Below are 57671 nucleotides of genomic sequence, written 5' to 3'. Positions count from 1 at the left end.
GCGGTACTATTCGTAGTACCAACAAAAGCGATTCGTTCAGTTGCACAAGAGTTTTCTCGTGTGGCAGAAAATCAACCAGTGATCATCCATGCTAGTAAAGGATTAGAGCAAGGTTCTCACAAACGTATTTCTGAGGTTTTAACCGAAGAAATTGCTGAAGAACATCGCAAAGGTGTAGTCGTTCTTTCTGGACCAAGCCATGCAGAAGAAGTTGCAGTTCATGATATTACAACGATCACTGCTGCTTGTGGAGATAAAAAATTAGCAGAGTATGTTCAAAAATTATTCATGAATGATTATTTTCGAATTTATACCAATCCTGATGTGATCGGGGTAGAAACTGGTGCGGCATTAAAAAATATTATTGCTTTAGGTGCAGGTGCATTACATGGTCTTTCTTACGGCGATGATGCTAAAGCAGCTATTATGACTCGTGGTTTGGCAGAAATCAGCCGTTTAGGTGTTGCAATGGGTGCCAACCCATTAACGTTTATCGGCTTAAGTGGTGTAGGTGATTTGATCGTAACTTGTACATCTGTTCATTCACGAAACTGGCGCGCTGGTAATTTATTAGGCAAAGGCCATAAATTAGATGAAGTATTAGAAAATATGGGTATGATCGTAGAAGGTGTTTCAACAACAAAAGCGGCAAAAGAATTGGCAGATCGCCTAGATGTAAGTATGCCGATCACTGAAACGATCTACGATGTACTTTACAATGATAAAGACGTTCGAGAAGCGTGTCGTGAACTGATGACGCGTGAAGGAACATTTGAAAATGAATTTTAATAGAAAGAGTGGGATAGTAGATATGCGAGTGAAAAAAGCAGTCATTCCAGCAGCTGGACTGGGTACAAGATTTTTACCAGCAACAAAAGCGATGGCAAAAGAAATGTTGCCGATCGTTGATAAACCAACGATTCAATTTATTGTTGAAGAAGCATTGAATTCTGGAATCGAAGATATCTTGATCGTGACTGGAAAAGCAAAACGCCCAATCGAAGATCACTTTGATTCAAATGTCGAACTAGAAATGAATTTGAAAGAAAAAGGTAAAACAGACCTTTTAAAATTGGTTGAAGAGACAACCAATGTCAATCTGCATTTCATTCGTCAATCACATCCTAAAGGGTTAGGCGATGCGGTACTTCAAGCTCGCGCGTTTGTAGGAAACGAACCTTTTGTCGTCATGCTGGGTGATGATTTGATGGAAGACCGCGTACCATTGACGAAACAATTGATGAATGACTTTGAAAAAACACATGCATCAACCATTGCTGTGATGCGTGTTCCAGAAGAAGATACATCCAAATATGGCATCATCGATCCAGGTGAGGAAGTATCGAAAGGATTGTTCAACGTTAAGAACTTTGTTGAAAAACCAAAACCAGAAGAAGCGCCAAGTAATTTAGCAATCATTGGTCGTTACTTATTGACACCTGAGATTTTCGAAGTCTTAGCAAAACAAAAACCAGGTGCAGGTGGAGAAATCCAACTAACTGATGCCATCGATACATTAAATCGTACACAACGTGTTTTTGCCCATGAATTCAACGGCAAACGTTATGATGTCGGCGATAAATTTGGATTTATGACAACCAGTATCGAATATGGCTTAACGCATCCGGAAATAAAAATAAAATTAAAAGATTATATCATTGCATTGGGTAAAGAATTAAGTAACGAAGCTAAACCCAAAAAATAAACCGAAAGCACAGAATTTAATTCTGTGCTTTTTTATATTGTTGGTTATTTAAAAAGACAGGTAAATGCAAAAATTGTCTGATTGTTATACTGATAAAAACTAGAAATTATTGTTTTATTTGTTATATAATATTTTAAAGAAGGATAATAGAATAGGAGGAACGATGAAAACATATCGATTGAATAAAGAAATAGTGATTAAATGTGCAATGGACTTAGTAGCCGAATCCGGTATTGAAGGGCTACGATTAAATAAGATTGCTGATCGTTTACAAGTGAAATCACCATCTTTGTATACACATACGGGAAGTGTGACAGAACTTCGAAGTACAGTCGTCTGCCAGGCAATGAATCAATTTCGGGAACAATTAGTAGATTCTTTGATGGGTCGCTCGCAACTTCATGCGTTTATTGAGCTAGGAAAAACATGGGCTAACTATGCTAAAAGTCATCGAGTTTTTTATACAGTATTTTATCAATCAGACTATCAATTGTTATATCAAGAAACAATTTCCGAATTTTTAACATCGGCATTCAAACGGATATTTTTTGATTTTGAACTTGATGAAAAAGGGATCAAACAAGTTGAGCGAGTAGTGACAAATTATTTCCGTGGATATACTGAAAATTTTGATGATTATTGTTTAGCTGAAATAGACTTAATCAGTGATTTAGAGATTATCTACAAAGGTTTGACTAAAAGTTTGAAGGGAGTATCTCAGGTGGTATAACTGAGATACTTTTTTCTCTTTTGGTTTTAGCTCTTTCTCTTTCATTAAATTACGTGTGAATGGTATAATTTAAGATAACAGAAGAAGAGAGAAGGCGATTGAATGAGTTTAGGGGGCATTGCAGCAATTATTGCAGCACTCGCTTTTGTAGTTTTAGTTATTTTTTTAGTCCGTGTGTTGCTCCAAGTATCAAAAACAGTGGAAAAAGCTGAAATAACAGTGACCGAAGCAAATACGACAATCGATGTTCTAACAAAAGACGTTGATTTGCTGATGCAGCAAGTAGAAGGCTTATTAGTCAAAGGCAATCATTTATTAAATGATATAAATGGAAAGGTCGAAACGATCGATCCATTATTTACAGCAGTTGCTGACTTGAGCGAAAGTGTTTCTGCATTGAATAATTCAAGTCGAAACTTAGCAGTGAAAGTTGGCGGTGTTGGAAAAAATGCAGCCAAGGTCAGTGCAGCAGGTAAAGTCGGAACAACAACCATGAAGTTTTTCAAACATCGTAAAGCTACAACGAAAACGGAGGGATAAGTATGGCGAAACGTGGAGGATTTTTAGCAGGTGCACTTATTGGAGGCGCAGCTGCAGCAGCAATAGCAATTTTACTAACACCTAAATCTGGTAAACAGATGCGTGAAGATTTAGCTAAAAAAACAGACGACTTTTTAGATATGGCTTCGGATTATACCGATGATTTTGTGAATAAGACAAGTGAAATGAGTTCGATCGTAAAAGACCGCGCATCAGATCTAAGTGATCAAGCGAGCGGGTTAGCTGCTAACGTTAAAGGAACGGTCGACGATTCAATGGATGAAATGGATGATATCACTTCAGACACGCTAGCAGATTTGAAACGTCAAAGTTCAGATTTGTCTGATCGTTTCCGTAAAGCATCAAAAGACGTGCAAGACGTAGTTGAAGATACTTCAGATGATATTGTGATCGATGTAAAAAATACACAAGAAGAAGCAAAAGATACAGTTTCGAAAGCGTCAGAAGAAGTTGATGAGAAAGCAAAAGATTTAAAAAAAGAAACGCCTGATTTATCTGAAATCAAAGAAGAATTAAAGGATGAAGTTGAAAAAAACAATCTTGAATAATCAAAAGTAAAAAGCCGCTATTCTTTAAGAATAGCGGCTTTTTTTTATAAAATTTGTAATTCTTTCGTTGTTTTAGTAAATGGAATACATCCATCTTTCGTTACATAGATACAATCTTCAATTCGAACACCGACATCGTTAGGAAGATAGATTCCTGGTTCAATCGAGAAGCACATACCTTCTTTCACTACAAGATCATTTCCGCCAACAATTTGCGGGAATTCATGGATCGTTGTACCAATCCCATGTCCTAGACGGTGATTAAAGTATTCGCCATAGCCATGACCAGCAATGACATCACGAGCAATTTTGTCTAATTCGCCGCAAGTGATCCCAGGTTTTACTGCTGCTTGAGCTTTTAGTTGAGCTTCTAAAACAATGTTATAGATGTCTTTTTGATGATCTGTTGGTTTGCCGCAAGCAATCGTACGAGTAGCATCGCTGCAATAGCCATCAACGATCGTTCCCAGATCGAATAAAACCAATTCGTTTTCTTTACACGTATTTTTACCAGGTGTTCCATGAGGACTGGCGGCATTTGGGCCAGCCAATACTTCAGTTGGAAACGACATTTCTTTAATGCCTTTCTTTTTTAATTCGTATTCGATCTCTGCCACGATTTCTTCTTCTGTAACGCCGGGACGAACATGTCTAAACCCAATTTCAAAAGCTAAGTCGGCTGTTGATCCGGCGGTTATCAAACGTTGGCATTCTGCTTCAGTTTTATATAATTGCAGTTCTTGGATCAATGGAGTTAGATCAGCTGAAAAATCAGTATTAGTAAAGGCATCACTTAAGCGAGCATAGCGGTCTAAAACCAGTTGATTTTTTTCTAGTGCCATTTTTTTTGGCGCACCATAACGTTGTTTGATTTCATCGATGATCAATGAAAAGGGATCTTGACTATCTAGGTAACCAACGACATCGTATTCGAAGCTACTCGATTTGGCATCTTCAACTTCTAATCCAGGGGCAAATAAGAAAGGATCTTTTTCTAATGGAATAAATAAAGCTAGCACACGTTCCATTGGATTGCTTTCAAAGCCAGAGAAGTAACCGATATGACTAGCATCCGAGATATACGCTAAATCAACTCCGTTCGTTTGCATCCAACTTCGTAATTCGTTAAGTTTTTCTTGGTTCATCATACTTCCTTCTTCCTTTTAGTATCATAATCATTGTAACACTAATAAAAAATATTGGAAAATGCTGTATGTAAAACGTTTACATTGTTTTGGAGAAAAATGTGTAAAACGGTTGCAATCAGTGAAACAACGTGCTATTATCTTTTAGAAATGTAAATGACATTTTCTGAAAACATTATTAAAAGGAGTATATCCATGGAAAAGCAAACAATTACGATATATGATGTTGCTCGTGAAGCAAATGTTTCAATGGCAACCGTTTCTCGTGTGGTTAACGGCAACCCAAATGTAAAACCAACAACTCGCAAAAAGGTCTTAGAAGTCATCGAACGTTTAGACTACCGTCCCAATGCTGTTGCACGTGGTTTAGCAAGTAAGAAAACAACGACTGTCGGCGTCATCATTCCTGATGTCAGCAATATGTTTTTTGCATCATTAGCTCGCGGAATCGATGATATCGCAACAATGTACAAATACAATATTATTTTGGCTAACTCTGACGGGGAAGCACAAAAAGAAGTAAACGTTTTGAACAATTTATTAGCAAAACAAGTTGATGGTGTGATCTTCATGGGACATCGTATTACAGACGAAATCCGTGCAGAATTTTCACGTTCAAAAACACCGATTGTTTTAGCTGGTTCAATTGATCCTGACGAACAAGTAGGCAGTGTAAACATTAATTATGCAGCAGCTACCAAAGAATCAATTGATTTATTAGCAAAACATGGCAATGAAAAAATTGCGTTTATTAGCGGAGCATTGATCGATCCAATCAATGGACAAGCACGTTTAGGTGGATACAAACAAGCATTAGCTGAAAATAATTTAGAGTACAATGAAGGCTTGATTTTTGAAGCGCTTTATAATTTTAAAGAAGGTTTAGCTTTGACGGACCGTGTCTTAAACAGCGGAGCTACTGCTGCTTACGTAACAGATGATGAATTAGCTATTGGTTTATTAGATGGTTTGCTTGATAAAGGAATCAAAGTTCCGGAAGATTTCGAAATCATCACAAGTAATGATTCATTGTTAACTGAAGTGGCTCGTCCTCGCGTAAGTACGGTAACACAACCTTTATATGATATCGGCGCGGTTTCAATGCGTTTGTTAACAAAAATGATGAACAAAGAAGATGTAGAACAAAAAACGATTGAATTACCACATGGTATCATCGAAAAAGGATCTACTAAAAATTAATCAGTAAAAGACGCGAAAGTTTTCTTTCACGTCTTTTTTTTGTAATTTGTGCATTTTACATCATAGAAGGATGGCGGCGAGCAAAATCGAAAAAGCGAAATTTATCAACTTGATGACGGCTTTCCGTATATTGGAATTGGCGGGCGTCATTGGTAAAGACACGACTTTTTACCGATACAATATTAATGTCATGTTGATTTAAATCAAGAAGCTCACGATCTTCAGCTGTTAAAGCATCGATGATGATCTCTTTTTCAGCAAAAGCGATCGTCAATCCCAATTGGTTCTCAAAGTAACGATAAATAGAATCTTTCGCAATTTCGGTATCTAACTCTGGGACGACTGAAGTCAATAACAGATCTTTATCCAATATGACTTTTTTTTGATCGATGGCTCGTGTACGAATCAAGCGCCAACAACTTACACCTGCTTCAAAACCAGTGATGTTGGAGAGTTGGTCATCGATAATGATTTTTTTTAAGCTGACCACATCTGTACTGCTCTCATAACCATAGGAATTTTGTAATTCTTTATAGCTGGTTAGACCTGAAACAGGAAAGCGCAATTGTTCCCGTCTTAATACTAATGATCCCTTGCCTTGGATTTTTTGAATATAACCATTAGCCATTAAAAGCGATAGTGCTTTACGAATAGTATCTCTTGAAACATTGTAAGTTTGCCGTAATTTATTTTCACTAGGTAAAAAAGTATCTGGCTCATAGATCCCTTTTAAGATCCCGCGTTCAATCGTTTGATAAATCACTTCATAATTCTTCATTGATTCAATCCTCCAAACTTGTCCGTATAAGTAGTTCAATTATACAAAGAAAAAATCAGCAAGTAAAATATAGAATTGATTTATCTGAAAAAATAAATGAGAAAACTTTTATTTTAAACACAACTTGTTGGGTAATGTACCAACCTGTTCGTTATAACAAGACTACCTTTTAGTTTATAAAGTTCGTTATTCTTCATCAAGATTAAAAAAAAATGATAAAAATAGAAAACGTTTAAATGTAAGCGATTTACAAAGGTTCGAAAAAACTTTATAGTAAACATATTAATTGAACTTATCCATACAAGTTAATTTATTCGGAGGGAAAAAAGATGGGAAAATATGAAAAGGATTCAAAAGATCTGCTAGCAGCCATCGGTGGCAAAGAAAATATTTCAGCCGTTACACATTGTGCTACACGGATGCGGTTTGTTTTGAATGATCCAAAAAAAGCAGACGAAAAACAAATTGAAGATATCCCAAGTGTAAAAGGTATGTTTACCAATGCAGGTCAGTTCCAAGTAATCATTGGGAACGATGTTGCTACTTTTTATAATGAATTTGCAGATGTTTCTGGTGTAAAAGGCGTCTCTAAAGAAGCGGCCAAATCGGCTGCGAAACAAAATCAAAATCCAGTTCAACGAGCAATTACGCTATTAGCTGAGATTTTTACACCATTGTTACCAGCAATCATTGTCGGTGGTTTGATTTTAGGGTTTCGTAATATTTTAGAAGCTGTGCCAATGGGTTGGTTAGATGGTCAAACGATCGTTCAAGCATCACAATTTTGGGACGGAGTGAATAGTTTCTTATGGTTGCCAGGTGAAGCGATTTTCCACTTCTTACCAGTAGGGATCACTTGGAGCATCGCTCGTAAAATGGGAGCAACTGAGATTCTCGGAATTGTTCTCGGAATTACTTTAGTTTCTCCACAATTATTGAATGCGTATGCAGTAAACGGAACGACAGCAGCAGAAATCGCAAAAGACTGGACATGGAATTTTGGCTTTTTTACTGTCGATAAAATTGGTTATCAAGCTCAAGTTATTCCTGCGATGTTGGCTGGATTCTTATTAGTATATCTAGAACGGTTCTTCCGCAAACGTATTCCTGAAGCTGTATCAATGATTTTTGTTCCATTTTTCTCATTGATTCCAACAATTATTGCCGCACATCTTATTTTAGGACCAATTGGTTGGAAAATCGGAACAGCTATTTCGGCAGTTGTAAATGCTGGCTTGACTTCAAGCTTTAGCTGGTTGTTCGGCGGTATCTTTGGAGCTCTGTACTCACCATTAGTAATTACAGGCCTACACCATACAACTTTAGCAATTGATACACAATTAGTAGCTGATTTTGGTTCAACTAATTTATGGCCAATGATTTGTTTATCAAATATTGCTCAAGGTGCCGCAGTTCTTGCAATCGTCTTTGCTCACCGTGGAAATAAAAAAGAAGAACAAGTTTCGATCCCATCTGTTATTTCAGCATGGTTAGGTGTAACTGAGCCGGCGATGTTCGGGATCAATTTAAAATATACCTATCCATTTATTGCTGCAATGATCGGTAGTGGGATTGCAGGTCTATTCGTTACTTTATTCAAAGTTCGTGCGTTATCAATCGGTGTTGGAGGCCTACCTGGAATCTTAGCGATTCGTCCACAAGACTATTTGATTTTTGGAATCGGTATGTTGATTGCGATCGTTGTTCCATTCTTCTTAACATTGACATTCCGAAGAATTGGATTATTTAATAAAATCGATCGTATTGAAGAAGACAATGTTCCGTCATTAGATAATGAAACAACTAAAAAAACAGGAGCTATTGTAGAATTATTTGCACCGATCACAGGATTACTTCAGCCGTTAAGCAAAGCGAAAGATCCAGTTTTTGCAGAAGGCATGATGGGTCAAGGGGCAGTCATCGAGCCTAGTGAAGGAAAACTAGTTGCACCGTTTGATGGTCATATTAGTTTGCTTTTCCCAACCAAACATGCGATTGGATTGGTTAGTAATGAAGGAACAGAAGTATTAATTCATATTGGAATCGATACTGTAAAATTAGACGGGCAATATTTCACGAGCCATATTAAGCAAGGCGATACAGTGAAAAAGGGTCAGTTGTTAATGGAATTTGATATCGACGCGATTAAAGCTGCCGGATATGATGTTCAAACACCGATCATCGTGACAAATTCTACAGATTATCAAGTGGATTCATTGATTGAAGAAGCACCGGTCACAAATGCAGAAAAAATCTTAGTAGCTACTGAGTTATAGAGAGAAGTTGGAGGACATAATGAGTTTTAAAGAGCGAGTAATCTATCAGATCTATCCAAAATCATTCATGGACACTAATCGAGATGGGATGGGGGATCTTCAAGGGATCACACAAAAAATTCCATATTTAGAAAAATTAGGAATCGATATGATTTGGTTAAGTCCAATCTATAAAAGTCCGCAAAAAGACAACGGGTATGATGTTGCAGACTACACAGCAATCAATCCAATGTTTGGTACGATGGAGGATTTCGATACGTTGATTAAAACCGCTAAAGCTCATGGAATCGAGATCATGTTAGACATGGTTTTCAATCATGTCTCAATCGAACACGAATGGTTCCAAAAAGCTTTAGCGGGCGATAAGAAATATCAAGATTACTTTATCTTAAGAGATGAAGTTACGGATTGGGTCTCAAAATTTGGCGGGAATGCCTGGGCACCGTTTGGAGACACAGGGAAATATTATTTGCATCTTTATGATGTGACTCAAGCCGATTTGGATTGGCGAAATCCAGAAGTACGTGAAGAGCTGTTTGATGTATTACACTTTTGGATGGACAAGGGAATCAAAGGTTTCCGATTTGATGTGATCAATGTAATCGGAAAAGATGAAGTCTTGGAAGATTGTCCACAAGACGATGGAAAACCGGCCTATACAGATCGTCCGATCAATCATGAATACATCCAGATGATGAATCGTTCGACTTTTGGCAAAGACCCCGAGATCGTTACGGTGGGGGAGATGAGTTCTACTACGATTGAAAATTGTGTGTTTTACACAAATGAAGAGCGTGAAGAATTAACGATGACATTCAATTTCCATCATTTAAAAGTGGATTATGAAGATGGAAAAAAATGGACGCAAGCGCCATTTGATTTTGAAAAATTAAAAGAGCTTTTCCATACATGGGGAACACAAATGAGTGAGGAGCAAGGGTGGAATGCTTTGTTCTGGAACAATCATGATCAACCACGTGCGATTAATCGTTTTATTGAGGGTAAAGAACATCGAGTTGTAGGGGCTAAAATGCTAGCCAGCATGATCCATCTTAATCGAGGAACTCCCTATATTTACATGGGGGAAGAAATCGGTATGATCGATCCAGATTTTGATTCGATGGATCAATACATCGATATCGAAAGCTTAAACGCGTATCAAGAACTTTTGAATGCAGGGAAAAAACCACAAGAAGCGTTTGAAATTGTTAAAAGCAAATCGCGTGATAACTCTAGGATTCCGGTTCAATGGACAGCTGAGCAATATGGTGGTTTTTCTGAAGTAGAGCCGTGGATCAGTGTAGGGAAATCAGTTCCTGAAATCAATGTCGAAAAAGAACTCAATGAAGGATCGATCTTTAGCTACTATCAAAAGTTGATTCAACTAAGAAAAGAATATCCTGTGGTTGCTAAAGGAAGTTATGAAGCATTTGCTTCAACAGATCAACAAGTTTATGGCTATATCCGACGTTTTGAAGATCATCGTTTACTGGTCCTAAATAATTTCTTCCCAACAGAAACCACGATTGAAATACCAAAAGAATTTTTGGCTGGAAAAATTTTGATCAGTAATTATGATGAACAAAAGATAGCAGAGCAGGTCATATTAAAACCGTATCAATCACTAGCAATTTATTGCTAGAAAAAGCTGAGACTAAAGTAGAAATACTTTTGTCCCAGCTTTTTTTGATTGCTGAAGCGAAATGAGCAATGGTTTTATTTCAAAAGCCAACCGCCATCGATCGGTAAAACAATTCCTTGCATGTACCGGGTTTCATCACTTGCTAAAAATAAAGTGGCTTGAGCGACTTCATTTGGTGTAGCCCAGCGTTTGACAGGAGTCTCATTTGCGACCCATTTTGCCATTGCTCCATCACCAGCAAAATTAGCTTGGTTCATTGGTGTATTGATGGCTCCGGGAGCCAGGGCATTAACATGCAATCCTTGCTCAGCATAATCCAGCGCTAGTTGTTTTGTAAAACCAATAATAGCATGCTTACTAGTTGTATAAGCAATCCCACCGCCGCCTGCAACGAGACCGGCAATCGAAGCCATATTGATCACGGTTCCTTTATTGGCTAACAGTTCGGGTAATAATAACTTTGTGAGTAAAAACATCCCTTTAAGATTGGTGTTCAAAACTCGTTCCCATAAGGCTTCATCTGTTTCAGCCAAGGTGAGATAATCGTCTAAAATACCTGCTGTATTCAATAGGATATCAATCGTGCCGAAGGTTTGATGGCAGTGATCAATGGCTACTTTTAAGTGGGTTTCATTTTTGATATCACCTGTAAAACAGGCAAAGTGTCCTGGAAATTCCGTTGAAAAAGCTGAAGAATCGATCGACTGGATATCAAAGGCAAAAACAAAGGCATTAGCTGTTAGAAATTTTTTTGCTTGAGCTGCGCCAATACCTGAAGCAGCTCCAGTGATGAAAACTATTTTATTGGTAAAGTCTGCCGTGATCATTCAACAATTTTCCAGTCATTTGCTAAAATATCACACACAGTTGGGGCGAAACTTGAAAAACCTTCATCTGCTGTTTTGATCAAAAAATAAGGAGTCACTGGTGAACCATCAAAAACTTCGTCCTCAACCAATGTTACATACAATTCAAAACCGCTCCAACCTGCACGAATAATTTTGGCACCTTGCTTTAGTTTAGGTAATATTTCTTCAAATGACATTTAATTTTCCTCCTCATAGTTTAACGATCTAATTATCTTTCGCAAGGATAGCAAAAAAAAGAATGGATCACAAGAAGATAAAAAAAGACCTCTCAATATTGAGAGATCTTTTGTAATGATTAATCATCGTCGTCTTGATCTTCATTGTCAGTTGTTTTGACTTTAGAACTACTTTTATTTCTAGTATTCCAATAAGTTTTGTAATCAGCATCTGTACCACCAATCCCAAATTCGTAGGTATTATCTGCTGGACCGTCTTTTGCCCATAGAGAAGTTGTCTCACCACTTGGTACTTGATACGTTGTACCATTATGAGTAACTTTTCCAGCTTTCAATCCAGTAAAGTCAGCTACTTTGACTTGTTTCACATCATTGGATAATTCGAATTTCTCGCTTGTTCCAAAAATACTTGGATTGACTTGATAAATTCTTCCGGCAAGGTAAGCCATGTAATTTGCTGTACGTGTTCCAGCGCCATCAGCCATTGGTTGGTTATCATCGCGACCAGTCCAAGAACCTAAGGTAATCGTTGGTGTAGAAACGATCAACCAGTTATCGGCATAGTTATCCGTCGTCCCAGTTTTACCGACCCAATCAGCGGTGCTCAATTGATAATTAACACCACTTAAAATAGATTTGAACGGCGTTGTTTTTTGTTCTGTGATTACGCTGCGCATCATATCATTCATGATTGATGCAGTAGCTTTTGAATAAACTTGGACAGGATTATCTTTATGTTTATAGATTTCTTTACCCGTGCTGTCAGTGATTGAATCGATCAAATAACCTTGTTCATAAGTTCCACCATTTGCTAGAGTTTGGAAGCCGTTGACTTCGGTCATTGTTGAAACATTTGTCGTTCCTAATGGTGCAGATTCAACGCCCCAAGTATCAGATGAAGGGTAGTTCATTTTCTTCAAATAATTTTCATAAGCATATTGATCAGAACCTTTTTTAGAAAGCATATCTTGATAAACATGGTACGCCGTGATATTTGTTGATTCGGTTAACGCTTCACGTGCTGTTTGGAAAGTTTTAGAACCTTTATTTTCAGCATTTTCTAAAGCTTTACCAGCATGTTCACCGTGCTGATACTTCATCGGAAAATCGGCGATGCGGGATTCGCTACCTAATAACCCTTGATCAATCGCAGGTCCATAAACTAAAACAGGTTTGATTGAAGAACCAGCTTGACGAGACGTATCAAAGGCGTGGTTATTTTGGTTGGTCGTATAATCACGACTACCAACGAAACCATAAATTCGTCCGGTGCTGTTATCCATTAAGACGGAACCTGTCTCGACTGTTTCGCCAGAACCATCATCTAGATATTGACCATACTCAGCAACTCCAAGTTGCATAGCATCGTAAATATTTTTGTCGATCGTTGATTTCACAGTCAACCCTTGATTTTGCATTTTTACTTTTGCTTGTTCGACGTAGCGTGTACTTACACCATCTTTTTTATACTCAGCATCGCTGATACCATCATCTTTAGCTTGTTGTTTCGCGATGATATTGATTGCTTCATTATAAACGGTATAGTAAAGGAAGCCGTGTTTTTGAACTTCAACATCTTGACGTCCTTGGAAATCTTTTGCTAAATCATATTTCTTAGCGTCTTCATATTCTTTTTTTGTGATTACTTGTTCGCGATACATATTGAAAAGCACATCATCTTTACGAGCCATCCCATATGAGTAATCTTGTTTCAAATCTCCAGTATTTGTATAAGGACTGTAGACGATCGGACTTTGTGGCAATCCTGCGATGAAAGCTGATTGTGCTAAATTCAAATCTTTAGCATGAACACCAAAGATTCCGACAGCGGCTTCTTCAACACCGGCAATATTTTGACCTTTATTGTTTCGGCCAAAAGGAGAGATGTTCAAATACGCAGTTAAGATTTCATCTTTGCTGAGATATTTTTCTAAATCTAAGGCGAGGACGATTTCATTGGCTTTTCGTTTAAACGATGTTTCATTGGTCAATACTTGTTGTTTGATCAGCTGTTGCGTCAGTGTTGAACCACCAGAACCTGCGCCAAAACCAACGATTTCAGCTAACAAGGCACGCACAACTGCTTTTGGTACGACACCGTGATGTTTATAAAAATTTTCATCCTCTGTTGCAACTAATGCTTTTTTGACCCAAGGTGAAATCTCATTCGAATCTACTTTTTCTCTGATTGGGTCAGATTGGATCGTTGCTAATTCCTGACTGTCAGCATAAAGCAATTTAGAGGATTCTGTTACATCACCAACTTTTTGCTGAATCTCGGTCTTAGTTAAAACACTTGTTCCTTCTACTAAATGAGCAAAGTAACCTGCACCAATACCTAAGGCCAACATACCGCCCAAGAAAAGCACGACGATAAAACCGATCAACATTGTCTGAATCACTCGTAAGGAAACGTTTAAAGCGAAAGGACCACCGAGACCTGCTCTTGATTTGTTCTTGTTACGCTTTTTTCCTTGTTTCTTTATTTTCTTTTTGTGAGCCAAAAAGTCCACCTCATTAAATTCTATTCATTTTAATTATCTGTTGAATTATAGCAAATATTTACTTCTATTAACAAGGTCGTGACGTCTTTGTAATCAAAACTTCAAATAAATGTTAACTAAAATAAAAAGAAGTGCGTAAAAGAGCGTAAATATTTTTAGAACAATCATAAATTCTTCTAGGAGAACTTATAATATTTCCAGCGAATAGCTTTTATTTCATCGTTTTTTCGGTTAATATGAGAAAGTATGAATCATCGCAGAAAACTTATGCGTAATGAGCATAGACTAGTTTTAAAAGCTAGACTTACAATTATTTAGGAGGATAAAAAATGAGTTCAGACTTTTTCCAAGAACTAAAAGACCGTGGTTTGATTTTTCAAGTAACAGACGAAGCAGCCCTAGAAAAACAATTAAATGAAGAGTCTGTAAAACTATATATTGGCTTTGACCCAACAGCGGACAGCTTGCATATTGGTCATTTATTACCAATTTTGACTTTACGTCGTTTCCAACAAAACGGACATGTGCCGATTGCTTTAGTTGGTGGCGGTACTGGAATGATCGGTGATCCATCATTCAAAGATGCCGAGCGTCAATTAAATACATTGGACACGGTTCAAAGCTGGTCACAAAGCATCAAGAACCAACTTTCAGGTATTATTGATTTTGAGAACAAGAAAATCCAGCTATCGTTGCAAACAACTATGAATGGCTGGGCGAATTGAAAATGATCGATTTCTTACGTGATGTCGGTAAAAACTTTACGATCAACTATATGATGAGTAAAGAAAGTGTCAAACGTCGAATCGAATCAGGTATTTCTTACACGGAATTTGCTTACCAATTATTACAAGCATATGATTTTTATGAATTGAATCGTCGCTATGGCTGTCTTTTACAATTAGGCGGAAGCGATCAATGGGGAAATATTACTTCAGGAATCGAATTGATCCGTCGCGAAGAAGGCAAACAAGCCTTTGGATTGACGATGCCGTTGATCACAAAAGCGGATGGTACTAAATTTGGTAAGACCGAAGGAAATGCTGTCTGGTTAGATCCTGAAAAAACATCTCCTTATGAATTTTATCAATTCTGGATCAATACTGATGACCGTGATGCTATCAAATTCTTGAAATACTTTACTTTCTTGAGTTTAGAAGAAATCCAAGCTATTGAAGCAGAATTTGCAGCAGCTCCTGAACAACGCGCAGCTCAAAAAGCGTTGGCTAAAGAAGTTACAACGCTTGTACATGGTGCTGAAGCTTATGATCAAGCGGTAAATATTTCTGCGGCATTATTCAGTGGAGAAGTAAAAAAATTGAATGCTGAAGAAATCAAACAAGGCTTCAAAAATGTGCCGAACTATCAAGTTGGTGCTGAAGATGATTTGAATCTTGTTGAAATCTTACTAACAGCTGGAATTGAAAAATCAAAACGTCAAGCACGAGAAGATATCACGAATGGAGCGATCTATATCAATGGTGATCGAATCCAAGATGTTGCGTATACATTAAGTGATCAAGATAAACTAGCTGATGAATATATCGTTGTTCGTCGCGGTAAGAAAAAATATTTTGTTTTACAATTCTAGTAAGAAAGGCTAAATCGAATGATTTAGCCTTTTCTATGTTATGAGAAGAAAGCGATTTAAAGATGGGAGGAGAAGTATGGGAGCAGTTTTATTAAATTCGTTAGGGTTATTTGTTATTATACTGATAGGTTATCTCACGAAACGGATGAACGTTTTGTCTAAAGCAGACGGCTCAATGATCTCCAAAATCGTAGTGAATGTGACTTTACCAGCTGCGATCATCGTAAATTTACAAGCCTTGATTGTTAAGAATCAACTGCTTTTATTGATTGTCGCGGGAATAGGATTGAATTTATTTATGATCCTCTTAGGTTCTTTTTTATCCAAAAAGCAAGATCAAGTGGAACGAGAATTTGTGATGTATAGCGTGTCAGGCTATAATATCGGAAATTTTGGGATACCTTTTGTTCAAAGTTTCATGCCGCTAGCCATTCCCATCTTATCGTTTTTAGATATTGGAAATAGTATTATGTTGGCGGGTGGATCGAATGTCGTCGCTGAAGGAATCAGTGGCAACCAAGCGGGCAAGCCTAGCCCTAAAAAAGTGTTTGATCGCTTGATCCGATCAGTGCCGTTTCTTTGCTATTTGATCATGTTGAGTTTGCGAATGTTTGATGTTGAATTGCCTGCGGCTGTTTTTTTACTTACGCAGCCGATTGCTAATGCCAATACCTTTTTATCCATGTTTATGATTGGTTTATTTTTAGAACTGCGTTTACCAAGAAAAGACTTGTCATTAGTGCTAAGAATTTTAGGCATCAAATATGGTGCTGGGATTATCATGGCTATTTTATTTATGGTGTTGCCACTTCCAGCAATGATCAAAGTTGTTTTATGTTTGGTTTCAGTTGGCCCGATTCCAACTTTTGGAGTGATCAATAGCGTTGCTGCTGGCATGCGGGAGGAAGTTGTAGGTTTTACTTCTTCGTTGAGCTTTTTGATCAGTTTGCCGTTGATGACAGTCTTATTATTATTTTTATAAAATTTATTAGGAGGTCTATATGTTAATTGGTTCTCATGTAAGTATGAAAGGAAAAGAAATGTTGTTAGGAGCTGCGCAAGAAGCAGCGAGTTATCATGCATCAACATTTATGATTTATAGCGGTGCCCCACAAAATACGCGACGTAAAAAGGTCGAAGAAATGAATATCCCGGCGGGTGAACAATTCATGGCTGAACAGGGACTTTCAAATATTGTGATGCATGCACCTTATATCATTAATCTAGGAAATACAAAGAAACCAGAAATGTTTCCTTTCGCAGTTCAATTTTTACGAGATGAGATCATGCGTGCTGAAGCATTAGGTGCGATGCAGATCACGTTGCATCCAGGTGCGCATGTCGGAGCTGGAGAAAAAGCTGGGTTGGATCAAATCATCAAAGGTTTGAATGAAGTTTTGACTACAGATCAACGGGCGCAGATTGCTTTAGAAACAATGGCCGGTAAAGGAACTGAGCTAGGGAAAACCTTTGATGAATTAGCCTACATCATTGATGGCGTAACTTTGAATGACAAACTTTCAGTAACTTTTGACACTTGCCATACTAACGATGCCGGCTATAATGTAAAAGATGATTTTGATGGTGTCTTAGCTGAGTTTGATCGAGTGATTGGTTTAGAACGTTTAAAAGTCGTTCATTTGAATGATTCAAAAAATCCAATGGGTTCACACAAAGATCGGCATGCCAATATCGGTTTTGGCACAATCGGCTTTGAAGCATTGAGCGCGATTGCTCATCACGAAAAATTAATCGAACTGCCTAAAATTCTAGAAACGCCTTATGTTGGTGAAGATAAGAAAAATCAAAAACCTCCATATGGTTTTGAAATTGCGATGCTGAAAGAAAAAAGATTTGATCCAGAATTGCTATCAAAAATTGAAGCACAATAAAAAAACAGCACAACTTCCGAAAGGATGTGTGCTGTTTTTTATTATTCACGGATTTGACCAGCTCCATAAATAATGTATTTACTGGAAGTCAGCTGTTCCAAGCCCATTGGTCCGCGCGCATGTAATTTTTGAGTCGAAATCCCGATTTCTGCCCCAAAACCAAATTTAAAGCCATCGGTAAAACGGGTAGAGGCATTGATGTAAACTGCTGCTGCATCAACTTCATTCAAAAATTTTTGTCCATTGGAATAGCTATCTGTAATGATCGATTCAGAATGTTTAGAGTTATACTGATTGATATGTTGGATCGCTTCATCGATCGAATTGACGACTTTGACCGCTAAGATATAATCTAAAAATTCAGTCGACCAGTCTGCTTCAACCGCTGAGCTGCCATTAGTCAGAATAGCCAATGCTTTTGGATCACCGCGGAGTTCTACTTTAGAAACGAGTGCCTGTTCTAAATGGGGCAAAAAAGTTGGGGCGACCGCTTCATGAACTAAGACTGTTTCGATGGCATTACAAACGGAGGGACGTTGTGTTTTAGCGTTGACGACAATATTGATGGCCATAGTTATATCAGCTTCAGCATCAACATAGATATGATTATTGCCAGTGCCAGTCTCGATGACAGGAACTGTCGCGGTATTTTTTACGCGTTGAATCAGACCCGCACCGCCGCGAGGAATCAAAACATCTAAATAATCGGATGCCCGCATCATTTCGTTAGCAACTTCATGAGTAGTGTCGTTAACGAATTGAATCATCGCTGGATCGAGCTTGAATTTACTCAAAGTTTCTTGCATCACATGCACCAATGCTTGATTTGAATGAAACGCTTCTTTACCACCGCGTAAAATGACCGCATTCCCAGCTTTAAAACAGAGACTAGCAGCATCGGTTGTGACATTTGGCCGTGATTCAAAAATAATTCCGATCACTCCCAATGGTACCCTTTGTTGACCAATCATTAATTGGTCGTCCGTTCGCCACATTTTTTCAACCACACCGATTGGATCAGGCAGGGCTGCTACTTGTCGAACGCCTTCAGCCATTTCAGCGATTCGCTCAGCAGATAAGCGCAGTCGATCAATCATCGTATCGGCAATCCCATAATTTTTTGCTTCTTTGATATCAATTTGGTTTGCAGATAAAATCGAAGCAGTTTGCTGCTCTAATTCTACTGCTAAAGCTAATAGATACTGATTTTTTCGCTTTGTTTCTAATTGGGAAAGTTGTTGAGCCGCACGCTTCGCTTTTTTACCTAATATTTGCATTAAATTATCCATGATGATCCTCCTTAAACAAGGTTCCAACTTCAGCGCCAGCTAAAATATCAAATATGATTTTTGGAGGTTTGCTACTAGCTAGCACCATCACACTTTTTGCATCTAAAATTCTTTGGGCGGCTTTTAGTTTACTAGCCATTCCACCTGTCCCAAAGCGACTGCCCTTGCCGCCAGCTTGCGTCATCAGTGTTTGATCGATCGCAGTAATTGTAGAGTAAAGCACCGCATTTTTATTTTTTTGGGGATTTTCAGAATAAAAGCCGTCGATATCAGTTAACATGATCAAAAGATCGGCCTCTAAAAGCTGTGTTACGATGGCGGATAACTCATCATTATCACCAAATTTGGTCGTGTGATCCATCTCATCCACAGCGACAGTATCGTTTTCATTAACAATAGGGAGCACCCCCATTGTTAAGAGTTGTTCCAATGTGTTGATTACATTTTTGCGACTCTCTGGAAATTCTACGATGTCACGAGTCAATAAAATTTGAGCAGTTTGTTGATTATATATTGAAAAACGCTGATTATAGATATTCATTAATTCAGATTGTCCAACGGCAGCCACAGCTTGCTGTGCTGGGATTTGGTTAGGACGCTCAGTGATTCTTAGTTTGTCCATTCCAACACCGATTGCGCCAGAAGAGACTAAAATAATTTCTTTGCCTTGATTGGATAAGTCTGTCAATACAAAGGCGAGTTGATCGATACCAGAAAAATTTATTTTGCCATTTGGGTGAATCAAGGAACTAGTCCCGATTTTCACCACGATCCGATTAGCGGATCTCAAAAAATCTCTCATTTCTTACACCTCTCCACTTAGCCACCAGTGAGGAAGATATTGGTTAGTATTTTAGCATATTCTAATCCTTATTTCATCAATTATTTAAAATAAATTGAAGTAATTTTATTATTATGTTTATTTATTGAATGAATGTAGAAAGATATAAGGAATAATTGAATGGAAAATAAGCAAAAGTTAAAACATTAAACTAGTCTTGAAGTTTCTCAAAAGCACTTTTCTTTTATGTTATCTTTTAGTAAAATGAATGAGAATGTGTCAGGAAAGGAGCGGTGAAAATGGTATCAACTGGAATCGTAGTATTAATCGCAGTTATCGCTGTATTATTAGGTGCTGTTGGTGGTTTCTTCTTAGCACGTAAATATATGCAAGACTATTTCAAAAAGAATCCTCCAATCAACGAGGATATGTTACGTCAAATGATGATGTCTATGGGTCAAAAACCTTCTGAGAAAAAAGTTCGTCAAATGATGCAACAAATGAAAAACCAGAAATAATTCTCAAGAGGACAATTATCGTCTAGATGATTGCCCTTCTTTTTTATCGCAGAGAGTAAGATAAAAAAACTATTTTTCATTAAAACAAATTGTTTTTCTATTAAATAAGCAGAAAAACAATAACTGACAATTAGTAAGCAGATTTGTCGACAGAACAAATTCTTGGTTGTAAAGTAAAGCGGAACGGAGGAATGACTAAATGTATGATGTAATAATTATCGGCGCAGGTCCTGCAGGAATGACCGCGGCCTTATATGCTTCACGCTCGAATTTAAAAGTCCTTTTAATTGAACGAGGTGCTCCTGGTGGTCAAATGAATAATACCGCAGAAGTAGAAAATTATCCGGGATTCGAATCAATCATGGGTCCAGAACTAGCGATGAAAATGTATGATGGAGTAACCAAATTTGGTACTGAAAATGCATATGGTATCGTTCAAGATATAAAAGATCACGGAGATTATAAAGAAGTGATCACAGAAGATAAAAGCTACCAAGCAAAAACGATCATCATTGCAACCGGTTGTGTGCACCGCAAGCTAGGTGTTCCAGGGGAAGAATCATTTGCGGGTCGCGGTGTTTCCTACTGTGCAGTCTGTGATGGCGCCTTTTTCCGCAACAAGCGATTGATTGTTGTTGGCGGAGGCGATTCAGCAGTTGAAGAAGCGATTTATTTAACACGCTTTGCTTCTGAAGTCGTGATCGTTCACCGTCGTGACGAATTACGGGCTCAAAAAATCATTCAAGATCGTGCTTTTGCCAATGAAAAAATTTCATTTATTTGGGACAGCGTAGTTGAAGAGATCGTTGGTAATGAAATGGTCGTGACTGGTGCTCAAATCCGTAATGTAAAAACAGATGAAGTGCATACTGAACCTGCTGACGGTGCGTTTATCTATGTTGGCCTAGAACCATTGACAGAGCCTTTCAAAAACAGCGGCATCACAAACGAAGCTGGCTGGATTGAAACAGACAACGAAATGAAAACTAAAATTCCAGGTGTTTTTGCGATCGGTGACGCGCGTGAAAAAGATTTACGTCAAATCACAACCGCAGTTGGTGAAGGCGGAATCGCTGGACAACAAGTATATAAATACATCGAAGAACAAAATTAATTTTTAGAAGCTAAACCAAAAGCAAAACAGACTTTTGGCTTAGCTTCTATATTTTTTGATCAATCACTTTTTAATTATTGAAAAAACAAAGCAGTTGAGTAAAATAGCGGCAGAATAATTTAAAATATCTAATTTGTAGATGTTTTCTTTGCTGAATATAACAGTAATGGTATAATTTACAGGTAAGAATATTTTGAAAGAGGTGTGTTTCATGTCTTGGGAACAAGTTTATGAACAATGGATTGACTCAGATAAATTAGATGAAAAAATGCGTAAAGAATTACAAGATTTAGACAGCGACCCAGAATTAAAGAAAGATGCGTTTTATAAACAACTTGAATTTGGAACGGCAGGGATGCGTGGAATATTAGGTCCTGGTGTCAACCGAATGAATATTTTCACTATTCGTCAAGCGACAGAAGGATTGGCTCGTTTCATGGATACACAAGATCCTGAGACAAAACGTCGCGGTGTAGCGATTGCGTATGACTCACGTCATATGTCACCAGAATTTGCAATGGAAGCAGCAAAAACATTAGCAAAACATGATATTCCGTCATTCGTATTCGAAAGTCTACGACCTACTCCTGAACTATCTTTTGCGGTTCGTTATGAAAATGCCTTCACAGGTATTATGATCACGGCTTCGCATAATCCGGCTGAATACAATGGCTATAAAGTTTATGGTGAAGACGGCGGGCAAATGCCCCCAGAAGATGCAGATGCATTGACTAAATTCGTTCGTGAGGTAGAAAACCCTCTAGAAGTAGAAGTACTATCAGACGAAGAAGTGAAACACAGCGGTTTGATCAATATTATTGGTGAAGAAGTCGATCAAGAATATTTGAAAGAAATCAAATCAGTAACGATCAATCAAGCGCTGATCGATGGAATGGGTAAAGAACTTAAATTAGTTTATACACCATTGCATGGAACCGGGAAAATGTTAGGTGAAAAAGCATTAAAACAAGCAGGATTTGAAAAATTCGTCTTAGTCCCAGAACAAGCAATTGCTGATCCTGATTTTTCAACTGTGAAGTCACCGAATCCAGAAGAACATTCTGCCTTTGAATATGCCATCAAGTTAGGTGAAAAAGAAGATGCGGATCTATTGATCGCGACTGACCCTGATGCTGACCGTTTAGGCGCAGCCGTTCGCTTACCTGATGGACGTTATGAAGTCTTGACTGGAAACCAAATTGGAGCCATCATGATTCGCTATATTTTAGAAGCACATAAGCAAGCGGGAACATTACCAGAAAATGCTGTGGTACTAAAATCAATCGTTTCTAGTGAGTTAGCAACGACGATTGCTGATGCTTATAAAGTAAAAATGGTCAATGTGTTGACTGGGTTTAAATTTATTGCTGAAAAAATCCAACAATACGAAGATGATCATTCACAAACTTTCATGTTTGGCTTTGAAGAAAGCTATGGCTATTTGATTAAATCTTTTGTTCGTGATAAAGATGCGATCCAAGCATTAGTTCTCTTAGCAGAAGTAGCTGCTTATTATAAGAAACAAGGAAAAACACTTTATGATGGCTTACAAGAAATTTTTGAAGAATACGGCTATTACGCTGAAAAAACAATTTCAGTGACATTAAGTGGTGAAAAAGGTGCCGAAGAAATCAAAACGATCATGGGGAATTTACGCAAAGATGCACCAACATCTTTTGCTGATGTAGCTGTCGTCATGACAGAAGATTTCCAAGCATCCAAAACGATCGATGCCAAAGGAAATGAATCAGCGATCGATATGCCAGCTTCAGATGTATTGAAATATACATTGGCTGACGAAACGTGGTTAGCGATTCGGCCTTCTGGAACCGAACCAAAAATCAAATTTTATATCGGAGTAAAAGGGGATTCACATGAAGCTGCAACTGAAAAAATTGCTGCTTATGAAGCCGCTATTCGCAAACTCACTGAGTAAATGAGGGCTATAAATGAAGGAACACGAGGAATTTCAAGCGGTCAGTCAATTTTTTAAAATTTTGGGTGATCCAACACGATTAAAAATTTTGATGTTTTTAAAAGAAGGGGAACGAAATGTTTCTTCTATCAGTGAAACATTAATGATGGAACAGTCTGCCGTTTCCCATCAGTTAAAACTATTACGCGACAATCGATTAGTGAAAGCCCGTCGAGATGGCAAAGCGATGCTTTACAGTCTTGATGACCAGCATGTTCTAGATGTATTAGAACAAACATTTCGTCACGTTTTACATCAATAAAAAAGAGCTTTTCCGATTTTTTCGGAAAAGCTCTTTTTTTTTAGTCTTTTTTTGTTATACTGATAGCTAAATATTAAAAATAAATGATAGATTTAATGATAATGCAATCTAATTGGAGGCGGATTATGGAAAAAGCGGTCAATGTAGGCTTACTAGGTTTAGGTGTCGTAGGGACTGGTGTTTTAGAAATTTTATCCGATCATCAAGAAAAAATCAGAAACAGCATCAGTGGTCCGCTAACCGTAACCAAAGCCTTGGTTCGCCCAGATGAAAACAAAAAAAAGTTAGCAAAAAAATATCAATTAGAATTAGTGACTGAATTAGAATCCATCTTGAATGATCCGGAAATCACGATAGTTGTGGAAGTCATGGGACGAATTGAACCGGCTAAAAGTTATATCAAACAAGCTCTTCTAGCTGGAAAACATGTTGTGACAGCGAATAAAGATTTGATTGCCCAGTATGGTAGTGAATTGGCTGCGTTAGCGCAAGAACAACATCGCAATCTTTATTATGAAGCTAGTGTAGCTGGCGGTATTCCCATTTTACGGACGATCGCAAATAGTTTAGCCGCTGATGAGATCACTGAAGTTTTAGGGATCGTTAATGGAACGACTAATTATATGTTAACTAAAATGGTGCAAGAACATCAGACTTATGAAGAAACTTTAGCAGAAGCCCAGCGTTTAGGTTTTGCTGAAAGCGACCCGACCAATGATGTAGATGGTATCGATGCTGCGTATAAAATGATCATACTAAGTAAATTTGCATTTGGAATGACTGTTCAAATGGATCAAGTAACGATCAAAGGGATTCGCGGTTTGGCAGCAGCCGATGTGGTGACAGCAGAACAATTAGGCTATACAGTAAAATTGATCGGCTCAACCATCAAAAGAACAGACGGCATTGCTGTAGAAGTAAGTCCCGTTTTAGTTCCTAGCACACATCCATTAGCATCGATCCATAATGAAATGAATGCTGTCTTTATTAAAAGCTCGGGTATTGGTGAATCGATGTATTATGGCCCTGGAGCAGGCGCTCGACCTACAGCAACAAGCATCGTAGCTGACTTAATGACGATCGTAAACAAAATCCAACTCGATACGATTGGCCATCGTTTTACTGAGTACACGCAACCAACTAAGTTGATTCCGGCAAATAAAATTATGAGCAAATATTTTTTATCGTTAGAAATGCCGGATGAACCAGGACAATTTTTAAAATTAGCTGAGATCCTGACACGATTAAAAGTCGGTTTTGAACAAGTAGTGCAAGAAAAAAGTCAAAGTAAAAATGCTCGAGTTGTTTTAGTGACCCATGAAACGTCGGAAACAAACATTGAAGCGATCAAAAAAGCAATTAATGAGGAAAAAGGTTTTACTTTGTTATCATCAATGAAAGTTATGGGGGAATAATTATGTATGAAGGATTATTAAAAAAATATCAAGACTATTTACCGATTACTGAAAATACGCCTCAACTAGCATTAGCTGAAGGAAATACTCCATTGATTCCATTGAAGAATCTATCAAAAGAATTAGGGATCGAACTGTATGGGAAATATGAAGGTCTCAACCCTACCGGCTCATTCAAAGATCGTGGCATGGTCATGGCAGTAGCCAAAGCAGTAGAAGAGGGTGCAAAAGCTATCATTTGTGCTTCAACGGGAAATACCAGTGCGGCGGCAGCAGCTTATGCGACACGCGCAGGGATCAAAGCATATGTAGTGATTCCTGATGGAAAAATTGCGTTAGGAAAATTAGCTCAAGCAATTGCTTATGGAGCAGATATCATTTCGATCCCTGGAAATTTTGATGAAGCTTTAGAAGCAGTTCGTGATATCGCAGAAACTGAGGCTGTTGCTTTAGTCAACTCAGTAAATCCTTATCGTTTAGAAGGGCAGAAAACTGCGGCTTTCGAGATATGTGAACAATTAGAAATGGCTCCAGATGTTTTGGCGATTCCAGTGGGGAATGCTGGAAATATTTCAGCATATTGGAAAGGTTTCAAAGAATGGCATACAAAAAAAGGAACTGATCTACCACGGATGCATGGTTTTGAAGCAGAAGGCGCTGCAGCCATCGTTCAGAAAAAAACTATTAAAAACCCGGAAACAGTGGCGACGGCAATCCGGATCGGTAATCCTGCTAGTTGGACACTCGCAGAGAATGCTCGTGACGAATCAAACGGGTATATTGATTCAGTTACAGATGACGAAATACTAAATGCCTATCGAAAAGTTGCCTCACAAGAAGGCGTTTTTGTTGAACCGGGTTCGGCAGCCTCTTTAGCAGGAGTCATCCAACATGTGAAAAACGGTCGGATCAAACCTGGAGAAACCGTCGTTACTGTTTTTACCGGAAATGGCTTAAAAGATCCCGATACTGCGATTAATCAAACAACAATCAAAATTAACAAAATGAGTGACCTTGAGGATATGCGTCGACATCTGCGTGAAGGAGTGGCGGCGCTATGAAAATCAGAGTCCCTGCAACGAGTGCTAATCTAGGTCCAGGTTTTGATTCTTGTGGGATTGCCTTGTCACAATATCTAACGATTGAAATCGGTCATGAAACAAACCAATGGCAGATCGAACATCAATTAGGGGCATCAATTCCTTCTGATCAAAATAATCTATTGATCAAAACTGCATTAGAGTTAGCTCCGCATTTAAAACCACATTATTTGACGATGACTTCAGATATTCCAATCGCTCGTGGATTGGGCAGTAGTTCTTCAGTTGTCGTTGCGGGGATTGAGTTAGCCAATCGTTTAGGAAATTTAGGTATGACGACCGAGCGAAAAGTTGCTTATGCGACAAAAATCGAAGGCCATCCAGACAATGTTGCACCAGCTATTTGCGGGGATTTTGTAGTTGCAAGTTATAACGAAGGCAGAGTCAATTTTGTAAAACATTATTTTCCTGAATGCGATGTGATTGCCTACATTCCTGATCATGAACTATTGACGGCTAACAGTCGTGCTGTTTTACCAACGGAAATGAGTTATCGTGATGCGGTCAAGGCTAGCTCAATCGGAAATGTCATGATCGCGGCAATTTTAAATGGCAATCTGCCATTAGCTGGAAAAATGATGGAACGCGATATTTTGCATGAAAAATATCGCTTGCGTTTGGTTCCTCATTTAGCTGATATCCGTAAAATCTGTAAAGTCTATGGGGGTTATGGCAGCTTTTTAAGCGGTGCAGGTCCAACCGTGTTAGTTTTATCAGCACCCGAAAAAACTAAAAAACTTGTACGTGCTTTGAAAGGCGTCGATGGAAAAGCAACGATCGAAGTCCTTTCAATTGAAAAAGAGGGCGTTCAAATATTTTAAAATACGTAGAAAAGAAGAGTACAGTTGATTGGACTCGACAGAGAGCTTTGGTACGCTGAGAAAAAGCAGCAGCAGTCAATTGGAAGATGGTCTGGGAGTATTTGTCTAGCTAAAGACACGGGAAAGCCCGATATAGCTGTACGTAGCAATACGACAAGAGAATGTTCTTAAAAGTGCATTGAACCAAGGTGGTACCACGGAAAAATCCGTCCTTTCATATATTGAAAGGACGGATTTTTTTATTAATCGTTAGTAATGGAGGAATAGAACATGCCAATTCGTTTGGAAACAGATTTTCCAGCTAAAAAAATATTAGAAACAGAAGATATTTTTGCTATCAATAATTCACGTGCGGAGAAACAAGATATCCGTCCGCTTAAATTATTGGTTTTAAATTTGATGCCGCAAAAAATCAATACGGAGATCGATTTATTACGCTTGATTAGTCAAAGCCCATTACAGATCGAAGTTGATTTTTTAAAAATTCAATCGCATCAGCACAAACATACAGATAAAACACATCTAGCGAAATATTATCTGGAATTTGAGCAAATCAAAGCGACTTGTTACGATGGAATGATCATCACTGGTGCGCCAATCGAACAATTAGCTTTCGAAGAAGTGGATTATTGGCCAGAATTAGTAGAAATCATGGAGTGGAGCCAAGAAGCGGTTACTTCGGTGATCCATATTTGTTGGGGCGCTCAAGCAGGGTTGTATCATCATTTTGGAATTGAAAAAGTCCCTTTTAAACAAAAATTATTTGGAATCTTCCAACAAGAACTACAATCTGATCATCGGCTGTTCCGTGGATTTGATGATCGCTTTTGGATGCCGCAATCACGTTATACTGGTATCAATGAAGCTCAAGTCCAACAAAGCCCCATCAAAGTCGTGGCAAAAGATCAGTGGGAACAGTCGGCAATTTTAATATCAGAAGACGAACATGACATTTTTATGTTGGGACATTTTGAGTATGGAACAGATACTTTAGCTAAAGAATATCTTCGGGATCATGAACGAGGAATCCCTACGGATCCACCAGAAAATTATTATGAAGACGGGAAAATCAATAATTATTGGCGGGCACATGCGCATTTGTTTTATCATAATTGGTTGAATGATGTTTATCAATTAACGCCGTATAAATTAGCGGAGATTCGTCAAAGACAAAAAAAGAGAAAGCTGAGAGCATAATAGGCTCAGCTTTCTGCATCTTCTTCCATAAAGTAATAGCTGTGATCGTCAAGATTTAAAGCATTCATGATCATGGCAGCTGTTTCTTCGATTGAAAGTGTTGCTACATTGATAATCTCACAGCCTAATTTATGGTAAAGGTCATGAGCAAATTTTAATTCAGCTTGGATTTTTTCACGATCGGAATAGGCTGTTTCAGGATTCAGGCCGTAAGCACGCATGCGTTCTTTACGGATACCGATCAACACTTCAGGATCATTGGTCAAGCCAACAATTTTTTTCGGATCGATTTCAAATAATTGTTTTGGAATGTGTGCTTGAGGAATCAAGGGCAGATTCGCTACTTTTAAATTTTTATTAGCTAAATATAAACTTAAAGGTGTTTTTGAAGTCCGTGAAACGCCTAGTAACACGACATCTGCTTCTAGAAAACCACGCGGATCTTTTCCGTCGTCGTATTTTACAGCGAACTCCATCGCTTTGATTCGCTTGAAATAATTATCATTTAAATGGTGTAAGGCACCGCGTTCACCAGAAGGATCGAGTTGAGCACGTTTTCCGATTTCATTGACTACAGGATTTAGTAGATCCATCGTGAATAAATCTTCATGAGCACAAAATTCTTGCGCGATTTTTGAAAGTTTTGGATCGATCAATGTATAAATGATCATGCCATTTTCTGCTTTAGCATCGTTTAATGCTTTCATAAGTAATTCTTCGCTGTGGATAAAGGTTCGTCGAAACAAACAAAATTCAACGGTCGGATATTGTGCCATCGAAGCTTGTGCTAATTTAGAAGCAGTCTCTCCAGCAGAATCGGAGATGATAAAAATAGTGACTAAGTCATTTTGTTTTTCACTGTCCATAAAGTACTCCCCCTTGCAATCGATAATAATCTATTATACCATACAGGTTGTTCGGAATCATTACACTTGAAATGAGGGATATTATGGAACAGACGACGTTGTTGGAAAAAGCCTTAGTAAAGGTAAAAGAAAATGGTTTTAAATATACAAAAAAACGTGAGACATTATTAGACTATTTGATCAAACGTAATCGATATGTATCTGCTCGTGAAGTTTATGATTACTTGAATGAACAATTTCCGGGTTTAAGCTATGATACAGTTTATCGTAACTTGAGAGAATTTTGTGAGATTGGTTTGATTGAAGACACTGAACTGCAGGGAGAAATGAAATTCCGTTTTAGCTGCAGCGGGAATTTTGATCATCATCATCATTTTATTTGCACGGTTTGTGGTAAGACTAAAGAGATCCACATGTGCCCAATGAACTTCTTTGAAGAGCAATTAAGCGGATGTGAGATCGAAGGACACCGTTTTGAATTGTTTGGACGCTGTGAAAATTGTCAAAAACTTAATGAATAAATTAAAAATTAAAATCATCGGGCACCTTGACTCAAAATAGCCCATTAGATATAATGAGTTATGGACGGTCTTGTTTTTTGAAAGTACATTTCAATAACAAAAACGGTTACATTTCAAGCCCGGAGGGAGGGAATTTATATGTCAAAAACAGTGGTTCGTAAAAATGAATCTCTTGACGATGCTCTTCGTCGCTTCAAACGTTCCGTTTCAAAAGCAGGGACTCTACAAGAATCTCGCAAACGTGAATTTTATGAAAAACCAAGCGTGAAACGTAAGAAAAAATCAGAAGCAGCTAGAAAACGTAAGAAATTCTAGTTTGTGATTGGAGTGATTCGATGTCACTACTTACTACCTTGAATGAAGACATGAAGCAAGCGATGCGAGCAAAGGATAAAGAGTCTTTGCAAGTGATCCGGATGCTTAAAGCTTCGATTCAAAATGAGCAGATCAAAAAAGGTCAGGAATTAGATGATGAAGAAGAATTGACCGTTTTATCTCGTGAGATGAAACAACGTCGTGATTCTTTGACTGAGTTTGAAAAAGCTGATCGCACCGATTTGGCTGATAAAGTCAAAAAGGAAATCGTAATTGTTGAAAAATATCTGCCGGCTCAACTTTCAGAAGCTGAGATTCGTGCAATTGTTCAAGAAGCAATTACAAAAACAGGAGCGACTTCATCAAAAGAATTTGGTAAAGTGATGGGTGCAGTGATGCCGAAAGTCAAAGGCAAAGCCGATGGCAATCAAGTTAATGCAATCGTTAAAGAGCTTCTACAATAGCAGCAATCATGAGCCGAGAGAATTTTCTCTCGGCTTTTTTTTGTCGGTGTAAAAAACTATAAAACTTTGAATAATCTCATACTTAAATAACTAAAGAGTTTATGATTTTTTTAGTAAAAGTTTAGACAATTTTTCTTTTATTTAGAGTGTGGTATTATAGGAAGGAAGTGATGAAACGAAGGGGAGAACGCTTGTTGAATAACAACGATTTTGAGTCGTTAGAAATAAAGCTTGATGGCAAAGACGACATCAGTATGCTTTTGGGAACCCATGATAAACATGTAAAATTTTTAGAAGACAATACCGAGACAACGATCAATACACGCGGTGAGACCATTCAGATTATCGGACCTAAAGAGGAAGTTAAGTTGGTAGTGGAGATCATTCGTGCGTTACAAATTTTGATCGATCGCGGGATTAAAGTAGCCACACCCGATGTAATGACGGCACTACGTTTAGGGCGTGACAATCATTTAGACGAATTTGTAATGATGTATGAAGAAGAATTGTTAAAAGATCGTAATGGTAAACCAATTCGGCCTAAAAATATTGGACAAAGTCGTTACATTGCAGCAATTCGAAAATCCGATGTTGTTTTCGGTGTCGGACCAGCTGGGACGGGTAAGACATATTTGGCCATCGTCATGGCAATTGCAGCTTTGAAAAAAGGAGAAGTCCAAAGAATTATTTTGACTCGACCGGCAGTGGAAGCGGGAGAAAGTTTGGGCTTTTTACCAGGAGATTTAAAGGAGAAAGTCGATCCGTATTTACGTCCAATGTATGATGCACTACATCAAATTTTTGGGATGGAACATACGAATCGTTTATTAGAACGTGGAGTAATCGAAATTGCGCCACTTGCTTATATGCGTGGCCGTACTTTAGATGATGCATTCGTCATTTTGGATGAAGCGCAAAATACGACGATCTCACAAATGAAAATGTTCTTGACTCGTTTAGGCTTCAATTCTAAGATGATCGTGAATGGTGACACATCACAAGTCGATCTACCGAAAGGGCAACTAAGCGGCTTAATCCATGCAGAACGAACATTACGAGGAATCAAAAAAATTCGTTTTGTAAGTTTTGAAGCTGGAGATGTCGTTCGTCATCCCGTTGTCGCAGAAATCATTGAAGCGTATGAGCATGAAAACTTGAAGAACAACAAAGGCTAGTTAGGAGGAATGGGATGTTAAATCGACCAATCAACAACTTGCTGAAAAAGTTGGGTTCAAAGTTTATTTCGATCATTTTGGGGATTTTTTCGCTTATTTTAATCTTGATCATGATGACAAGTGTCATCCAAAAAAGTGTTGACTACAAAGAGGGACAAGTAGCTACGGAAAGTATCCGTGCCAACAAAACGATTGAAAACAAAGCTGAAACAGAGCAAAAACGGCAATTAGCAGAAGAAGCAGTGACACCAGAATACACCTATCAATCTGATTTGGCTCAAACGCAACATGATCGTATCAGTCAATTGATCACATTGATAGAAAAATCAAATAGCGAGTTGGATAAAAATTATCAAACAAAAGTTTCGCAAGCCAAAGATGGGGAAAAGATTCCTCTGCCTACGACAGATGAGCGAGTAGCGGCAGTGAAAAAGAAGTTTGAAGGTTTAGATCAGGATACTGTTACTTTCTATCAGCAGTTTCCGGATGAATTCTATCAAGTCGCTGTACAGTTGAGCACAGCAGATTTAGAAAAAGTTGAAACTGAAAGTTTGAAACTGATTGATGAACAAATGGCTAAACGGATTCGTCAAAGCGATCTTTCTGGCTATAAGCAGCAAGCGTCAGAGAGTATTCAAGCATTGTCTTTGTCCGATCAATCAAATCAAGTCATGCGTTATTTGATCGATCTGGGTATCGTGATCAACGATACGTTGAATCAAAAACGAACGGATGAATTAAAAGAACAAGCGAGTGATTCAGTTCAGCCAGTGATGATCTACCAAGGTGAAGTGATCGTCCGTGAAGGAAGTCAGATTGATTCGAACGCGATCAATAAATTGAAATTACTAGGACTAACAAGTTCGAGTACCTCCGTTTTTCCGATGATTGCTATGGTATTAGCTGTCTTATTACAAAGCGTTTTACTGTGGTTCTATAGTCGTCAATTCGATGTAGAATTTCAGCGTGTCCGCTTTGTCTTGTTTTATAGTGCCACGATGATTATCGGTATTTCGATTATGAAAATCTTGCAAGTCCTTCAAAATAGCAATGCGAATAATTTGGCATTATTTTTCCCGGCTGCATTTATGCCGCTGATTTTAACGGTGTTTGTTAATCGCAGGGCAGGAGCATTATCAGCTGTATTCCAATCGGCTTTCGCACTATTGATCTACTATAGCGCTGTGGGAACCAATATGTTGCCAGTCATTTTGATGACATATATTTTTTCTGGAATCCTAGCTATTATGGTCAAACAACAACGATTATCTGATCAAATCAAACAAGCGCTTTTATGGATCGTGGCTTTTCCGATTGTTTGGTCCGTTGTTTTGAGTGTTTATCAAGGATTATCTTTTGCGGATAGTAAAACGTGGGGGCTATTGTTAAGTGCAGTAGCTGCCAGCATTTTATCTTTCACCATGGGGATGGGGTTACAGCCATATATCGAATTATTAGTAACAGACAGTGGAGTGATTACGTTGAATGAATTAAGTAATCCGAACCATCCGCTGTTGAAACAATTGTTAGAAGAGGCACCTGGAACCTACCATCATTCTATGATGGTAGCCAATCTGAGTGCCAATGCGGTTGCTGAAATTGGCGGTCGCTCACTGCTGACACGAGTTGCTTGTTATTATCATGATATTGGAAAAATTCGTCATGCGAACTTTTTCGTCGAAAACTTGCCGACTGGAGCAGAGAATCCACATAATTTCTTATTACCAGAAGATAGCAAACAGATTATTTTTGGACATGTGATCGAAGGGGCAAAAATTTTAAAAGAATATAATATGCCTCAAATGGTGATCGATATTTGTTGTCAACACCATGGAACAACGTTAATGAAATTCTTCTATTTCAAAGCAAAGGAACGAAACCCAGAGATAACTGAGGCAGAGTTTCGTTATCCGGGGCCTAAACCACAGACACGAGAAGCTGGTGTGGTTAATATTGCGGATAGTTGTGAAGCAGCTGTCCGAGCAATGGATCATCCATCCATCGAAAAGATCAGAGAGTTTGTGCATAACTTGATTGAAGAACGAATCAGCGATGGCCAACTAGATGAGTCGGGTTTGACCTTAAAAGAGATTCGAATCATTGAAAAATCATTGATCAGCGGCTTGAGTTCTACATTCCATTCAAGGATCAAATACCCAAGAATGAAATCAGAAGCTGAAAAAATGAAAGAAGAGCAAGAGAATAAAGGAGAAGCATAATGGATATAACTTTTATTGATGAAACAGAGCAAGTCTCTGAGGAAAAAATCCAAGAAATCGATAGTATTTTACAATTTTCGGCGGATCATTTAGCGTTGCCGAAGGATACAGAAATGTCGGTGACTTTTATGGATAATGCGGCGATCCAAGTGATCAATCGTGATTATCGTGGAAAGGACGCACCAACAGATGTGATCAGCTTTGCCTTAGAAGAAGAAGGTGAAGGTGAAGTTCCGATTATCATGGATGAAGAAAATCCAATGCCCCGGAACCTTGGAGACATCATGATTTCGATTGAACGTGCCAAAGAACAAGCCGAAGATTATGGCCATAGCTTCGATCGCGAATTAGGTTTTCTTGCCGTTCATGGATTCCTGCATATCAATGGCTATGATCATATGACGCCTGAAGATGAGAAAGAGATGTTTGGTCTACAGAAAGAGATATTAGATGCCTATGGACTTAAAAGATAAAACAGAGAAAAATAAGCATTTTATCACTTCTTTAGAATTTGCGTTACAAGGTATTCGAACGGTTTTTCAGGAAGAACGAAATATGCGTGCGCATGTTGTGTTTGGTCTAATGGCGATTTTGGTCGCTTTCTTACTTCGCGTTTCTGTATTAGAATGGTTATGGATCTTTTTAGCGGTTTTTCTTGTTTGGATAGTGGAAATCATCAATACGATCTTTGAAAATGTTGTTGATATGGTCACGGATTTTCATTTTCATCCAATCGGAAAAAAAATCAAAGATATGGCTGCTGGAGCAGTATTAGTAACCTCGGCTTTCTCAGCAATCGTAGGTGCGATCATTTTTCTGCCTAAAATCATCAAGCTTTTTCTTTAAATTTTTTTAGCCCACATGAATTTGCAGTATTAGGCTTTACGAAAGCGTACGTGCGTAAATCGTAAAGTCTTTCTTAAACGAAAGGAATTTATTTATGACAGAACATAAATCTGGCTTCGTAGCCATCGTTGGTCGTCCAAATGTCGGTAAATCAACATTATTGAATCGCATCGTAGGTCAAAAAATCGCGATCATGAGTGATAAAGCTCAAACAACTAGAAACAAAATTCAGGGAGTCTATACGATTCCTGAAGCACAAATCGTTTTTATCGATACTCCCGGAATCCATAAACCAAAACATCGTTTAGGCGATTATATGGTAGAGATGGCTTACAGTGCGTTGCGGGAAGTAGATGCGATCATGTTCATGATCAGCGCAGATCAAAAACGTGGACGCGGAGATGATTTCATCTTGGAACGTTTAAGCAAACAGGAAGTCCCGGTTTATCTAGTCATCAATAAAATCGATACGGTTCATCCAGATGCTCTGTTAGCCATTATTGATGATTATCGGACAATCATGGATTTCAAAGAAATTATTCCAATCTCAGCGACCGAAGGAAACAATGTTGAACATCTTTTAGATGCATTAGTAGACCAAATGGATGAAGGTCCACAATATTTCCCAGATGATCAAATTACCGACCACCCAGAATACTTTATTGTTTCTGAATTGATTCGTGAAAAAGTTTTAACATTAACAAGAGACGAAGTTCCTCATTCAGTGGCAGTTGTTACTGATTCAATGAAACGTGATGAGAATGATAAAGTTCATATTCAAGTAACGATCATTGTTGAACGAACAAGTCAAAAGGGAATCATTATCGGTAAAGGTGGTAAGATGCTGAAAAATATCGGTATCCAAGCCCGAAAAGATATTGAAACATTGCTTGCGGATAAAGTTTATTTAGAGCTTTGGGTTAAAGTCCAAAAGGATTGGCGCGATAAACAAACTTACCTACAAGATTATGGTTATCGAAAAGACGATTATTAAGTCGCTAAAAAATGATTTGATCGGAGGAAAGGATGTGGCGTAGTGTCACAGCCTTTTTTCTTACTTGAGGAAGGTGAACTGACATGGCTCAAATCGGTGAAACAAGAGGAATGATTTTGTTTAGTCGAGATTATAAGGAAAAGGACAAATTGATCAAGATATTTACAGAATCCGTGGGCAAAGTCATGTTTTTTGCTAAAGGTGCTCATCGGGCGAATAATCCATTGCAAACAGCGATCCAACCATTTACTGAAGCTGTTTTTATTGGAAATTTAAAAACAGATGGATTGTCATTTTTGAATAGTGCCAAAGAAATACAGCCGTTGCGTAAATTGCAAGAAGATATCTTTTTAAATGCGTACGGTTCTTATATTTTAGGGTTAGCAGATGCAGCTATTGAAGACCATATTTATGATCCAGCATTGTATGGATTTACAAAAGATGCGCTCCAACGAATGAATGATGGAGCTGATGGCGAAACGATCATGAATATTTTTGAAGTTCAGATCATGCAACGTTTTGGTGTCGCTTTGAATTGGCAGCGCTGCGGAGTATGTGGAAAAACGACCGGTGCTTTTGACTATTCATCAAAATATAGTGGGGTATTATGCCAGGAACATTGGTCAATGGATCCACATCGTTATCATGCAGATCCACGAGCAGTATATTTTATTCGCATGTTTAATAGTATCAATTATGATGCTATCAATACGATCAATTTAAAACCTGAAACCAAAAAAGCGATCCGCCAAACATTAGATCAATTATATGATGAATCTATCGGTCTGCATTTGAAGAGTAAAAAATTTATTGATCAAATGAGTGAGTGGCAAGATGTTTTAAAACCAAAAGAAGAAACATAAGCTTAAAGTCTATTGAGGCTTCTAAGCTTATGTTTCTTTCTTTAAATAGTGCAAAAATAATGCTCCAAAGTATACCACCGATAAAAGATAAAAAGAAATAAACGAAAATTGATAAGTCAGAAACAGGATTCTGATATAAAACAAGTGAAGCAAACGTTCCAACAATAAACAAATAAAAGATGTACGCAGTGATGCGTAGATAAATGGACATAAAAAAGTTGAACTCAAGTAAATAAGTAAGTACTAGAAAAGCTAGCATACTGATCAGCTTGAAAAAGATTTTGCTCGACCAATCATTAGTAAATAATTCAAAGAGCCACTGAATGATGAAGCTTCCGAAAAAAAGAATGATATAATAAGTCAACCAACGTTTCTTTTTTGAAAATATTCCATAGACACCTTTCGTTGATTTAGAATGGCAGATAATTAAAATAGTACGTTTAGTATAGCAAAAAAAATAATAGTAAATCGGTTCAATTTTTCAACTAGTCCATTTTATTTGATGAATGATTTGACAAAAGGGGTCTGGTGTCGCTATTATAGTAACAAGTTGAATAGGTGCGAAGATCAAATTTAAAATTTGTGGAAATCATAGCGAGTCAGGGATAGTGAGAGCCTAACATGGAAACAGATTTGTATTGGCGTTTGTGAGCACACATGAATAAAGCTGCCAGGTATTACTTGCTTGGAAGTAGGGTGGAACCGCGTTGATAATACGTCCCTATGTCGATTTTTCGGCATAGGGACTTTTTGTTTTTATCTAACCGTCCATTCATTCAAACAACTGGAACGATCACGTACATAGAAAATTTATAGGAGGAAACAAAATGAGCAAATTAACGGTGCAAGAAATGATTTTGACGTTACAAAAATTTTGGTCAGATAATGGCTGTATGCTGATGCAGGCTTACGACACAGAAAAAGGAGCGGGAACAATGAGCCCGTATACTTTTTTACGTGCGATCGGTCCTGAACCATGGCGTGCCGCTTATGTCGAACCTTCTCGTCGTCCGGCAGATGGTCGCTATGGTGAAAACCCAAACCGTTTGTATCAACATCATCAATTCCAAGTCGTGATGAAACCTTCACCAAAGAATGTCCAAGAATTGTATTTAGAAAGTTTACGTTTATTGGGCATCGATCCTTTAGAACATGACATTCGTTTTGTGGAAGATAACTGGGAAAATCCTTCCATGGGTTGTGCTGGTGTTGGTTGGGAAGTTTGGTTAGATGGAATGGAAATCACGCAATTCACTTATTTCCAACAAGTCGGCGGCTTACAATGCCACCCGGTCACTTCTGAGATCACGTATGGCTTAGAACGTTTAGCTTCATATATCCAAGAAGTTGAAAGTGTCTACGATCTAGAATGGAGTTCAGGTGTTAAATATGGTGAAATCTTCAAACAACCAGAATATGAACATTCAAAATATTCATTTGAAGAAAGCAATCAAGAAATGTTGCTAGAAAATTTTGATAAATTTGAAACTGAAGCGAAACGTTGTATCGATGAAAACTTAGTACATCCAGCGTATGATTACATTTTAAAATGCAGCCATGCATTTAATTTATTAGATGCTCGCGGAGCTGTTTCTGTTACAGAACGTGCGGGTTACTTAGCTCGCATCCGTAATATGGCTCGTGCAGTAGCAAAAATATTTGTCGCAGAACGTGAAAAATTAGGCTTCCCATTATTGAATCAGGAGGGCAAATAAGATGGCGAAAAATCTATTATTAGAAATCGGTTTAGAAGAAATGCCAGCCCATGTGGTTTGGCCAAGTAGCAAACAATTAGAAGAAAAAGTAACGAAATTTCTGACTGACAATAGTCTAACTTTTGAATCGATCGAAAGTTTTTCTACTCCTCGTCGCTTGGCAATTCGTGTAACGAATATTCCAGAACGTCAAGAAGACGTCCAAGAAGAAGTAAAAGGTCCAGCTAAGAAAATTGCTTTAGATGCTGAAGGCAATTGGAGCAAAGCGGCCCAAGGATTTGTTCGCGGCCAAGGACTAACAACAGAAGCAATCACTTTTCGTGAATTGAATGGTGTGGAATATGTTTATGTAACGAAATATATCCATGGTAAAGAAAGCAAAGAAGTATTGACTGGGCTTGTGGATGTCGTTAAAGGATTGAATTTCCCAACAATGATGCACTGGGGCGAAACGATGTTTGAATACATTCGTCCAATCCACTGGATCGTCGCTTTACTAGATGAAGAAGTGATTCCATTTGAAGTTCTAGACGTTCAAACTGGTCGTACAACTGAAGGCCACCGTTTCTTAGGTGACCAAGTAGAATTAGCTGATCCAAGCGAATATGATGTGAAATTAACTGAACAATTCGTGATCGCGGATGCACAAAAGCGTCAACGAATGATCCGAGAACAAATCGAAGCTATCGCTGAAAAAAATAAATGGGTCATTGATTTAGATCCAGAATTATTAGAAGAAGTAACTAACTTAGTGGAGTATCCAACGGCTTTTGTCGGCGACTTTGAAGAACGCTTCTTGTCGATCCCCGAAGAAGTATTGGTAACTTCAATGAAAGAACATCAACGTTATTTTGAAGTTCGCAATCAAGCAGGGATGTTATTGCCGCACTTTATTTCTGTCCGTAATGGGAACAGTGTCAAATTAGACAATGTCGTGAAAGGCAATCAAAAAGTATTGGCAGCCCGTTTAGAAGATGGTGAATTCTTCTATGAAGAAGACAAAAAATCATCGATCGAAGATTTAGTGGAAAAATTAAAAAATGTAACGTTCCATGAAAAAATCGGTAGCATGTATGAAAAGATGAAACGGGTCGGATTGATCAGCCAAATCATCGGGAAACGGATCGGCCTAAGCACCGAAGAACTAACCGATTTAAAACGTGCAGCTGAAATCTATAAATTTGATTTAGTAACAAATATGGTTGGTGAATTCCCAGAATTACAAGGGATCATGGGTGAAAAATACGCATTGTTAAAAGGCGAAAAAACAGCCGTTGCGACAGCTATTCGTGAACATTACCAACCAATCTCTGCCGAAGGTGAATTGCCGCAAACAGCAATTGGAGCTGTTCTAGCTATTGCAGATAAATTAGATAGTGTTTTAGGATTCTTTGCGGTTGATATGATTCCAAACGGTTCAAACGATCCTTATGCGTTACGTCGTCAAACATATGGAATTGTTCGGATCATTGAAGCTCAAGGATGGACATTCCCATTCACAGATCTTCAAGGAGCTGTAGTTGATGCTATTAATGAAGATGAATTGAATTATGGAATCCATTTCAATCGTGATCAAAAAGAATTTATTGAATTCTTCAAAGGTCGCTTACGCCAACGTCTACAAATGCATCATGTGCGCCATGATATCATCGATGCAGTAGTAGAATCAGAGCAAGATGATATGGTCCAAATTTTCCAATCTGCACAAATTTTTGAGAAACATATCAGTGATGATAATTTCAAAGAAACGATGGAAGCTTTGACGCGTGTCATTAATTTAACAAAGAAAATGGAACCGACTACGATTACTTATCAAGTAGACCCAGCACTCTTTGAAAATGATAGCGAGAAAGAATTATATGCCGCTGTCAAAGAAGCCAAAGATGAATTTGCCAATCAAAGTATGGCTGAAAATTATCAAACATTGACTAATTTACGTCCAGTAATCGAACGTTATTTCAATGATACGATGATCATGGTCGAAGATGAAAAGATTCGTGACAATCGTTTAAATCAATTAGCGATTATCGCGCACATGGCTAATGCTTTAGCTAGCATCGATAAAATTATGACTAAATAAAAAAATGCCTTCGAGTGTTATTACTCGAAGGCATTTTTTATAAAATCAATTTAAGCAACAGAGGAATATACGCCAAGTAGAGTAAAACCGAATAGCCTAAAGCAGAAGCCGCAAAAGGTTGATCGGCTTGATACGAGCGGGCTAAAATCGGGACTGAATTTTGGACTGGCATGGCTGATTGGATTATAAATACAGAAAGCATCAAAGGTGAAATTGAGATCCATTGACCTAATAGCCATACGATCAAAGGTGAAAGCACATACCGACCGAGTAATACACCAATGATATCTTTATTGAGTGTTAAATTTTTGATTCCAACATTGTAAACGATGATCCCAATGATGAACATCGATAGTGGTGTAGTCAAATTAGCTAGATAACTTAAAAAAGTAGCGAAAGAGTCGGGAACCGAAAGATTTAATAAAACAAGACAAAGGCCTAATAAAAATCCCATTAGTGCAGGTGAGAAGACTTTTTTTAAGATAGGCAGCAAATGAAAATTAACAGTTGCTTGTTCGATTTGAGGATTATCGCGAGCAATAAAATAAATACCTAAAGTCCAAAAAATCGTCGTATTGACAATATAATAAAGCAATACATAAGGGACTGCTCGTTCACCAAAAATCGCTAAGTTGATCGGTAATCCGATAAAAATCGTATTTGAACAAGTAAACATTGTAGAAAAAGTTCCTCGGCGATGTGGAGAGATATTGAAGACCCGCTGATAAAGAAAGCTGATCACAAACGTCAGTAACATGGACAACAGTGGGATGATCATTCCACTCACTAATTGTAAAAATTCAGCACGTGAAAAATTTTTCGTGATCGTTAAAAACATATTACACGGCAAGGCAATCTGTAAAACGAGTTTGGAAAAAGCATCACCGATTTGATTGGAAAACCACTGTTTATAGGTTAAAAAATAGCCGATAAACATTAAAATAAAAATAAATAGAATATTGATATAAGCTGCAATCATTTTTTCACCTCGCGTTCAATATACCGAAAAAAACAGATTCCATCAATCCTAGATGAAATCTGTTTTCTTTGTTTGATAGGCTAATAAACCATTTAGATTATCAATTTGTTCTTGCAGTCCTTCACCAACTGTCGTGTCTTTGATCATGTTTCGTGTAAGCTCACGATCGATCACTCGTTTCAAAGAGGTCTCATCGGTTTGTTTGTGCAATAAGTTTTCGATTCAAACGGATCATGGGTCACTAGTTGAAAGCCATAGGAATTGTTCAGCAAAGAGTAACCTGCGATGCCGGTCGTTTTTTGATAAGCTTTTGACAAACCACCATCAATAACAAAAAGTATTCCATCACCTTTGATTGGTGATTCGCCGCTTTTTACTTTGATCGGTGTATGTCCATTGATGATGCGAGAGTTTGGCGAATACAACGCAAATTCTTCTAAAATCATTTTACAAGTCTCTTGTGTGTCTCGGTATTGATAATAAGGATTTTTGACTTCTTTGTGCGTTGCTTGATCAGCGATAAAGTAACGTTCAAAAGTAGTCATGGCACTTTTACCAAATTGTGGTGAGATTTTTCCAGACCAACAATACCAGATCCAGTCCGCTTCTGAACTATCCGTGTGCTGTTTTTGACAGCCTAAACGAATTTTTTCTTCGAAAAAAATCAATAATTCTTTTCCGGTATAGGCATGGTCAGCAACATTTAAAGGAAGAAAAGTACCATTTTTTTTCAAAGGTAAACAGCCATGGAATAATAGGTGTTGATTATAAACTAGATACATCGACCCTTTATCTAATAATAATTGGATGTGTTCTTGCATCTTGATCGATTGTTGAAAAGATGACAATAACATATCGACCACATATTCTTCTTGTTCAGTCAAGGCATGGACGTCTGCTTGGATCGTTTGGAAACAACCACCTTGTAGCGGATATTCTTTACCATTTAGTTCAATCGTCTCAGCTTTGAAATCAATTTTCTCTAATAGTAAACGATCATCCATTTCAAATTCTGGTTGCCGTTTGATCAATTGGCCTTCTAATTTAAATTGAAGAATAGCCAAGGCTTGGTGGACTTTTTCTAAACTATCACTACTTTCAATCAAGTATTGATCACTGCTGCCTTTAGGTTTGAAGCTTGGATTTTTTTGATAGTGTTCTTCAGCATACATAAATAAAGGTCGTAGATTCAATGCATAGGCTTGTTCGATTTCATATAGATAATTATAGCGTGCCGCAATTCTAAGCAATGTCAGCAAGCATGCTCTCGAACCCGCATATGCTCCAATCCATAAAATGTCGTGGTTGCCCCACTGGATGTCTAAAGAAGGACGTTTGGCTAGCTTATCGAGAATTTTATCTGCTTCTGGCCCACGGTCATAGATATCACCAACGACATGTAAATGATCTACCACTAAGCGTTGGATACTTTGACAAAGAGCGGTAATAAATACTCCACCTTGATTTAAATCTAATAAGTGGGACAATATTTGATCAAAATAGGCTGCCTGATCATGGTAACTCGTATCCGTGTACATCAATTCTTCAATGATATATGCATATTGTTTCGGCAATGCTTTGCGCACCTTAGAACGTGTATATTTAGTGGAACAAAAAGCTAATAGCTCTAGTAATTGACGGATTTTTTTGCGGTACCATGAACGGTCTTTGTGAGAAAAAAAGTGCGCATCTTTTAGTGCTTCTTTCGGATAAGCAACCAGGATCGCCAATTTATTTTTCTCGTGTTCAGTCAAACGATCACCGAATAATAAGCTGATTTTTTCTTTAGTATTTCCAGCTCCCGTTCGCAGAATATGATCAAAAGCAGTGAACTCCCCATGAATATCACTGATGTAAAGTTCGGTTCCTTTTGGCAGATGCATGATCGCTTCTAAGTTGATTAATTCGGTCATGATTGCTTCAGGGTTACTAAATTCTTTTTCTAACATTTGATAATATTTTTCACGGGTCGATAGCATAAGCTCCTCCTAATCGTGCCAGTTATTGTCTAGATGTTCGCAAATCAAAGTAGCAGATTCTTCAATCGATTTGTTCGTGACGTCTAAAGTGAAGGCACCTAATTCATCATAAACGCTTAAAGCATAATCAACTTCTTCTTTGATCCGATTGATATCAGAATAACGAGAATTTTCAGCTAGGCCTAATGAATGCAGGCGGCTCATGCGAATTTTTTTCTGCACATCAGGTTCAATGACTAAACCAATGATTTTTTCTTTTGGAACATGTTTGATTTGTTCTGGTAAAGGAACTTCAGGGATCAACGGTAAGTTCGCAACTTTTAAACGTTGATTTGCTAAATACATGCTTAAGGGTGTTTTAGAAGTCCGAGAAATTCCTAAAAGAACTAAGTCAGCTTCTAAAAAGCCTTTTGCATCTTTACCATCATCATATTTGACCGCAAATTCAATTGCAGCGACACGATCGAAATATTCTTGATTTAATTTATGAACGACACCAGCTTTACGCATTGGTGCAACACCAGATTTTTGGTAAATGATGTCCATAAATGAACTCATTAGATTGATGTATTGCAATCCTGTCCGCTCACCAAAATCTTCGACGATCTTAGTTAGGTTTTCGCTCACTAAAGTAGTAACGACGACTGCACCATCTTTTAATGCATCGCTGAGAATATTGTGAAGCTCCTTTTCATCTTTGGTGAAAGGAAAGCGATAAGACAAGTCAAATTCGACAGTTGGAAATTGTGCTGTTACAGCATTAACTAGTTTGAGTGATGTTTCGCCGACTGAATCAGAAATCATGTATAAAGGAACACTTTTTTTCATTCTTTTTACTCCTATCGATTGGTTTCAGTTTGTTTTGCTTGTTGCATAATATAATTAAAAATCCGTGATTTAGTGATTTTTCCGATCACTTTTTTAGGATCTTCCTCATTGACAACGGGCAAAGAATCGACTTGATAATCTAATAAAACAGCACCAGCTTCTAAAACGGTATAATTTTTGGTACATGTCCGAAGGTGTGGGGCACGAGTCATAACAACAGCAACCGGTGTATTTTGAAGATTGCTATTCAGCGACGCACGCAACAAATCTTTTCGTGATAGTAGCCCTACTAAATGCTGGTCATTATCAGTCACATAGATTGATCCGACATCATACATAAACATATTTGTGATCGCATCATGAATCGATGTATCTTGTGGAGTCAAAAGGGGCGACAGCATGATTTCTTCGACTTTGACAGAGAAGATCTTATCAAATAAAAATTGTTCGATCCCTGCACCAGTATAGGTATAGCCAACTTTGGGGCTGGCTTCTAATATACCGGCCATCGTTAAGAAAGAAAGGTCTGTCCGCAAAGTAGCGTGAGAGATTCCTAAATGTTCGGCAATCTTTTCACCACTTAATGGTTGATCGCGTTTTACAATCTCGATGATTTGTTCTTGTCTTGATGATAGATTCATAAGTCCTCCTGAATAATAATGAATGATCGTAGTTACTATTCATATTACTAAATTATTTTTACACCTACATTCGAAGCAATCTATTCGAATGATGAATACACAACCTATTATACACGTTAAAAGCATATAAACAACGTAAATAGATTAATAAGCACATATTTAATGAGTGAGAAAAAAGGGTAAATCCTTTCTAAAAATTAAATTTAGCAGTATACTATTTTTTGTTGGACATAACCTGTTAGTCAAGGGGTCAAGACGCCGCGTTCTCAGCGCGGAGGCACGGGTTCAAATCCCGTACAGGTTATCATTGTAAAAAAAAAGACGGCTCTTAGGAGTCGTCTTTTTTTATTTAAAGAAAACCACCAGCACTATTTAGCGCTGGTGGTTATTTATTATTTATGTTGTTGCTTTCCGGCGTTACATCCGTTGTTCGTATTTTTTTTGTTTTTAGGTTGATTTAGATTTGCTGGTTTTGTTTTCACAGGTTCAGCTTTTTTGATTGTTGGCGTAACAACTTGTTTTGGTGGATTTTTCTTTAAGTCTTCTTGAACTTTTGCTTTGATACGAGGACGCATCAAGACATTTGTAATAAATGTTTGCAAACAACTAAAGACCCCGCCGACTACCCAATACAAAGCAACTCCGGCTGGAGAAGTGAAGGACATGAAAACGATCATCAATGGAGATGCGATCATCATACTGCGCATCGTTTTCTTTTGTTCTTCTGGAACACCGATCAATGAAATATAGCCTTGTAATAAATAAGCGATTCCGACAACTACTACTAAGATCATACTTGATTTAGATAAATCGATCCCTAAGAAAGTAGAGTGTTGCATCCCTTCAGAAAAACGAGCTGTATAGTACAATGCTGAGAAAATCGGCATTTGAATCAATAAAGGTAAGCATCCGATTCCGCCCATCATACTCATATTGTTTTCTTTATAGACAGCTTGAACTTCACGTTGGGCTGCCATTTGTTCTTCTTGAGTGGATGCTTGTTTTACTTTTGCTTGAGCCGCATCGATTTGTGGTTTGATCGCTTGCATTTTCTCTGTTTGAATCAATGATTTTTTGGATTGGTGGATTCCTAAAGGTAAGATGATCAAGCGGACAATAATCGTCAACACGATGATCGCCAGACCGTATGACCAATTGAAGTTGTGAACCATCCAGTTAAGGAAATTTTCTAAAGGAACTACCAACGTCCGATACACGAGACCGGATGTGTCAGGGTTCCCATTTTTATCCGATCGAACACAACCCGAAAGGAGTAAAAGGACACCTAGCAAACCGGAGCCTAAAAGCCAATTTTTAAATTTAGTCATTAAATTCTTCCTCTGCTAATAAAAATTTATACAGGAATTACTATACTAGATAATACAAGCCTTTTCAATCTAATTTGAAAAAATCAGGGAACCTTGTTAATTTTTTAATAGACGACTTTAAATTGGTCATAATCTTTGATTGTAGCGTCTTCTTGCTGTTCGATATGTGCAACTTTGGCGAAAGGATTTTGCGGTTGTTTCAGTTTCTCTAAAAATTGCTGGATCTGTTCATTGGTGCCAACAGCTTCAATCGTTACACTGCCATCGCTTTCATTTTTAACAGTTCCTGTTACGCCGATTTCAGTAGCAATTTGCTGAGTGGTATAACGAAAACCGACACCTTGGACACGTCCAGTCACATTCAAATGTATTTTCATAAAAAAACCTCCTTATTTATTTTCTTATCTTCTATGATAGCGATTTTTATTAGTTGTTACAAGAATTCACGTGCTATAATGGCATGCGGAGCAACAAAGTAAAGAATATTTAAATAGAACAATCAATTATCAAGCGGGGTGAAATACTTGAAAGAAATCCAATCAAGTAAAAATGCACTAATCAAAGAAACTAAAAAATTGCAACAAAAAAAATATCGTCAACAAACAAAGAGCTATTTATTGGAAGGTTTTCATTTAATCCAAGAGGCAGTAGCCGCAAATATTCCTTTAAAAGAAATCTTTATCAATCAGCGAGGATTAACCGAATGGTCTGAGTGGATCGAAAACAATCTAACAGAATATTATATTGTGTCAGATGAGGTTTTAAAAGTATTAGCTAGCCAGCCAACACCACAAGGAATCATTGCGATCGCTGAGATTCCAGAAATCAAAAATGAAATGGAACTTTCTGGTGCTTGGCTTTTATTAGACAATGTCCAAGATCCGGGAAATGTTGGGACGATGATTCGAACTGCAGATGCAGCTGGATTTTCTGGGGTCGTTTTGGGACAAGGAAGTGCTGATTTATACAATCCTAAAACATTACGCAGTACTCAAGGCAGCTTATTCCATTTAGCAGTGATCAGTGAAGAATTGAGTGAATTGATTCCACGATTCAAACAAGCTGACTCAACTGTTTATGGAACAGCATTAGATAAAAATGCCAAATCTTATGCAAGTGTAGAACAGTTAGAAGACTTTGCCTTGGTTATGGGCAACGAAGGTCAAGGGATGTCTGAGGAACTTTTAGCGATGACCGACCAGAATTTATATATTCCGATCAAGGGAAAAGCAGAGTCTTTAAACGTAGCGATTGCTGCAGGTATTGTAATGTTCCAATTGATAAAATAAGTCTTTACAATTTTGTAACTGTTATTAAGGAACTGTTAAACTTCGTACTTAGCTAGATGGAAGCCTATCCAACTTTTTCTAACCGTGCTATAATTATTGTCAGAAACAAGAAAAGGGGCATTTAATCTATGGCGGAAAACTGGCGTGAAGACGAGGAATACGTTTCCTATATTGAAGATTTACTAGCCACTGAAGAAGTACAAAAGTTAGCAAATTATACTCAACATATGAATTCGACTCGCTTAGAACACTCTATTAGTGTTTCATATAATAGTTACAAATTAGCCAAACAATTCCATGGAGATGCAAAAGCAACAGCTCGTGCAGGATTACTTCATGATTTGTTCTATTACGACTGGAGAACGACAAAATTTGATGAAGGCTCGCATGCTTATATGCATCCGCGAATTGCAGTCAAAAATGCGGAAAAGATCACAGAATTATCTGAGCTTGAACGCGACATCATCATCAAACATATGTGGGGAGCAACGATTACTCCGCCAAAGTACAAAGAAAGTTACATCGTGACGATGGTAGACAAATACTGTGCAGTCAAAGAAGCAGCGGAACCTTGGTTAGAAAAAATCAATCGTTATAAATTGCGTTTAAAGAAAGAATGGAACTAATTTTTAAATAAAAAATGATGAGGCATCAAACAAAGACTTGTTTGATGCCTAATTTATGCGTTAAAATAGCATTTTAAGAGAAAGTGAGGCGTAAGATTATCAAACCAAATATAACGAAACAAATTATATTCACAATTGTGGGGACTTTCATCGCTGCAGTAGGTGTTCGTCTGATCGTTGTCAGCGGCTTAGGCGCGGATGCCATCAGTACATTAGTATTAGGGATTCTGCAACATGTATCTGTTCAATTTGGAACAGTCAGTATGCTGTTTAATGGGATCATTTTGATTGTAGTTTTCTTTTATGATCGAAAGATGATCGGAATAGGCAGTATCATCAATAGTTTTGGCTTAGGCTTTTGTTTAAATATTTTAGATTGGTTAGGGATTTTACACACGATCCCGAGTGGAACAGCTTATCTATCAATTATTACAGGATCGATTATTTTTGGTATCGGAACCGGAATCTATTTATTAGCAGATGCGGGTTCTGCGGCGTATGAATCATTGATGATCTTACTTAAACGTCTGATCAAAAGCTCGGTCAAAACGGCTAGAATCATATTAGATGCGTTGATCTTTTTGACTGGTTTTTTATTGGGCGGCCATATCGGATGGGGAACATTAATTGTCTTACTATTGATGGGACCTTCATTAGAAGTAACCTTGAATCAATTACCTAAACTAAAATTTTTCCGGATTCAAGAAGCAAAATAGCTTCAATAATTTTTCCTAGTAAGTATAAACGTTATTTGCTACAATGAATAAGGTTCATTTCATAGAAAATGATATACAAATGAGGAGTGTTTATTAATGATTTCAGCAAGTGATTTACGAGCAGGCATGACTTTCGTACAAGACGGAAAATTAATCAAAGTATTAGATGCTAGCCACCACAAACCAGGTAAAGGGAATACAGTTATGCGTATGAAATTACGTGACGTACGCTCAGGTTCTACGTATGATACAACGTTCCGTCCAGAAGAAAAATTTGAAAAAGCAATGATCGAAACAAAAGCAGTACAATATTTGTACAGCCAAGATGATATGGCAATTTTCATGGATTTAGAAACATACGAACAATATGAAATCCCAGTTACTACAGTTGAAGAAGAAATGAAATATATTCTTGAAAACATGGAAGTTAAAATTCAATTCTTCGGCGACGAAGTTATTGGCGTAACTTTACCAACTTCAGTTGTCTTAAAAGTGGTTGAAACACAACCATCAATCAAAGGTGCAACTGTTACTGGTTCAGGTAAACCAGCGACAATGGAAACAGGATTAGTCGTAAACGTCCCTGACTTTATTGAAGCCGGCGAAATGCTAGAAATCAATACTCAAGAAGGTACGTACCAAAAACGTGCAAACAAATAATTAAAAAAAAACAGCCAAAACTTTTTGAAAGTTTTGGCTGTTTTTTTATTTATAGCGCACTTTGATGAGCCATCAGCTCTGGGTAATATTCAAATTCAGCAAAAATTTGAGCATCATGATCGATAAAGCGTTTGGCCCAATTTTCTGCTTCGAAAAAGGACAAAATCATTGGATCAACCGGTTGATAAGGAATATTCAAGAAAGCAGTCAATTTACTTAGATCGGTTTCAAGCATAAATATATTTCTAGCATCATAAAGTCGATAATAAGGCAGCATTTCATTTGCTGTAATCAATTTTTTTTGGAGAAAGATCGATTCAAAGGTCCGCAATGTGACACCGTATTGTCCAGCTCGTAAAATCTCTAAAATAGCTTGGCTATTATTGACTAATTTTAGGTACTCGCTGTAAGGTAAATAATCCGCATGTTCGTTTCCATGGCCAGAAAGAATATGATAGAGCGGTTTAAGTCCTAATCGCTCAAATTGCTTTTTCAATGCTAAAGCTTGTTGTTTTCTTCCATTGTCATTAGCACCAAAAAAAATATCATAGTCAAAATGTTGAGCAGGTGACGCGATCGCCTGGGTATAAAAGGAACTATTATGCAATAAACCTAGATCGCGAGCTTCCAATGGATCAAAATGATAAATACTGTCGATGGCTGGTTCTTTTTGTGCGGCATTTAGTTTTCGGTAATGTTCCAGTTTGAAATGGTTCCAGAAAAATAAAATAATTTTTGCTTTTGTAAAAGGGCGAATCTTAGCTGCCATCTCGACTTCGAAACCATAGTCTAAAAAAATAATCAAATGAAAATTTTTTAGATAAGACGCTGAAAAATCTTTTTTGGCATTAAGCAAATCTTTCCCTGAACAAACACTGATATTTTTTAAGGCAGGGAAAAAGTACAGCGATGAATCTTTAGCAACTAACAACACATCAGAATTATTCATATTTCTCCCAGCTTTCTAAATAGATTTGTCTAATCATAGCGCGTTCCTCAATCATTAGCGATCAATCCGCTTGAGAAGAAAGGTACAAAAAAAGAAGTCAGCGCTAATACTGACTTCTAATGGGATTTTTTATTATGCAGCTGAAAATACTCAGCTTAAAGGTTTGATTATTTATTTTAATGAGCACGGTTAAAACGTGCGATCCATTGTTTATACGGGAGTACGCCGCCTAAGAAATAAGTAATGACGATTTGGATAGGAATCCAAATAACTGTTTTGATCAGACGCGGTGCCCAAATCAACCAACTATTCAAAGGAACATGATACATCATCGCCAACCACAACGGTGTCAAAATCAAGTTGATCAAAATCGTGGTTGCTAAAACAGATTGAATCGAATTTTTCCAAGTGATTTCTTTTTTATAGAAGAAATAACCATAGATAGCCCCTTCCAGAAAAGCATTGATAGTAAAACCAATAAAGAAGGCCGCTTTTGAAAAAAGTGCCATACCAATAAAATCAGCAATTACAGAACCAATTCCTGTCCATAAAGGCCCAAAGAGCATCCCCATGATAATTTCTGGAATGAATGTAAAACTGACTTTTAAAAATTGGGTCTCAATTCCTAATAAACGAGACAATGTGACCATCATGGCGATCAATAACGCCATTGTTGTGATGCTTCTAGCATCGAGGTGTTTCTGATTTTTCATTTCTAGCATCTCCTTATAGAGCTGCTACATCTGCATGCAGCGAATGCGAAAATAAAACCGCAGACCAAACCAAGTCTTTCGTCCAAAGGGCAACATCCCATCCCTTCAGCACTTAACGCTTTATTTCCTACTCTGATTTATTTTAAGGGAAAGCCCCGCAAAAATAGTAGCACAGAATCAAATAGTAAACAATCTTTTGATTTTACTGAATAAAAACAAACGTTTCTTTAAAAAAGTTCTTTCTTGTTTGTGAAAAAAATAGTAAGATAAAACAACAAAAAGAAAACGATTTAAGAAAGTGGGAGTTTGATGTATACGCCAAGTGAAACAGCAGTTATTTGTGAGCAAAAAGGAATCGAAAAAGTTAAAAAAAATCTAGTTGCTAAGTTATTATTAGGTTTTATCGGTGGTGCAATGATCTCACTAGGCTACATCGCTTATATGAAAATCGTAGCAACCACACCAGAAGAATTAAGTTTCTTAGGAACACTTCTAGGAGCATCTGTTTTTCCGATTGGGTTGATTGTTATTTTGTTAGCTGGAGGAGAATTAGTTACCGGAAATATGGTGGCGGTTTCTTTAGCGTGGTTAAATAAAAAAATTAGGTTGAAAGATGTATTAGAAAACTGGTTGGTAATTACACTAGCTAATTTTGTAGGAGCACTATTCGTTGCATTTTTCTTTGGACATATCGTTGGACTGACTTCAAAGGGTGTTTTTTTACACGAAATGCTAGTAGTCAGTGATGCAAAAACAGCAGCTACTCCAATTGAAGCATTTGTTTCTGGGATCGGCTGTAATTGGTTCGTTGGATTAGGTGTGTGGTTAAGTTACGGCTGTAAAGATTCCATGGGTAAAATTGCAGGTATCTGGTTTCCAATCATGATATTTGTTTTATTAGGATTTCAGCATAGCGTTGCTAATATGTTTGTTTTATCAGATGCGATGATTGAGGGGCATTTAGGTATGGGAGCATTTTTTGCAAATATTATCCCTGTTTACTTAGGCAATATTGTTGGTGGAGTTGGTTTCGTGGCCTTTCCATATTTCATGTCTTATCAAAAAGGACATTAAAAAAGCTTCCTGATTAGGAAGCTTTTTTTTTACCAAATTTGAACACGTTTTTCTGGTGCTAAAAACATGGGATCTTCTGGTTGTATGTCAAAGGTTTGATAAAAATCTGCTAAATTTTTAACTTGAACATTTGCGCGTAATTTATTTGGAGCATGAACATCAACCGATAGTAATAATTGAGTATATTCTTGGCGGGCTTTCATACGCCAAATCGTTGCCCAATTGATAAAGAAACCGGCTAAGTCAACTTCAGAATCTTTTTTTGCAGCTTCTAAAGCACAGCTTAAACCACCAGCATCGGCGATGTTTTCAGAAACTGTTAATTTCCCATTTACTTTTCCGCCAGCAATTTCTAAACCATCGAATTCAGCAATCATTTGATCTGCTAGTGTTTGAAAATGATTTTGGTCGGCTTCTGTCCACCAATTATTTAGATTGCCGTATTCATCAAAAAGAGCACCATTGTTGTCAAAAGCATGAGAAATTTCATGTGCGATCACTGCACCAATTCCACCGAAGTTTTGGCTACTTGATTGGTCCAAACTGTAAAAAGGTGCTTGCAAAATAGCAGCTGGAAAAACAATGATATTTCTGAATGGGTGGTAATAAGCATTTACGGTATCGGCACTCATCTCCCATTCGTCTCGTTCGACTGGTTGATTCCATTTTGAAAAATTATCTTTACGTTTCAATTGGCTGAATTGTAAAGCATTGCTAAGTAGTGTGCCGCCAGCTTCAGCAGGTGTTACTTTGAATTGTGTATAGATTGTTGGGATTTTTTCTGGGTAACCAACGTGGACCCCAAGTGTGCTTAATTTTAAAATCGCTTTTTCGCGCGTTGCTTGGCTGAGCCAATTATTATTGCTCAAACGGTCTTGATAAACGGCGATCATTTGTTGGACCATTTGTTCTACATCATTTTTCGCTTTTTCGCCGAAATATTTTTTTCCATAGTAATCGCCGACGATTTGATCAAAACGACCAGCCGCTAAGTAGTAGGCAGCTTTTTCTTTAGGGCGTGCTTCAGGTGCTCCAGATAGGGCTCGACTGTATATGCCACCAGTTTGGCGGAACTCTTCACTAAGGTAACCCGTCAGTGCGTTGGCCGTCATAACGAGCATCCAGCTTTTTAATTTCGGAAAGACTTCGGGGTTTACTAACTCATCAAGCTGTGTAAAAAATTCTGGTTCAGTAACAATAATTTTTTCAGGTAATTCACCGATGATTTCGATGAGCAACTGTTTTAAGTCAAGTTGTGTACTGTGTTGGGCAAACGCTTCACCACTTTCAGGGTTATACATTTTACTGTAGTCCGCATTTTCTTCCGCACTTTTGACATGAGGGGCTAAAAGCTGATCGTATTCTAAAGCCTCATCTGTAATTTTTTCTGCTTGTGTTGAATCGTAGCCTGCTAAAGTAAATAATTTGATCGTCATTTCTTTGAAAATCGCTAATAACTGCGGAGCTTGGGGATGATCTTTTTGATAGTAAGTTTTATCCGGTAAAATCAGTCCAGGCGCAGCAGCAAATAGTGCATTGATTTTTGTATTTTTCATATCTGCATCAACATCGATTCCAAACGGTAATGGCAAGCCTGCGAGTAGCCAATCAGCTAATTGATCGTTCAAATCGGTTAGATTGGCTAATGAAGCTACTTTTTCTAATAAAGGAAGAAGCGGTGCTGCACCATCTTGATCACGTTTTTCATAATCATTAGCTAAGTTGAAATAAGCAATGTACTCACGCATTAAATGATTGGGAATCGTAGACGGATAGTCACTCATTTTTTTAGTCTCTGTGATCAATAGATCATCGATGTCATCGACTAAATCTTGAAATCCGCCGGTAGCCGGTTTATCAGCCGGAATCTCAGCTTGTTCGATCCACTCGCCGTTGACGGCTTCGTATAAATCTTTTTTGATTAATGCTTTGTTCATAAAGTGACAACTCCTTATACTTTCTTATTCTTTCTATAATATCATAAATCATTTATTCAACGACTCCTAGAAAAGACACTTTGCACCAATTTTTTCAGTTAAAATTGTTAACACATCCTGAAGCATAGAGCATGAAATAATTCTAAAATATGGTATAACTATATAAAATGATGGGGTGAAAAAATAAATGACGTATGCATTTGATCAATGGATAGAACTAGATTCATTTGAGAACTATCGTAATTGGAAAACGCCAAGAGGTTTTCTGTATGGGACATATGCCAGCAGTGTGCTTTTAGCTTATTGGTACGATAAGATCGATCCGCGTTGCTTACCGCAAAATAGTCGGAAAAAAGATGATCCAAAGTCGGAGCAAATAGTTGAACAACTACAACGTTGGGTACAACCGATTGATCTGCCGACGGTTTCCTTACAACTCACGCTCGGGTTGAATCATTTTTTCCGCTATTATAAAATTCCTTATCGTGCAAGACAGACATTAGTTGGCAGTTGGCAACGAGTAACCAAACGAATCTTAAATGGTGAACCGGTGATGATCGGATTGATGTATCTACGCGGCAGTACCTACAAAAATCATTGGTTCGTGGTGCATGGGTTCATGGAAACAGCTAATGGCGAAAGATTTTATAAGGTGCATGATAACTGGGGGAATAATGAGGCGATCATTCCCGCTAAATGGGGAAATGGTACGATTTCTTTGGTGTTTCAAAATGAAACAGCTTACTAAATAAAGACTTAATTAGACTTTTCCGCATCTTTATTAATGAAAAGTAAAATTCATAATAAATAGCAAAAAATATGTTAAAATGATATTACCAAAAGATGGAGGGTCACCATGTCTGAAGAAAGTAATGCAAAGTTTAAAATTTTTAGTCTTAACGGCAATCGTCCGTTAGCTGAAAAAATCGCCGATGTTTGCGGCGTATCGTTAGGAAAAAGTACAGTCAAACAATTTAGTGATGGAGAAATTTCGATCAATTTAGAAGAAACTGTTCGAGGATTTGATGTTTATTTAGTCCAATCAACAAACGAGCCAGTCAATGATGCTTATTTAGAGTTGATGATCATGATTGATGCATTGAAACGTGCAAGTGCGAAATCAATCAATGTGGTCTTACCATATTATGCGTATGCAAGACAAGATCGTACGGCTAAACCACATGAACCGATCACTGCTAAATTGATTGCTAATCTACTTTCAAATGCAGGCGCAACACGAGTATTGACACTTGATCTACACACTGTCCAAGTTCAAGGATTCTTTGATATTCCAGTGGATAATTTATTTACAATGCCATTGTTCGCACATTATTACCGTCGCCGCGGAATGGTTGGAGATGATTATGTTGTCGTTTCTCCTAAAAACAGTGGCGTCCAACGTGCTCGCAGCTTAGCGGAATATTTAGATGCAGCAATCGCAATCATTGATGTTGCAGATGAAACAGATCCTGAATCAGGGTATGTCATTGGTGACGTAGAAGGCCGTTGCTGTATCATGGTCGATGATATCTTGAATACTGGTGAAGTATTCTCAAATGCAGCGAAGACATTGAAGAAAGCTGGAGCAAAAGAAATCGTTGCTTGTGCTTCACACGGTTTATTGTCTCCACCGGCTAAAGCCAATTTAGATGCCGCAGACATTAAAGATATCTGTATCACAGATTCAGTATCTACAGCTCCTGAACGTCATCCTGAAAATCTATCGATTATCAGTTGTGCCGAATTAATGGGTGAAGCGGTCAAACGTATACATTCTGAAAAATCAGTGAGTCCATTATTTACAATGGAACGAAAAGATTATAAATAAAAGGGCAGCAATGCCCTTTTTGCTACTAAAAAATTAATCATTAGTAAAAAAATTATTCTTGCTAAACTCTACCATTTAGCTTTATTGATGAAAAAGCAGAAAATTTTGAGAGCTCAGCGTACAGAAAGGTTCGAGAATTTGTGGAAAATATTTATTTAGATCATGCAGCGACAACACCGATGCATCCAGAAGTGATTAAAGCGATGACCGACGTGATGAATGAAACCTTTGGTAATCCATCAAGTGTTCACTCTTTTGGTCGACAAGCAGCTGGAAAGTTAGAAATGGCACGAGAAGTTATTGGAAAAAGTCTAGGCGTGAAATATCATGAAATTATTTTCAACAGTGGAGGAACCGAAGGCGATAACACTGCGATTATAGGAACAGCTTTGGCACGAAAAAATGAAGGACGTCATTTGATTACAACACAAATCGAACATCCTGCGGTACTCAATACGATGAAGTATCTAGAAACACAAGGATTTGAAGTAACGTATTTGCCTGTTGATAATCAAGGAAATCTTTCAATGGTTGATTTTGAGGCTAGTTTGCGTCCAGATACGATTTTAGTTTCTATTATGTATGGAAACAATGAAATTGGTAATCTGATGCCAATCAAAGAAATCGGCGAATGCTTAAAAAATCATCCAGCCTACTTCCATACAGATGCCGTTCAAGCCTATGGTAATCAATTTATTCGTCCTCATGAACTAGGAGTGGATCTTTTAAGTATTTCTGCGCATAAAATCAATGGACCTAAAGGTGTAGGCTTTTTGTTTAAGAGCGACGCAGTCCATATTGATTCATTATTACGTGGCGGAGAACAAGAAGAAAAACGTCGTGCAGGGACTGAAAACTTGGCTGGAATCTGCGGATTGGCTAAGGCCGTTGAGTTATTGACAGAAGAAGAACGTGAGAAACGCAATCAGCTTTATGATCAATTTACGACAAAGGTTTTATCAGCATTAGATACTGAAGCAATCGACTATCATGTGAATGGTGATTTAGCTAATAAATTACCGCATGTTTTGAATCTGCGATTTACTGGGATCATCAATGACCTATTATTAATGAAATTAGATCTGCGCGGTATTGCTGTTTCTACAGGATCTGCTTGTACTGCTGGAACGATCGATCCTTCGCATGTATTGGAAGCTTTATATGGAAAAGACGCAAAGGAAGTTAAAGAATCCGTTCGAGTAAGTTTTGGGTATGGAAATACTATTGAGCAAGTCGATTATTTTATCGAGCAGTTAATCACGAGTTTGAAAGAACTAACAAAGTAGATTGAAATGCACGATCGTACCCACTATAATTAAGAATGAAAGAATAATTGATGAGGTGAGTAGATGGCATTTACGAAGCAAGCAACAATTAAAGGGGCAAAATACAATTATGTATTAGCACCAACGGCTAAAAGATACACTTTACGTGATAATGGCTTTACTGAGACCAGTTCAGGCAATTTTCAATTGGTTCGTCCATTACAATCAACACCCCAAAGTAAAGAAGGTTTCAAATTAAAAATTACCGTTGCAAAAGATCTAGGTACATTTAAAATGTCTGTTACAACAGCAAATGGTTTGAAAACAGTCGATATTTTTAAAGATAGTCAACAAGAAATGATTCAAGAAAAATTCTACTATTTAATGGATGGTATGATTGATCGCGGATTATTTGTTAAAGAAGAAATTTAAGCAGCTACGGGTCTTATCGATAGATGGTTTTCATCGGTAAGGCCCGTTTTAATTGGTTAAAAAATCACTGACGAATCGAGTTTATAGGCAAGGTATAGTTTTTGATCTTATTTTTACTAATCTGCTCATTTTTTTTAAATATTTTTAACCCTTTACAATTCCATGTGTCAGAGAATGTGGTAAACTAATAATAAGAAAATTGTTAGAAATGAAGGTGAGAAGTTGGTTCGCAAGATTCAAACAATAACGCACAATAAAATTATTTCTAATTTCCGGGTCT

At 37.7% G+C, this 57671-nt stretch carries 55 protein-coding genes, 1 tRNA gene, 2 pseudogenes, 1 riboswitch and 1 other annotated feature (2 of these 60 cut by a window edge); of the genes and pseudogenes, 41 read left to right on the top strand and 17 right to left on the bottom strand.

From position 1 onward, the window contains the following. The 5 genes from ACQKTA_RS06140 to ACQKTA_RS06120 form a co-directional block, all read left to right on the top strand. Window positions 1-789 carry the 3' portion of an NAD(P)H-dependent glycerol-3-phosphate dehydrogenase gene (locus tag ACQKTA_RS06140; protein WP_427813138.1) on the top strand. 222 nt of this gene lie to the left of the window's left edge, so only the last 789 of its 1011 coding nucleotides appear in the window; its start codon lies off the left edge, out of view; it ends in the stop codon at window positions 787-789. 22 nt (window positions 790-811) lie between these two features. Next, window positions 812-1705 carry a UTP--glucose-1-phosphate uridylyltransferase GalU gene (gene galU, locus ACQKTA_RS06135; protein WP_427814517.1) on the top strand — a complete coding sequence of 298 codons (894 nt, stop codon included), beginning with the start codon at window positions 812-814 and terminating at the stop codon, window positions 1703-1705. A 163-nt stretch (window positions 1706-1868) separates the two neighbouring features. Next, the gene (locus ACQKTA_RS06130; protein WP_427813137.1) at window positions 1869-2435 is read left to right on the top strand and encodes a TetR/AcrR family transcriptional regulator; all 567 of its coding nucleotides are present in this window, start codon (window positions 1869-1871) and stop codon (window positions 2433-2435) included. 102 nt (window positions 2436-2537) lie between these two features. Further along, a complete protein-coding gene (locus ACQKTA_RS06125) occupies window positions 2538-2975 on the top strand; it encodes a DUF948 domain-containing protein (protein WP_332581456.1) in 438 nt (145 codons plus the stop codon). 2 nt (window positions 2976-2977) lie between these two features. Next, window positions 2978-3544 (top strand): YtxH domain-containing protein, encoded by a 567-nt coding sequence (locus ACQKTA_RS06120; protein WP_427813136.1) that lies wholly within the window; start codon window positions 2978-2980, stop codon window positions 3542-3544. A gap of 44 nt (window positions 3545-3588) precedes the next feature. On the opposite strand, the gene ACQKTA_RS06115 is transcribed toward ACQKTA_RS06120, so the two are convergent. Further along, window positions 3589-4689, bottom strand: a complete 1101-nt coding sequence (locus ACQKTA_RS06115; protein ID WP_427813135.1) for a M24 family metallopeptidase — start codon at window positions 4687-4689, stop codon at window positions 3589-3591. A gap of 195 nt (window positions 4690-4884) precedes the next feature. On the opposite strand from ACQKTA_RS06115, the gene ccpA reads away from it, so the two are divergent. Further along, a complete protein-coding gene (gene ccpA / locus ACQKTA_RS06110; protein ID WP_332581454.1) occupies window positions 4885-5889 on the top strand; it encodes a catabolite control protein A in 1005 nt (334 codons plus the stop codon). 55 nt (window positions 5890-5944) lie between these two features. On the opposite strand, the gene treR is transcribed toward ccpA, so the two are convergent. Further along, window positions 5945-6667, bottom strand: a complete 723-nt coding sequence (gene treR, locus ACQKTA_RS06105) for a trehalose operon repressor (RefSeq protein ID WP_427813134.1) — start codon at window positions 6665-6667, stop codon at window positions 5945-5947. A 329-nt stretch (window positions 6668-6996) separates the two neighbouring features. Between treR and treP the strand changes: the two genes are divergently transcribed. Together treP and treC are read left to right on the top strand one after the other, a co-directional pair. Beyond that, on the top strand, window positions 6997-8943 hold the full coding sequence (gene treP / locus ACQKTA_RS06100; protein ID WP_427813133.1) for a PTS system trehalose-specific EIIBC component: 1947 nt from the start codon (window positions 6997-6999) through the stop codon (window positions 8941-8943). Between the two features lie 19 nt (window positions 8944-8962). After that, window positions 8963-10585 carry an alpha,alpha-phosphotrehalase gene (gene treC, locus ACQKTA_RS06095; protein ID WP_427813132.1) on the top strand — a complete coding sequence of 541 codons (1623 nt, stop codon included), beginning with the start codon at window positions 8963-8965 and terminating at the stop codon, window positions 10583-10585. 74 nt (window positions 10586-10659) lie between these two features. Here the strand turns inward: treC and ACQKTA_RS06090 are convergent, their stop codons facing one another. The 3 genes from ACQKTA_RS06090 to ACQKTA_RS06080 form a co-directional block, all read right to left on the bottom strand. After that, window positions 10660-11412 carry a 3-oxoacyl-ACP reductase gene (locus ACQKTA_RS06090; RefSeq protein WP_427813131.1) on the bottom strand — a complete coding sequence of 251 codons (753 nt, stop codon included), beginning with the start codon at window positions 11410-11412 and terminating at the stop codon, window positions 10660-10662. Further along, window positions 11409-11630, bottom strand: a complete 222-nt coding sequence (locus ACQKTA_RS06085; RefSeq protein ID WP_332581449.1) for a DUF2829 domain-containing protein — start codon at window positions 11628-11630, stop codon at window positions 11409-11411. The genes ACQKTA_RS06090 and ACQKTA_RS06085 overlap by 4 nt, the downstream gene beginning before the upstream one ends. A 119-nt stretch (window positions 11631-11749) precedes the next feature. Further along, a complete protein-coding gene (locus ACQKTA_RS06080) occupies window positions 11750-14134 on the bottom strand; it encodes a transglycosylase domain-containing protein (protein ID WP_427813130.1) in 2385 nt (794 codons plus the stop codon). Between the two features lie 329 nt (window positions 14135-14463). Between ACQKTA_RS06080 and tyrS the strand changes: the two are divergent. The 3 genes and pseudogenes from tyrS to ACQKTA_RS06065 all read left to right on the top strand — a co-directional run bounded on the left by tyrS (window position 14464) and on the right by ACQKTA_RS06065 (window position 17617). Continuing rightward, a pseudogene (tyrS, locus tag ACQKTA_RS06075) lies at window positions 14464-15725 on the top strand (tyrosine--tRNA ligase). 76 nt (window positions 15726-15801) lie between these two features. After that, window positions 15802-16707, top strand: a complete 906-nt coding sequence (locus ACQKTA_RS06070; RefSeq protein WP_427813129.1) for an AEC family transporter — start codon at window positions 15802-15804, stop codon at window positions 16705-16707. Window positions 16708-16726: 19 nt separating this feature from the next. Beyond that, on the top strand, window positions 16727-17617 hold the full coding sequence (locus tag ACQKTA_RS06065) for a deoxyribonuclease IV (protein WP_427813128.1): 891 nt from the start codon (window positions 16727-16729) through the stop codon (window positions 17615-17617). Window positions 17618-17658: 41 nt separating this feature from the next. Here the strand turns inward: ACQKTA_RS06065 and ACQKTA_RS06060 are convergent, their stop codons facing one another. Further along, a complete protein-coding gene (locus ACQKTA_RS06060) occupies window positions 17659-18906 on the bottom strand; it encodes a glutamate-5-semialdehyde dehydrogenase (RefSeq protein ID WP_427813127.1) in 1248 nt (415 codons plus the stop codon). Further along, window positions 18899-19708, bottom strand: a complete 810-nt coding sequence (gene proB, locus ACQKTA_RS06055; RefSeq protein ID WP_427813126.1) for a glutamate 5-kinase — start codon at window positions 19706-19708, stop codon at window positions 18899-18901. Before proB ends, ACQKTA_RS06060 begins: the two co-directional genes overlap by 8 nt. Window positions 19709-19986: 278 nt before the next feature. Here proB and ACQKTA_RS06050 point away from each other — a divergent pair, with 278 nt between their 5' ends. The 8 genes from ACQKTA_RS06050 (at window position 19987) to ACQKTA_RS06015 (ending at window position 28089) form a co-directional block, all read left to right on the top strand. After that, window positions 19987-20205: a YneF family protein gene (locus ACQKTA_RS06050; protein ID WP_071857550.1), complete on the top strand. Its 219-nt coding sequence runs from the start codon at window positions 19987-19989 to the stop codon at window positions 20203-20205. A 199-nt stretch (window positions 20206-20404) separates the two neighbouring features. Next, window positions 20405-21319: a thioredoxin-disulfide reductase gene (gene trxB / locus ACQKTA_RS06045; protein WP_407855472.1), complete on the top strand. Its 915-nt coding sequence runs from the start codon at window positions 20405-20407 to the stop codon at window positions 21317-21319. A 211-nt stretch (window positions 21320-21530) separates the two neighbouring features. Beyond that, window positions 21531-23255: a phospho-sugar mutase gene (locus ACQKTA_RS06040; RefSeq protein WP_427813125.1), complete on the top strand. Its 1725-nt coding sequence runs from the start codon at window positions 21531-21533 to the stop codon at window positions 23253-23255. Between the two features lie 13 nt (window positions 23256-23268). Beyond that, window positions 23269-23556 (top strand): ArsR/SmtB family transcription factor, encoded by a 288-nt coding sequence (locus ACQKTA_RS06035; protein ID WP_071857553.1) that lies wholly within the window; start codon window positions 23269-23271, stop codon window positions 23554-23556. Between the two features lie 125 nt (window positions 23557-23681). Continuing rightward, window positions 23682-24971, top strand: coding sequence for a homoserine dehydrogenase (locus tag ACQKTA_RS06030; protein WP_427813124.1), 1290 nt, complete (start codon window positions 23682-23684; stop codon window positions 24969-24971). Window positions 24972-24973: 2 nt separating this feature from the next. Beyond that, window positions 24974-26032 (top strand): threonine synthase, encoded by a 1059-nt coding sequence (thrC, locus tag ACQKTA_RS06025; RefSeq protein WP_427813123.1) that lies wholly within the window; start codon window positions 24974-24976, stop codon window positions 26030-26032. Next, a complete protein-coding gene (gene thrB / locus ACQKTA_RS06020; protein WP_427813122.1) occupies window positions 26029-26892 on the top strand; it encodes a homoserine kinase in 864 nt (287 codons plus the stop codon). The genes thrC and thrB overlap by 4 nt, the downstream gene beginning before the upstream one ends. After that, window positions 26890-27109, top strand: a binding site (T-box leader). It overlaps the preceding gene by 3 nt. Before the next feature lie 53 nt (window positions 27110-27162). After that, window positions 27163-28089, top strand: coding sequence for a homoserine O-succinyltransferase (locus ACQKTA_RS06015; RefSeq protein ID WP_427813121.1), 927 nt, complete (start codon window positions 27163-27165; stop codon window positions 28087-28089). 5 nt (window positions 28090-28094) lie between these two features. On the opposite strand, the gene ACQKTA_RS06010 is transcribed toward ACQKTA_RS06015, so the two are convergent. Continuing rightward, window positions 28095-28955, bottom strand: a complete 861-nt coding sequence (locus tag ACQKTA_RS06010; RefSeq protein WP_427813120.1) for a pyruvate, water dikinase regulatory protein — start codon at window positions 28953-28955, stop codon at window positions 28095-28097. 83 nt (window positions 28956-29038) lie between these two features. Between ACQKTA_RS06010 and ACQKTA_RS06005 the strand changes: the two genes are divergently transcribed. The 11 genes from ACQKTA_RS06005 (at window position 29039) to glyS (ending at window position 40147) form a co-directional block, all read left to right on the top strand. Further along, on the top strand, window positions 29039-29476 hold the full coding sequence (locus ACQKTA_RS06005) for a Fur family transcriptional regulator (RefSeq protein ID WP_427813119.1): 438 nt from the start codon (window positions 29039-29041) through the stop codon (window positions 29474-29476). 138 nt (window positions 29477-29614) lie between these two features. Continuing rightward, complete coding sequence (gene rpsU / locus ACQKTA_RS06000; RefSeq protein WP_002356740.1) at window positions 29615-29791, top strand: 30S ribosomal protein S21; 177 nt, start codon at window positions 29615-29617, stop codon at window positions 29789-29791. A gap of 20 nt (window positions 29792-29811) precedes the next feature. After that, on the top strand, window positions 29812-30255 hold the full coding sequence (locus ACQKTA_RS05995; protein WP_332581134.1) for a GatB/YqeY domain-containing protein: 444 nt from the start codon (window positions 29812-29814) through the stop codon (window positions 30253-30255). Window positions 30256-30425: 170 nt separating this feature from the next. Continuing rightward, complete coding sequence (locus ACQKTA_RS05990) at window positions 30426-31430, top strand: PhoH family protein (RefSeq protein ID WP_407855463.1); 1005 nt, start codon at window positions 30426-30428, stop codon at window positions 31428-31430. Between the two features lie 14 nt (window positions 31431-31444). Beyond that, window positions 31445-33649 carry an HD family phosphohydrolase gene (locus tag ACQKTA_RS05985; RefSeq protein WP_427813118.1) on the top strand — a complete coding sequence of 735 codons (2205 nt, stop codon included), beginning with the start codon at window positions 31445-31447 and terminating at the stop codon, window positions 33647-33649. Further along, window positions 33649-34122, top strand: a complete 474-nt coding sequence (ybeY, locus tag ACQKTA_RS05980) for an rRNA maturation RNase YbeY (RefSeq protein WP_427813117.1) — start codon at window positions 33649-33651, stop codon at window positions 34120-34122. The genes ACQKTA_RS05985 and ybeY overlap by 1 nt, the downstream gene beginning before the upstream one ends. Then, window positions 34100-34495: a diacylglycerol kinase family protein gene (locus ACQKTA_RS05975; protein ID WP_332581138.1), complete on the top strand. Its 396-nt coding sequence runs from the start codon at window positions 34100-34102 to the stop codon at window positions 34493-34495. The genes ybeY and ACQKTA_RS05975 overlap by 23 nt, the downstream gene beginning before the upstream one ends. Window positions 34496-34589: 94 nt before the next feature. Continuing rightward, a complete protein-coding gene (era, locus tag ACQKTA_RS05970) occupies window positions 34590-35489 on the top strand; it encodes a GTPase Era (protein WP_427813116.1) in 900 nt (299 codons plus the stop codon). An 83-nt stretch (window positions 35490-35572) separates the two neighbouring features. Then, a complete protein-coding gene (gene recO / locus ACQKTA_RS05965; RefSeq protein ID WP_427813115.1) occupies window positions 35573-36352 on the top strand; it encodes a DNA repair protein RecO in 780 nt (259 codons plus the stop codon). Between the two features lie 827 nt (window positions 36353-37179). Continuing rightward, the gene (glyQ, locus tag ACQKTA_RS05960) at window positions 37180-38067 is read left to right on the top strand and encodes a glycine--tRNA ligase subunit alpha (protein ID WP_427813114.1); all 888 of its coding nucleotides are present in this window, start codon (window positions 37180-37182) and stop codon (window positions 38065-38067) included. A 1-nt stretch (window position 38068) separates the two neighbouring features. Next, window positions 38069-40147: a glycine--tRNA ligase subunit beta gene (gene glyS, locus ACQKTA_RS05955; RefSeq protein ID WP_427813113.1), complete on the top strand. Its 2079-nt coding sequence runs from the start codon at window positions 38069-38071 to the stop codon at window positions 40145-40147. 37 nt (window positions 40148-40184) lie between these two features. On the opposite strand, the gene ACQKTA_RS05950 is transcribed toward glyS, so the two are convergent. The 4 genes and pseudogenes from ACQKTA_RS05950 to ACQKTA_RS05935 all read right to left on the bottom strand — a co-directional run bounded on the left by ACQKTA_RS05950 (window position 40185) and on the right by ACQKTA_RS05935 (window position 44574). After that, window positions 40185-41126, bottom strand: coding sequence for an AEC family transporter (locus ACQKTA_RS05950; RefSeq protein WP_427813112.1), 942 nt, complete (start codon window positions 41124-41126; stop codon window positions 40185-40187). A 48-nt stretch (window positions 41127-41174) separates the two neighbouring features. Next, window positions 41175-43105 (bottom strand): annotated as a pseudogene (locus ACQKTA_RS05945) (fructose-1,6-bisphosphatase). Between the two features lie 9 nt (window positions 43106-43114). Further along, window positions 43115-43933, bottom strand: a complete 819-nt coding sequence (locus ACQKTA_RS05940; RefSeq protein ID WP_332581145.1) for a pyruvate, water dikinase regulatory protein — start codon at window positions 43931-43933, stop codon at window positions 43115-43117. Between the two features lie 11 nt (window positions 43934-43944). Continuing rightward, the gene (locus ACQKTA_RS05935; RefSeq protein WP_427813111.1) at window positions 43945-44574 is read right to left on the bottom strand and encodes a helix-turn-helix transcriptional regulator; all 630 of its coding nucleotides are present in this window, start codon (window positions 44572-44574) and stop codon (window positions 43945-43947) included. Between the two features lie 232 nt (window positions 44575-44806). Between ACQKTA_RS05935 and ACQKTA_RS05930 the strand changes: the two genes are divergently transcribed. Then, window positions 44807-44878, top strand: a tRNA-Glu gene (locus tag ACQKTA_RS05930). 88 nt (window positions 44879-44966) lie between these two features. On the opposite strand, the gene yidC is transcribed toward ACQKTA_RS05930, so the two are convergent. Together yidC and ACQKTA_RS05920 are read right to left on the bottom strand one after the other, a co-directional pair. After that, complete coding sequence (gene yidC, locus ACQKTA_RS05925) at window positions 44967-45902, bottom strand: membrane protein insertase YidC (RefSeq protein WP_427813110.1); 936 nt, start codon at window positions 45900-45902, stop codon at window positions 44967-44969. Window positions 45903-46006: 104 nt separating this feature from the next. Further along, window positions 46007-46279: an acylphosphatase gene (locus ACQKTA_RS05920; RefSeq protein ID WP_427813109.1), complete on the bottom strand. Its 273-nt coding sequence runs from the start codon at window positions 46277-46279 to the stop codon at window positions 46007-46009. Between the two features lie 147 nt (window positions 46280-46426). Here ACQKTA_RS05920 and ACQKTA_RS05915 point away from each other — a divergent pair, with 147 nt between their 5' ends. The 4 genes from ACQKTA_RS05915 (at window position 46427) to efp (ending at window position 49193) form a co-directional block, all read left to right on the top strand. Next, the gene (locus ACQKTA_RS05915) at window positions 46427-47191 is read left to right on the top strand and encodes a TrmH family RNA methyltransferase (RefSeq protein ID WP_427813108.1); all 765 of its coding nucleotides are present in this window, start codon (window positions 46427-46429) and stop codon (window positions 47189-47191) included. A 128-nt stretch (window positions 47192-47319) separates the two neighbouring features. Further along, window positions 47320-47817, top strand: a complete 498-nt coding sequence (locus ACQKTA_RS05910; protein WP_427813107.1) for an HD domain-containing protein — start codon at window positions 47320-47322, stop codon at window positions 47815-47817. A 137-nt stretch (window positions 47818-47954) separates the two neighbouring features. Next, window positions 47955-48533: a YczE/YyaS/YitT family protein gene (locus tag ACQKTA_RS05905; protein WP_427813106.1), complete on the top strand. Its 579-nt coding sequence runs from the start codon at window positions 47955-47957 to the stop codon at window positions 48531-48533. A 96-nt stretch (window positions 48534-48629) separates the two neighbouring features. Continuing rightward, a complete protein-coding gene (efp, locus tag ACQKTA_RS05900; protein ID WP_332580904.1) occupies window positions 48630-49193 on the top strand; it encodes an elongation factor P in 564 nt (187 codons plus the stop codon). A gap of 49 nt (window positions 49194-49242) precedes the next feature. Here the strand turns inward: efp and ACQKTA_RS05895 are convergent, their stop codons facing one another. Next, entirely contained in the window at window positions 49243-50142 is a 900-nt protein-coding gene (locus ACQKTA_RS05895) for an oligosaccharide biosynthesis protein Alg14 (protein WP_427813105.1), read from the bottom strand. Window positions 50143-50318: 176 nt separating this feature from the next. Next, window positions 50319-50864 (bottom strand): folate family ECF transporter S component, encoded by a 546-nt coding sequence (locus tag ACQKTA_RS05890; RefSeq protein WP_332580902.1) that lies wholly within the window; start codon window positions 50862-50864, stop codon window positions 50319-50321. Window positions 50865-50890: 26 nt separating this feature from the next. Beyond that, window positions 50891-50992: riboswitch (THF riboswitch) on the bottom strand. A gap of 172 nt (window positions 50993-51164) precedes the next feature. Here ACQKTA_RS05890 and ACQKTA_RS05885 point away from each other — a divergent pair. Next, on the top strand, window positions 51165-51929 hold the full coding sequence (locus ACQKTA_RS05885; protein WP_427813104.1) for a formate/nitrite transporter family protein: 765 nt from the start codon (window positions 51165-51167) through the stop codon (window positions 51927-51929). Window positions 51930-51958: 29 nt separating this feature from the next. Here ACQKTA_RS05885 and ACQKTA_RS05880 read toward each other — a convergent pair whose 3' ends face one another. Beyond that, window positions 51959-53866 carry a M13 family metallopeptidase gene (locus tag ACQKTA_RS05880; RefSeq protein ID WP_427813103.1) on the bottom strand — a complete coding sequence of 636 codons (1908 nt, stop codon included), beginning with the start codon at window positions 53864-53866 and terminating at the stop codon, window positions 51959-51961. Window positions 53867-54053: 187 nt separating this feature from the next. Between ACQKTA_RS05880 and ACQKTA_RS05875 the strand changes: the two genes are divergently transcribed. The 5 genes from ACQKTA_RS05875 to ACQKTA_RS05855 form a co-directional block, all read left to right on the top strand. Next, window positions 54054-54614 (top strand): hypothetical protein, encoded by a 561-nt coding sequence (locus ACQKTA_RS05875; RefSeq protein ID WP_427813102.1) that lies wholly within the window; start codon window positions 54054-54056, stop codon window positions 54612-54614. 108 nt (window positions 54615-54722) lie between these two features. Further along, on the top strand, window positions 54723-55694 hold the full coding sequence (locus ACQKTA_RS05870; protein WP_427813101.1) for a ribose-phosphate diphosphokinase: 972 nt from the start codon (window positions 54723-54725) through the stop codon (window positions 55692-55694). A gap of 140 nt (window positions 55695-55834) precedes the next feature. Then, the gene (locus tag ACQKTA_RS05865) at window positions 55835-56980 is read left to right on the top strand and encodes a cysteine desulfurase family protein (RefSeq protein ID WP_427813100.1); all 1146 of its coding nucleotides are present in this window, start codon (window positions 55835-55837) and stop codon (window positions 56978-56980) included. A 63-nt stretch (window positions 56981-57043) separates the two neighbouring features. Continuing rightward, a complete protein-coding gene (locus tag ACQKTA_RS05860) occupies window positions 57044-57391 on the top strand; it encodes a DUF1831 domain-containing protein (protein WP_332580896.1) in 348 nt (115 codons plus the stop codon). Between the two features lie 222 nt (window positions 57392-57613). Further along, window positions 57614-57671: the 5' portion of a hypothetical protein gene (locus tag ACQKTA_RS05855; RefSeq protein WP_332580895.1), read on the top strand. Its footprint extends 581 nt past the window's final position; the window shows 58 of its 639 coding nt (coding positions 1-58); its start codon is at window positions 57614-57616; its stop codon lies off the right edge, out of view.

Source organism: Enterococcus sp. 22-H-5-01, from assembly GCF_050310005.1.
Lineage (GTDB): Bacteria > Bacillota > Bacilli > Lactobacillales > Enterococcaceae > Enterococcus_A > Enterococcus_A hailinensis.
This window is presented reverse-complemented; position numbering and strand designations above follow the sequence as displayed.

What these genes read in the sequence shown, in the direction of transcription:
- galU (WP_427814517.1), top strand. Translation starts at nt 812, where the DNA reads ATGCGAGTGAAAAAAGCAGTCATTCCAGCAGCTGGACTGGGTACAAGA.
- ACQKTA_RS06130 (WP_427813137.1), top strand. Translation starts at nt 1,869, where the DNA reads ATGAAAACATATCGATTGAATAAAGAAATAGTGATTAAATGTGCAATG.
- ACQKTA_RS06125 (WP_332581456.1), top strand. Translation starts at nt 2,538, where the DNA reads ATGAGTTTAGGGGGCATTGCAGCAATTATTGCAGCACTCGCTTTTGTA.
- ACQKTA_RS06120 (WP_427813136.1), top strand. Translation starts at nt 2,978, where the DNA reads ATGGCGAAACGTGGAGGATTTTTAGCAGGTGCACTTATTGGAGGCGCA.
- ACQKTA_RS06115 (WP_427813135.1), bottom strand. Translation starts at nt 4,689, where the DNA reads ATGAACCAAGAAAAACTTAACGAATTACGAAGTTGGATGCAAACGAAC.
- ccpA (WP_332581454.1), top strand. Translation starts at nt 4,885, where the DNA reads ATGGAAAAGCAAACAATTACGATATATGATGTTGCTCGTGAAGCAAAT.
- treR (WP_427813134.1), bottom strand. Translation starts at nt 6,667, where the DNA reads ATGAAGAATTATGAAGTGATTTATCAAACGATTGAACGCGGGATCTTA.
- treP (WP_427813133.1), top strand. Translation starts at nt 6,997, where the DNA reads ATGGGAAAATATGAAAAGGATTCAAAAGATCTGCTAGCAGCCATCGGT.
- treC (WP_427813132.1), top strand. Translation starts at nt 8,963, where the DNA reads ATGAGTTTTAAAGAGCGAGTAATCTATCAGATCTATCCAAAATCATTC.
- ACQKTA_RS06090 (WP_427813131.1), bottom strand. Translation starts at nt 11,412, where the DNA reads ATGATCACGGCAGACTTTACCAATAAAATAGTTTTCATCACTGGAGCT.
- ACQKTA_RS06085 (WP_332581449.1), bottom strand. Translation starts at nt 11,630, where the DNA reads ATGTCATTTGAAGAAATATTACCTAAACTAAAGCAAGGTGCCAAAATT.
- ACQKTA_RS06070 (WP_427813129.1), top strand. Translation starts at nt 15,802, where the DNA reads ATGGGAGCAGTTTTATTAAATTCGTTAGGGTTATTTGTTATTATACTG.
- ACQKTA_RS06065 (WP_427813128.1), top strand. Translation starts at nt 16,727, where the DNA reads ATGTTAATTGGTTCTCATGTAAGTATGAAAGGAAAAGAAATGTTGTTA.
- ACQKTA_RS06060 (WP_427813127.1), bottom strand. Translation starts at nt 18,906, where the DNA reads ATGGATAATTTAATGCAAATATTAGGTAAAAAAGCGAAGCGTGCGGCT.
- proB (WP_427813126.1), bottom strand. Translation starts at nt 19,708, where the DNA reads ATGAGAGATTTTTTGAGATCCGCTAATCGGATCGTGGTGAAAATCGGG.
- ACQKTA_RS06050 (WP_071857550.1), top strand. Translation starts at nt 19,987, where the DNA reads ATGGTATCAACTGGAATCGTAGTATTAATCGCAGTTATCGCTGTATTA.
- trxB (WP_407855472.1), top strand. Translation starts at nt 20,405, where the DNA reads ATGTATGATGTAATAATTATCGGCGCAGGTCCTGCAGGAATGACCGCG.
- ACQKTA_RS06040 (WP_427813125.1), top strand. Translation starts at nt 21,531, where the DNA reads ATGTCTTGGGAACAAGTTTATGAACAATGGATTGACTCAGATAAATTA.
- ACQKTA_RS06035 (WP_071857553.1), top strand. Translation starts at nt 23,269, where the DNA reads ATGAAGGAACACGAGGAATTTCAAGCGGTCAGTCAATTTTTTAAAATT.
- ACQKTA_RS06030 (WP_427813124.1), top strand. Translation starts at nt 23,682, where the DNA reads ATGGAAAAAGCGGTCAATGTAGGCTTACTAGGTTTAGGTGTCGTAGGG.
- thrC (WP_427813123.1), top strand. Translation starts at nt 24,974, where the DNA reads ATGTATGAAGGATTATTAAAAAAATATCAAGACTATTTACCGATTACT.
- thrB (WP_427813122.1), top strand. Translation starts at nt 26,029, where the DNA reads ATGAAAATCAGAGTCCCTGCAACGAGTGCTAATCTAGGTCCAGGTTTT.
- ACQKTA_RS06015 (WP_427813121.1), top strand. Translation starts at nt 27,163, where the DNA reads ATGCCAATTCGTTTGGAAACAGATTTTCCAGCTAAAAAAATATTAGAA.
- ACQKTA_RS06010 (WP_427813120.1), bottom strand. Translation starts at nt 28,955, where the DNA reads ATGGACAGTGAAAAACAAAATGACTTAGTCACTATTTTTATCATCTCC.
- ACQKTA_RS06005 (WP_427813119.1), top strand. Translation starts at nt 29,039, where the DNA reads ATGGAACAGACGACGTTGTTGGAAAAAGCCTTAGTAAAGGTAAAAGAA.
- rpsU (WP_002356740.1), top strand. Translation starts at nt 29,615, where the DNA reads ATGTCAAAAACAGTGGTTCGTAAAAATGAATCTCTTGACGATGCTCTT.
- ACQKTA_RS05995 (WP_332581134.1), top strand. Translation starts at nt 29,812, where the DNA reads ATGTCACTACTTACTACCTTGAATGAAGACATGAAGCAAGCGATGCGA.
- ACQKTA_RS05990 (WP_407855463.1), top strand. Translation starts at nt 30,426, where the DNA reads ATGAAACGAAGGGGAGAACGCTTGTTGAATAACAACGATTTTGAGTCG.
- ACQKTA_RS05985 (WP_427813118.1), top strand. Translation starts at nt 31,445, where the DNA reads ATGTTAAATCGACCAATCAACAACTTGCTGAAAAAGTTGGGTTCAAAG.
- ybeY (WP_427813117.1), top strand. Translation starts at nt 33,649, where the DNA reads ATGGATATAACTTTTATTGATGAAACAGAGCAAGTCTCTGAGGAAAAA.
- ACQKTA_RS05975 (WP_332581138.1), top strand. Translation starts at nt 34,100, where the DNA reads ATGCCTATGGACTTAAAAGATAAAACAGAGAAAAATAAGCATTTTATC.
- era (WP_427813116.1), top strand. Translation starts at nt 34,590, where the DNA reads ATGACAGAACATAAATCTGGCTTCGTAGCCATCGTTGGTCGTCCAAAT.
- recO (WP_427813115.1), top strand. Translation starts at nt 35,573, where the DNA reads ATGGCTCAAATCGGTGAAACAAGAGGAATGATTTTGTTTAGTCGAGAT.
- glyQ (WP_427813114.1), top strand. Translation starts at nt 37,180, where the DNA reads ATGAGCAAATTAACGGTGCAAGAAATGATTTTGACGTTACAAAAATTT.
- glyS (WP_427813113.1), top strand. Translation starts at nt 38,069, where the DNA reads ATGGCGAAAAATCTATTATTAGAAATCGGTTTAGAAGAAATGCCAGCC.
- ACQKTA_RS05950 (WP_427813112.1), bottom strand. Translation starts at nt 41,126, where the DNA reads ATGATTGCAGCTTATATCAATATTCTATTTATTTTTATTTTAATGTTT.
- ACQKTA_RS05940 (WP_332581145.1), bottom strand. Translation starts at nt 43,933, where the DNA reads ATGAAAAAAAGTGTTCCTTTATACATGATTTCTGATTCAGTCGGCGAA.
- ACQKTA_RS05935 (WP_427813111.1), bottom strand. Translation starts at nt 44,574, where the DNA reads ATGAATCTATCATCAAGACAAGAACAAATCATCGAGATTGTAAAACGC.
- yidC (WP_427813110.1), bottom strand. Translation starts at nt 45,902, where the DNA reads ATGACTAAATTTAAAAATTGGCTTTTAGGCTCCGGTTTGCTAGGTGTC.
- ACQKTA_RS05920 (WP_427813109.1), bottom strand. Translation starts at nt 46,279, where the DNA reads ATGAAAATACATTTGAATGTGACTGGACGTGTCCAAGGTGTCGGTTTT.
- ACQKTA_RS05910 (WP_427813107.1), top strand. Translation starts at nt 47,320, where the DNA reads ATGGCGGAAAACTGGCGTGAAGACGAGGAATACGTTTCCTATATTGAA.
- efp (WP_332580904.1), top strand. Translation starts at nt 48,630, where the DNA reads ATGATTTCAGCAAGTGATTTACGAGCAGGCATGACTTTCGTACAAGAC.
- ACQKTA_RS05895 (WP_427813105.1), bottom strand. Translation starts at nt 50,142, where the DNA reads ATGAATAATTCTGATGTGTTGTTAGTTGCTAAAGATTCATCGCTGTAC.
- ACQKTA_RS05890 (WP_332580902.1), bottom strand. Translation starts at nt 50,864, where the DNA reads ATGCTAGAAATGAAAAATCAGAAACACCTCGATGCTAGAAGCATCACA.
- ACQKTA_RS05885 (WP_427813104.1), top strand. Translation starts at nt 51,165, where the DNA reads ATGTATACGCCAAGTGAAACAGCAGTTATTTGTGAGCAAAAAGGAATC.
- ACQKTA_RS05880 (WP_427813103.1), bottom strand. Translation starts at nt 53,866, where the DNA reads ATGAACAAAGCATTAATCAAAAAAGATTTATACGAAGCCGTCAACGGC.
- ACQKTA_RS05875 (WP_427813102.1), top strand. Translation starts at nt 54,054, where the DNA reads ATGACGTATGCATTTGATCAATGGATAGAACTAGATTCATTTGAGAAC.
- ACQKTA_RS05870 (WP_427813101.1), top strand. Translation starts at nt 54,723, where the DNA reads ATGTCTGAAGAAAGTAATGCAAAGTTTAAAATTTTTAGTCTTAACGGC.
- ACQKTA_RS05860 (WP_332580896.1), top strand. Translation starts at nt 57,044, where the DNA reads ATGGCATTTACGAAGCAAGCAACAATTAAAGGGGCAAAATACAATTAT.